This window comes from Pseudomonas sp. OV546 (genome assembly GCF_900116845.1).
Lineage (GTDB): Bacteria > Pseudomonadota > Gammaproteobacteria > Pseudomonadales > Pseudomonadaceae > Aquipseudomonas > Aquipseudomonas petroselini.
Window position 1 is genome coordinate 173,015 of record NZ_FPCE01000009.1, and the last position, 55,300, is coordinate 228,314.

Consider the following 55,300-nt stretch of genomic DNA (forward strand, 5'->3'; position numbering starts at 1 on the left):
CTGTTGTGTGTCATCCACATTGACCCGCAAACCAGCCTCAGCGATCACCTGACCCTGTATCGAAAGCCCGGAGCGCAACGGTTCGCCGAACAAGACTGCCAGCTGCTCAACCACCTGATGCTGCACTTGGTGGCAGCGGTCTCGGCCAACCAGATCCGCACGCTGGTGGCCACCCGCGAAACCCTGATCAGCCCGCGCAACCTGGCCTTGGCGGTATGCGGCCCGCACGGCGTGTTGCAGTGCGCCGAACGCGGCTTTATAGACTTGCTGCTCAACGAATGGCCGCAATGGAGTGGTCCGACCTTGCCGGTGCCACTGGATGAGCGTGGCCATGAGGGCAAGCAGATCCATATCCAGGTGTCCGCGGTGGGCGACCAGTTCCTGTTGGCCGCGCGCGTCAACCGTGCCCTGCCCCAGCTCAGCCCACGGGAGAACGCTGTAGCCCAGGGCTTCGGCGAGGGCAAGACCTACAAGGAAGTCGCCCGCGACCTTGGGCTCTCGCCCAATACCGTGCGCCACCACTTGCGCACGATCTACAGCAAGCTCGGGGTCAGAGACAAAGCACGCATTGCGCACTTGGTGCACGCCCCACCTGAATAATCCCGCGTTTTTTTAGTTTCTTTGCGCTGCCCGTTTTGGCGGCCACGGGCGGCTTTTGCCCAACTTTCAGTCCCTGCCCTCACCCATAAGAGACACCTTGCCATGACTCAACCCACCCTGCGCACCTTGCCTTTACTGCTCGGCGGCACCTTACTGTGCCTCGACAGCCAGGCTGCCGACCTCAATGCCCGGGATTTCTTCAGTGCACCGCCCGGCACCCAACTCGGTGTGCTGTACCTGCCGGCCACCCGCGCCGGGGACTTTCACGGCCCGGCCGACACCACCGGCAAGGCCGAACTCAAGGTCAATGCCGTCGCTTACCGGCAGGTGTTTTTCACCGATGCCTGCGGCACGCTCTGCACCCCGCAGTTCATTGTGCCGTTTGCCGATATCAATGCTCGCCTGCCGGGCGCGACCCGGCACACCGGAGAAAGCGGGTTCGGCGATCCACAGGTCGGCGGCACGCTGTTTTTCATCAATGACCCGGCGTCCCGCACCTACAGCGGCCTGCTGAGCCTGATCACCGTGCCGGTGGGCGAATACCACCGCAACAACCCCGACGTCTCGCCCGGCGGCAATCGCTGGGGCGCGACCTTTGTCTACAACTACACCCAGGGCATCGGCGAAAAATGGGTGCTGGAAGCCAACCTCGAAACCCAGCTGTACGCCACCAATGACGACTACTTTGGCAGCGAACTCAAGCAAGACCCGCTGTATCGCCTGCAAGCGTTTGCCTCCTACGACTTCAGCCCTGCCACCTACGGCGCATTTCGCCTGATCCAGGCCGAGGGTGGCGCGCTGCGCATCAACCGTCAGCGAATCGACGACACCCGCAAGCGCTACACCCAGCTGGGGTTCGAGGTCGGGCATTGGCTGGATCAGCAGAACCAAGTGATGTTCAGCCTTTCGCAAAACGTCGCGGCATCCAACGGCTATGCCGGCACCGAGGCCTTGCTGCGCCTGGTCCACGTGTTCTGAACCCCCTTTCCGGAGCCTGACCATGCACACTCATTCCCACGCAACACAGGATCGGCCTCGCCCAGCGTCCGTTTCCTGGAACCTGCTCGCCGCCATCGTGCTGTTTGCCGCGATCACCCCGACCATCCTGATGACCGCGCCCGCCGTGGCCGCGCAGTTGGGCGCCCAATGGCAACTGAGCCCCTCGCAGATCGGCGACTTGTTTTCAGTGGAACTGGGCGCGATGAGCCTGGCGACCCTGCCCGCCCTGTGGTGGCTAAGGCGCGTGAACTGGCGGTTGGCGGCCATGGCCGCTGCCGGGTTGTTTATCGCCGCCAACCTGCTGTCGATGCTTGCCGACAGCTACACCCACCTGCTGACCCTGCGCTTCGCCAGTGCCTTGGCGGGCGGTTCATTGATGATTATCTGCCTGGCCAGTGCGGCCACCACGGCCAACCCCAGTCGCGTCTACGGGTTGTGGGTGATGGGGCAACTGGTCGTGGGCGCCATCGGCCTGGCGGTATTGCCCGGTTTGTTCGAGCGCTATGGATTGGGTGCCTGCTACCTGATCCTCGCCGGCCTGATGACCCTGTTGTTACCCCTGGCGCGCAGTTTTCCCAACGCCGCCCCGGCGCCACAAGCAGCGGAAACCGCGCGGGTGTCCGGCTCGCGATGGCACGCCGCGCTGGGCGTCGGTGCGGTGCTGGCCTTTTACATCAGCCTTGGCGGGGTCTGGACGTTTATCGGCGCCCTGGGCGCCCGTGTCGGGATATCGCCGCAAGACAGCGGCGAGGTGCTGGCCGTTGCGACGGTCATCGGGATCGCCGGCGCCGCCTGTGCGTCGCTGATCGGCCCACGCCAGTCGCGCCTGCGATTGTTGCTGGTGGGCTATGCCCTGATGGCCGCCGCCGTGTTGCTCCTACTGGGCCAACCGACGCTGATGCGCTTCTCCCTGGCAGCGCTGCTGTTCAAGTTCACCTGGACCTTCATCCTGCCGCTGATCCTCGCGTGCCTCGCTGACCTGGATCACAGCGGCAAGCTGATGAATGCCTCGAACCTGGTGATCGGCGGCGGCCTGGCCATCGGCCCGGCAATCGCCGGCCGACTGATCGAGATCAGTGGCAGCTTTACGGCGCTGTTGATCGGCGGCGCCGTGATCACCTTGTTGTCGCTGGCAATGATCCTCGCCAGCCGTCCCAAACCCGTCGTTGAAATGGAGCCTGTATGAACCGAACCACCGCGTTTTTCTTTGATGAAATGAGCCTTTGGCACAGCGCCAGCGCCCATGCATTGACCTTGCCCGTGGGTGGCTGGGTGCAGCCACCGGCCGGCAGCGGGCATGCCGAGTCCCCCGAAACCAAACGGCGCATGAAAAGCCTGCTGGATGTGTCTGGGTTAAGCCATCACCTGGACATCCACAACGCTGCGGTCGCCAGCGAAACCGACTTGTTGCGCGTCCATGGCCGCGAATACCTGCAGCGCTTCAAGGCGCTGAGTGATGCCGGTGGTGGCGAGCTTGGGCCGCAGGCGCCGATAGGCCCGGGCAGCTACGAGATTGCCCGGCTCTCCGCCGGCCTGACCATGGCCGCCGTCGACACCGTGCTCAAGGGCCTCGCGGATAACGCCTACTCGCTGTCTCGCCCGCCTGGCCATCACTGCCTGGCGGACAGCGCCATGGGCTTCTGTTTCCTGGCCAACATCGCCATCGCCATCGAAGCCGCCAAGGCCCGCAGCGGGCTGGGCAAGGTCGCCGTGATCGATTGGGACGTACACCATGGCAACGGCACGCAAGCGATTTTTGAGGCGCGGGCGGATGTCTTGACGATCTCGTTGCATCAGGACGGTTGTTATCCGCCGGGCTACAGCGGTGAACAGGATCGTGGTCGCGGCGCCGGGCGGGGAGCGAACATCAATATTCCCTTGCCGCCGGGATGCGGCCACGACGCTTACTTGCATGCGATGACGCGCATCGTGGTACCGGCGCTGGAGCGTTTCCAGCCGGAGCTGATCATCGTCGCCTGCGGCTTTGACGCCAACGCCGTCGACCCACTCGCGCGGATGTTGCTGCACAGCGAGTCGTTTCGCCTGATGACCCGTTGCGTGCGCCAGGCTGCCGAACGCCTGTGCCAGGGGCGCCTGGTGCTGGTGCATGAAGGCGGCTACAGCGAAGCCTATGTGCCGTTTTGCGGCTTGGCGACACTGGAGGAATTGTCCGGTGTGCGCACAGCCGTGGAAGACCCGATGCTGGCACTGGTCGAGCTGCAGCAGCCCAAGGCGGCGCTGCTGGAGTTTCAGAAGCGGTGGGTTGATCAGTTGGCAGCGGGCTTGATTGATTAGCGGGTGCGCACCGCCAATCGCCACACCCGCGCAATATCCGACGCCCGCTCACGCAGCAGGCGCGGCGCCTCGCTGCAGGCTTGCTCAAGGCTCATCGGCCCCGAAGGCAAGGCGAAAGCGGCATCCACGCCATGGGCATACATCTGCTCATAGCCCTCGCCCAGCGTGCCGGCAATCACAATGACCGGCACGTTGTGCTGCCGGGCGATACGTGCCACGCCGAACGGGGTTTTGCCGCGCAGGGTCTGGGCGTCGAAACGGCCTTCGCCGGTGATCACCAGGTCGGCGCCACGCACAGCTTCATCCAGGCCGACCAATTCGGCGACCACGTCTACACCGGCACGAAACTGCGCGCCCAGGAACGCCTTGGCGGCAAAGCCCAAGCCGCCGGCGGCGCCGCTGCCGGGTTCGTCGCGCACGTCGTTGGGCAGCACGCGGGCGCAGTGATCGGCAAAGTGACCAAGGGCGGCGTCCAACTGTTGCACTTGCTCGGGATTGGCGCCCTTCTGCGGGCCGAAAATCGCCGACGCGCCGTGGGGCCCGCACAGCGGATTGTTGACGTCCGCAGCGATTTCGAAGCGGACCTGCGCCAGGCGCGGGTCCAGCTGTTCAAGGCTGATATGCGCCAGGCGCGACAGGGCCAGGCCGCCGGGTGGCAGCCGTTGCGCCTGTGCATCGAACAGTTGCACGCCCAGCGCCTGTATCGCGCCCGCGCCACCGTCGTTGGTGGCACTGCCGCCAATCGCCAGGATGATGCGTTGGGCGCCGGCATCCAGGGCTGCGCGGATCAGTTCGCCGGTGCCGTAAGTGGTAGTGACACAGGCATCGCGCTGTTCCGGCGGCAGCAGTTGCAGGCCGCTGGCCTCGGCCATTTCGATGATGGCGGTGTGGCTGTCAGCCAACCAGCCCCAACGTGCTTGAACCGCTGCGCCGAGCGGGCCTCTCACGGTGTGGCGCCGCAACTCGCCGTGACATGCCGCCAGCACCGAATCCACCGTGCCTTCACCGCCATCCGCCATTGGACACTGGACCAACTGTGCATCCGGCCAGACCTGCGCCAGCCCGTCAGCAATGGCCTGGGCGACGCCTTCAGCACTCAGGCTGTCCTTGAACGAGTCGGGGGCGATGATGATTTTCATGGGCTTTCTCCGGTTTTTATAACGCCCATGCTGCCAGTTGGCACGGCCGCTGACGCCAGTCCGGTGCACAAGTGCGGATGCGCTTTGTTGTTCATTCCGACAAAGCCTGGGGCAGCAACTGCACGCCGAGGTAGAGCGCAAGCATGCCGTCCAGGGTCAACGGGTCGACACCGCTGAGTTCGGCAATGCGCTCCATGCGGTAACGCAGGCTGTTGCGGTGAATGCCCAGCGCATCGGCGCAGGCCTGGCTTTGCCCGTCGTGTTCGCACCAACTGCGCAGCGTGGCCTGCAGTTGGCCATTGCTGTCTTTGGCCAGCACTTTGCGCAGGGGGTTGAGCAGTTCGTCGAGGGCATCGTCGTTGCGATGGCGCCAGAGCATCACGGGCAGGCGATAGCGGTTGAGGGTCAGCAGCCGTGACTGCGGCAGCACATCGCGGCCATAGGCGAGCAAATCACCGACACGTCGATAGCAACGGCGCAGCCCCGCCAGCCCATCCGCCTGCCCGCCAACGGCGACGCGCAGGATATGCCAGCCGAGGCCTTCAAGCTTTTCCAGCAGCCGTGGGTTGTCGACCTGTATCGCGGCCGGACGGCACCATAACAATGAATATTGCGCCGAGCTGACGCACCAGCTGTCCGGGTAACGCGAGGTCAGCCAGGTACTCAAGGCTTCCGCCGATTGCCCCGCGCCCAGTTCGAACAGGTACGGTGTACGCGCCATCTGCGGCTTGAGCCCCAGCTGTTGAGCTTCGTCCACCAGGCGCGGTGAGTCGCCGGTATCGGCCAGCAGCAAGGCCAGCAGATCGTCACAGCGTTGGCGCCGCCATTGTTGCTCGGCCTGCTGGTGGCGATGGCTCACCAGCATTTCGGCGGTCATGCGCACCAGCTCGGCGTAGGTGCGCAGGCCTTCCGGCTCACCGGTGATGCCGAGCACGCCGATCAGGCGGCCGTCATGCAGCAGCGGCAGGTTGATGCCCGGTTGCACGCCTTTGAGGTGCTTGGCGGTCTGGCCGTCGATTTCCACCACGCGGCCATTGGCGAGCACCAGTTGTGCGCCTTCATGGCGAGTGTTGATACGTTCGGGCTCGCCGCTGCCGAGAATCAGGCCCTGGCTGTCCATGACGTTGACGTTATGGGGCAGGATCGCCATGGTTCGATCGACAATATCCTGTGCCAGGTCATGATCCAGCTCGAACATGGGGCTAATTTCCTAGAAAACGATGGTTGTTCATAGGCACAGCGCAATAGCGGCTTCACTGTGCGCACGCACAAAGACAGCGGCCTGCCAGGTGGCCGAGACTCAGTGGGCGATCAACGTTAACCTCGCATCGCAAAAAATCATAATAAAGAGAGACTCCCATGTCACAGAGCGCCGCCGTCACACTGGCCACCGATGACGATAAAAACGCCATCTACAAGCGCGTTACCCTGCGCTTGATCCCCTTCATTTTCATCTGCTATCTGTTCAATTACCTCGACCGGGTAAACGTTGGCTTTGCCAAGTTGCAGATGCTCGATGCGTTGAAATTCAGCGAAACCGTGTACGGCCTCGGTGCCGGGATCTTCTTTATCGGCTACGTGTTGTGCGGTGTGCCGAGCAACCTGGCGCTGACCAAGTTCGGTCCACGGCGCTGGATTGCATTGATGATGATCGTCTGGGGCACGCTGTCGACCTGCCTGCTGTTCGTCACCACACCGACCCACTTCTACACCCTGCGCCTGTTTACCGGTGCCGCCGAAGCCGGCTTCTTCCCTGGCGTGGTGCTGTACCTCTCGCAGTGGTTCCCGACCTTCCGCCGTGGGCGGATCATGGCGCTGTTCATGTCGGCCATTCCGGTTTCCGGCCTGCTGGGCAGCCCGTTCTCCGGCTGGATCCTCAACCACTTCGCGGCGGGCCAAGGCGGCCTGGCCGGTTGGCAGTGGATGTTCCTGCTGCAAGGTATCCCGACTGTGATTTTGGGCGCCCTCGCCTATTTCCTGCTCAGCGACAGCTTTGCCCACGCCAAATGGCTCAAGCCGCACGAGCGCGCAGTGCTGGAAGCCGACCAGGCGACCGACCTGGCCAACAAGCCGAAAACCACGACCGATTCGCTGGCCGAAGTGTTCAAGAACCCAGCGATCTGGGCGTTCGGCCTGATCTACTTCTGCATCCAGAGCGGCGTGTACGCGATCAACTTCTGGCTGCCGTCGATCATCAAGAACCTGGGCTTCAGCGATAACCTGGTGATCGGCTGGCTCAGTGCGATCCCTTACCTGCTGGCGGCGGTGTTCATGTTGCTGGTGGGTCGCTCCGCGGACTTGCGCAAAGAGCGTCGCTGGCACTTGGTGGTGCCGATGTTGATGGGCGCCATTGGCTTGGTGATTGCGGTGAACTTCGCGACGACGCCGGCCATTGCGATCCTCGGCCTGACCATCGCCACCATGGGTGCGCTGACCGGCCTGCCGATGTTCTGGCCGGTGCCCACCGCGATGCTCAGTGCCGGCGCGGCGGCGGGTGGCCTGGCGCTGATCAACTCCATGGGCCAGATGGCCGGCTTCCTCAGCCCGTACATCGTGGGGTTTGTGAAAGATGCCACCGGATCAACGGATGTGGCGCTGTACCTGCTGGCGGCGGTGATCGTGGCGGGTAGTGTGCTGGCGTTGCGGATGACGCGTACCCTGAAGGTCTAACGCAGTCACATGTGGGGAGTGGTGTGGCCGCCCCCCGCAGTGTTTGTGCGGTGTTTACAACAGGCCGCCGCCGTCGATGTCGATCACGGCGCCGGTCATGAAGCCATTCTCCATGGCCAGCACATACCCCGCCGCGACCTCCTCCGCCTGCCCCACGCGTCCGACCGGCAAAGCGCCGCCGGCCTTGGCAAACATCGCCAGGCGCTGTTCTTCAGCCAACCCCGCATACGCCGGTGTGTCAATCACGCCTGGACTGATCACGTTGACCCGGCGCGGTGCCAGCTCCTTGGCCAATTGCTTGCCCAGTGCTTCGGTCGCGGCGTTAATGCCGGTCTTGATGAACTGGCCCGGCGCCAATTTACGTCCCAGTTGCCCCGAGGTCAGGCTGATGCTGCCGTGTTCGTCAAGAAAAGGCAGTGCCAGCTGAATCGCTCGCAGCGAGCCCCAGAGTTTTACGTTGAAATTTTCCTGGGCCTCGGCCAGGTCGGTCTCAAGCAAGGTCTTGGCGCGTACCGTCGGCCCCGAGGTGTAGACCAGGTGGTCAAAACGTCCCACGGTCTCGAACAGGCGTTGCAGGGAGGCTGCATCGGTGACGTCCACCGGTTCGCTGCGCAGGTCGTTTTCGTTACCGGAGACCAAGCGCCGCCCGGCCAATATCACTTGTGCACCCCGCGCAGCGGCGGCCTGGGCCACAGCGGCGCCGATGCCGCTGCTGCCGCCGATCACGATGACGGTTTTGCCGTTGAGGGAAGAAGTCATGGGGAAAATTCCTGCTCGAGAAAATGAGCGTTCATCTTCCCAGCTTGGCAATCAGCGAAAAATCCCGGTAAAACGACAAGATCTTTAAAGGATTTTTACAAATGAGCTCAACCCTCGACCTTGAAGTCTTCGTGCGCACCGCCGACACCGGCAGCTTGTCCGCCGCCGCGCGCGGGCTTGGCTTGACCCCGGCCGCCGCCAGCATCGCCCTCAAACGCCTGGAAACGCGCCTGGGCATCCGCCTGTTGGCGCGCTCCACGCGCAGCATGCGCCTCACCGAGGAAGGTCGGCGCTACCTCGAAAGCGTGCGGGTAGCGCTGGAGGCGCTCTCGGAAGGCGAACAGGCGATCAAGCAGCAGGGCCAGAGTCTCAGTGGTTTACTGCAACTGGCGGCGCCTTCGGATTTCGGGCGCAATGTGCTGCTGGGCTGGCTGGACGAGTTCAAGCTCGAACACCCCAACATCCGTCTGCAATTGCTGCTCAACGACAGCAATGCCGACCTGTTCCGCGACACCGTCGACATTGCCCTGCGCTTTGGTGTGCCCAGGGACTCCAGCCTGGTAGCACTGCCGGTGGTGCCTGGGCACCACCGCATCCCCTGCGCCAGCCCGGACTACCTGGCGCGCCATGGCACGCCCCGAACACCGGCCGATCTGGCGCAACACAACGCACTGCGCTACATGCGTCAGGGCCGGGCCAACAGCACGTGGTATTTTCGCCAGGACACGGCGCTGCAGGAGGTTGAGGTGACGGGCGATTACTTGAGCGATGACGGCGAAATCGTGCGGCGCTGGGCGCTGGCCGGCCACGGCATCGCCTACAAAGCCAACCTGGATATTGCCCGTGACATCCAGGCCGGTCGGCTGGTGCCCTTGCTGCCTGATTGGCAGGGCGAACCGACGCCGTTCAACCTGATGTGCCCCCACCGCCTGCAAGTATCGGAACGGGTGAAAGTGTTGCATCGCTTTTTACAGGGTCGTTGTCAGGCGCTACTGAGCGCGTGAAGAAACGCGTGCGGGGCTTGTCCCAGAGCCTTGGAGTCTGGTATTGCATGGCATACGTTTCGGCCAAGAGGAGCTATCCATGATCTACCGCACATTGGGCCAGTCCGGGTTGAAGGTCAGTGCCTTGACCCTGGGCACCATGATGTTTGGCAAACAGACCAGCACCGAGGACTCGCTGCGCATCATCGACAAGGCCTGGGACCAGGGCATCAATTTTATCGACACGGCGGACGTCTACACCGGCGGCCGCTCCGAGGAAATCGTCGGCGAAGCGATCGCCCGTCACCGCGAGGATTGGGTGGTGGCGTCCAAGGTTGCCATCGGCCCCACCGACGGGTTGCCCAACCGTAGCGGCCTGAGCCGCAAGCGTATCTTCAATGCGTTGGAAGCCAGCCTGAGCCGCCTCGACACAGACTACCTCGACATTTACTACCTGCACCGTGAAGACCACACGACCCCGCTGGAGGTGACGGTGTCGGCAATCGGCGACCTGATCCGCCAGGGCAAGATCCGCTACTGGGGCCTGTCCAACTATCGCGGCTGGCGCATTGCCGAAGTGATCCGCGTGGCCGAGCGCCTGGGCGTGGACAAACCGGTGATCAGCCAGCCGCTGTACAACATCGTCAACCGTCAGGCTGAGGTCGAGCAGATCACCGCCGCAGTCGCCTACGGCTTGGGTGTAGTGCCTTACAGCCCATTGGCGCGTGGTGTGCTCAGCGGCAAATACGCCCCGGATGTAGCGCCCGAAGCCGGCAGCCGTGCGGCGCGCCAGGACAAACGCATCCTGGAAACCGAATGGCGCGTGGAATCGCTGCGCATCGCCCAGCAGATCCAGCAGTACACCCAAGGCCGAGGCGTGGGGATTGTGGAGTTTGCCATTGCTTGGGTGTTGAACAGTTCGGCGGTCAGTTCGGCGATTGTCGGGCCGCGCACCGAGGAGCAGTGGGACGCCTACCTTGGCGCGTTGGACGTGAAGATCACGGCGCAGGATGAAGCGTTCATCGACTCGCTGGTGACGCCGGGGCATTCCTCCACGCCCGGGTTCAATGATGTGGAGCACTTCGTCTCGGGCCGCGTGGCGCGCGGTTAATCTGCAAGCCCCCTGTGGCCCACAGGCCACAGGGCGGATCCCAACGAATCCACGGCGAGAAATTTTCCTGAAAAACGCCCCAAAACAGCGCAACCCTCTCACGCTAAAAGCACCATAATCCCCTCCTGCAATCCCCCTCTTTTTTGTACCCATGGTTTTTCGCGAGGACAGTGTGTCTAAAGGTGTTGTGTTATCGGTCTCGGCCTCGGCGTTGTTCGCTGTGATGTATTACTTCACATCATTGCTCACCCCCTTGAGCGGCCTGGAAATTTTCGGCTGGCGCATGCTGCTCACCGTGCCGTGCATGACGGTCTTCATGATCGTCAGCGGCGAATGGCGGCGGGTGTGGGAGCTGGTACGGATGTTAGCCGGCAAGCCCCGTCTGATCGCGGGTGTGCTGCTGTCTTCAGCGTTGCTCGGCGTGCAGCTGTGGCTGTTTATGTGGGCGCCGCTGAATGGGCGCAGCCTGGATGTGTCGGTGGGGTACTTCCTGTTACCGCTGACCATGGTGCTGACTGGGCGCCTGGTATGGGGCGAGCAGCTGTCGTATTTACAGCGGGTCGCGGTGTTTTTTGCAGGCCTCGGCGTGCTCAACGAGCTGTACCAGGCCGGCGGTTTCTCCTGGGCAACACTGGTGGTGATCATCGGTTACCCGCTCTATTTCATCGTGCGCAAATACCTCAAGACCGACCACCTGGGCGGCCTCTGGCTGGATATGGCGCTCATGCTGCCGGTGGCCTGGTGGTTTGTGCAGAGCGGCGAGCAAGGCTTTGCGGTGATGGATACGCACCCGAAGCTGTATGCGTTGATTCCTATGCTGGGCCTGATCAGTGCGTCGGCGCTGGTGAGCTATATCATTGCCAGCCGTTTGCTGGCATTCAGCCTGTTCGGGCTGCTCAGCTATGTGGAGCCGGTGCTGTTGCTGGGCGTCGCACTGATCTTGGGTGAAGGGATCAAGGGCGGCGAGTGGTTGACCTACATCCCGATCTGGCTGGCGGTGATGGTGCTGGTGTTTGAAGGGTTCAAGCATTTGGTGCGTCAGCGTAGAGCCTGATGCACAGGCAATAAAAAGCCCGGCCGAGACATCTCTCGGCCGGGCTTTTTTACGCTTGCTTAGTCGGTGGCCAATACACCACGACGCACCTGGTCGCGCTCGATGGACTCGAACAGCGCCTTGAAGTTGCCTTCGCCAAAGCCATCGTCACCTTTGCGCTGGATGAACTCGAAGAACACCGGGCCCATCAGGGTTTCCGAGAAGATCTGCAGCAGCAGGCGCTTGTCGCCCGCAACGGACGAGCCATCCAGCAGGATGCCGCGCGCTTGCAGTTGATCCACCGGCTCGCCGTGGTTCGGTAAGCGGCCTTCAAGCATTTCGTAGTAGGTGTCCGGCGGTGCGGTCATGAAGCGCATGCCAATCTTCTTCAACGCGTCCCAGGTCTTGACCAGGTCGTCAGAGAGGAAGGCCACGTGCTGGATACCTTCACCGTTGAACTGCATCAGGAACTCTTCGATCTGCCCGGCGCCCTTGGACGACTCTTCGTTCAGCGGGATGCGGATCATGCCGTCCGGCGCACTCATGGCCTTGGAGGTCAGGCCGGTGTACTCGCCCTTGATATCGAAATAGCGCGCTTCACGGAAGTTGAACAGCTTCTCGTAGAAGTTGGCCCAGTAGGCCATGCGCCCGCGATAGACGTTGTGGGTCAGGTGGTCGATGACCTTCAGGCCTGCGCCTTGCGGGTTGCGCTCCACGCCTTCGAGGTAGACGAAGTCGATGTCGTAGATCGAGCTGCCTTCGCCGAAACGGTCGATCAGGTACAGCGGCGCACCGCCGATGCCCTTGATCGCCGGCAGGTTCAGTTCCATCGGGCCGGTTTCGATGTGGATCGGCTGGGCGCCGAGCTCGAGCGCGCGGTTGTAGGCTTTTTGCGAATCCTTGACGCGGAAGGCCATGCCGCACACCGACGGGCCGTGCTCGGCCGCAAAGTAGGAGGCGATGCTGTTGGGCTCGTTGTTAAGGATCAGGTTGATCTCGCCCTGGCGGTACAGGTGCACATTCTTGGAGCGGTGGGTCGCGACCTTGGAGAAGCCCATGATCTCGAAGATCGGCTCCAGGGTGCCCGGCGTCGGCGACGCGAATTCGATAAATTCAAAGCCCATCAGGCCCATTGGGTTTTCGTATAGATCTGCCATGATTTGGCGCCTCATCATTCTTGTAGTGACGGATTCAATTGCCAGCAAGGATGAGGTGCACAGGCGGCGCACAGGAGAGGCCTCGCACGCTGCGGGCGAGGAAGTCACCAAAGATGAGGGGGGAGCCGAGTAGCTTCATGGTGTCATCGGTCTCTGACGGCTTAGGCTTGCGTGAGCGCAAGTCCATATTCTTGTATGCGTAAATCGATTCTACACAGCGTAACAGTGTTTGTCCGTACTCTTATCAAATCCCCATTGCCTTGGCCTGCGCAAGGGGTTTGTTGCACAGGTAGATGCCCAGCAGGATCACCGCACCGCCGATCAGCATTGGCGCGGTCAACTGTTCGCTCAGCAGCAAGGCGCCAAAGATCACGGCCGTGAGTGGGTTAAGCGCGATGAATACCCCGGAGCGGGTCGCGCCGATACGTCGGATGCCATCGTAGTAGCCGATATAGGCCAGCGCCGACCCCAGCACACCCAGGTACAACAGGCTCATGACCTGCGAAAAATGCAGTTGGCCAATGGCCTCCACACTAAAACGGCCCGTGATCAGCGAGGTCACGGTGAGCATCAGGGTGCCCAACAGGATTGACCAGGTGACCGTCTGCAGCGGCCCGAGGCTCTGGTTCAGTTCGCGGGAAAACAACGAGTAGATGCCCCACCCCACCACGCAACCAAAGATCAGCAGATCGCCCCGCCAGTTGCCGGCCCCTTCGCCCAGCAACTGCGGGTTGCGGCTGATGATGACGACGGCGGCGCCCGCCAGGCATAAGGCAATGCCGATGACCTTGATGCTATTCAGGCGCTCCTTGAATAACCACCAGGACGCCAAGCCAATCACCGCTGGGTTCAGGGCCACGATCAATGACGCCCGTGACGCGTTGGTGTACTGCAACCCGTAGAAGAAACACAGGTTGTAGAAAAAGATGCCGAAAAAACCCAGCACCAGCAATTGTGCGGCCTGCCGCGGGTTTGGGCGCGCCAAGGGAATACGTGCGCCCCCCATGAACACCAACAATGCCAGGCTGGCCAGGCAAAAGCGCAGGCTGGCCGCCAGCAGAGGGTCAACCGCCTCACTCAGGTAGCGACCGGCGACGAAGGTACCGCCCCAGATCATGGTGACGGCGGCCAACTTGAAGTAAGTGATGCGATCCGAGGTTGAATACACGGGCGGTGGCTCTAATGGCTTGAGGGTTAGCCCATTGTTCTGGTAATACAGAGTCATCGTAAAATGAGCTTTCACTCATGACCCTGACTCAACTTGAAATATTCTCCCTGGTGGCCGAGCTGCAAGGTTTTACCAGCGCCGCCCACCGCCTGGGCATCAGCCAATCGGCGGTGTCCCATGCGATCAAGGGGCTGGAGGAGGAACTGGGCGTGGCATTGTTCAGGCGGCACCAGGCCCAGGTGGAACTCAGTGATATCGGCGCGCAATTGCTGGGACGCGCCCGCGCGATGCTGGGGTTGGCCAATACACTGCAACAAGAGGCCGCGGACGCTCGGGGCATGAAACGCGGGACGTTGCGCATCGGCTCCTTCGGACCGACATCCTCAACCTACCTGCTGCCGAAGATCCTCAACCGGTTTCGCCTGGAGTATCCCGGCATCGAAGTGCATGTGGACGAAGGGCCGGACAGGCAAGTCATGCAATGGCTCGACGAACGCCGGATTGATATCGGCTTTGTGGTGCTGGAACAGGAACGTTTCGACACCTTCGCGCTGTTCGAGGACCAGATGGTAGCGCTGCTGCCAGCCGACCATAAGCTGGCGGCCCGCGAGCAGGTCAGCCTCAAGGAATTGTGCAACGACCCCTTTGCGCTGACTGAGGCCGGCTCGTCTGAATTGGTGCTGCGTCTGTTCAACGAGGCGCGGCTGACCCCTAACGTGCGTTTTCGCTGCTCGCAGTTGCTAAGCACCCTGGAAACCGTGGGTCGCGGCGATGCCGTGAGCGTGGTGGCGCAGTCATCGTTGCCAATTTGGCGCGATCAACGCTATGTACAGCGCGCGCTGTCACCGCGTGTGCCGCGCCGGGTGGGCCTGGCCGTGCTGGATCGGCGGCACGCGTCCCCTGCGGCTCTCGCCTTCATTCGCATTGCCCAAGCTTTGGCGTGGTAGTGGCAGCTACTGGCTAAACGCTAGGTACCGCGAGCTTATTTTGGCCTGGACCTCTATCATCAATTGAATCTGATCCTGCAACAGGCCGTTCACTTCATGCCCCTCACCGTCAACGGCCCGCGAAAACGCGCCACTCGCAACGTGATCACCGCGCTCAGTGCGCTGCTGCCGATTGCACTCGGGGTGGTCATTCTGCATTGGCAAGCCGAACGCACCCTGCAACAAAGCACCGCCCAGACGGCGCAGGAAGCCGTGCGCCAATTCGACCTGATGCTCGACAACACCGCCCTCGCCGCCCAGGCCTTGCTGCCATTGGCGGGACGACCCTGTGATGACGCTGCGCAGTTGGCGCTGCGCGAACAGGTCACGCGCCGGCCGTTCGTGCGGGCGACCACTTTGTCCTGGCAAAAAAATATCTACTGCAGTTCGCTGTTCGGCGGCACCTATGCGTCGCCGGTCAACCCGGACGACTATGTGGATGGCCGCTTATGGCTGATGAATGGCAACCCGGTGACGCCGGACACGGCACTGCTGGTCTACCGGCTGGTCGACGGCGACAAGGCCGCCTTTGCTTCGATTGATGGTTACCACCTGACCAACGCGCTGCGCCTGATCAGCCGTTACGCCGACCTGGTGCTGCAGGTTGGCCCGAATTGGCTGGGGGCGGATGGAAAGGTGCACGACACGCAGGTGCCCGTATTCGCCGTGGCCCATCATCGCCTGGCGTCCGAGCGGTTTCACTACAGTGTCGACGCGGGCATGCCGGCCGGCGAAGTTTGGCGGTATATGCAGGCCCGATACCCGGCACTGTTCAGCCTGGTGGTGTTCTTTGGCGTGCTGGCGGGCGTGTTGGCCCATTGGCTGCAAAAGCGCTCTTCGGCGCCGACCCATGAACTGCAACGGGCGTTGGGTGCCCATGAATTCATTCCGTATTTCCAACCAGTCGTACGCGGTGATACCCGTGAGTGGGCCGGTTGCGAAGTATTGATGCGCTGGCAACACCCTAAAGAAGGCCTGGTACGCCCCGACCTGTTTATCCCGCTGGCCGAACATTCGGGCCTGATCGTCCCCATGACTCGCGCCCTATTGCGTCAGACCGCTGCACAACTGGCGCCCCACGCGGCGCGGTTCCGCCCTGGATTCCATATCGGCGTGAACATCACCGCGCGCCACTGCCAGGACTTGGCACTGGTGGATGACTGTCGTGAGTTCCTCGCCGCCTTTCCTGTAGGCGAGGTGACACTGGTGCTGGAGTTGACCGAACGCGAGCTGATCGAACCCACCGACATCACCCGTCGCCTGTTCGATGCGTTGCATCAACTGGGCGTGATGATTGCCATTGATGACTTCGGCACCGGGCATTCCAGCCTCGGTTACTTGCGTAATTTCAATGTGGACTATTTGAAGATCGACCAGAGTTTTGTCGCCATGATCGGCGCAGATGCACTATCAGGGCATATTCTTGACAGCATCATAGAACTGTCCGGGAAGCTCGACTTGGGTATCGTCGCCGAAGGTGTGGAAACCGCTGAACAGTGTGAATACCTGGCGGCCCAAGGCGTGGATTTCCTGCAGGGCTACCTGTTCGGGAAGCCATTACCCTGCAATGAATTTATTAAATCCCTGGTCGGCCATTGAATAGCCCTGCACTACCGGTGTTGAAATAATCTTATTTAGACAAAAGACATGATTTACTCGTAGCGGATTAACTACTACAATTTTTCCTGCCTGTGCAGAATTCGCGGGACGACTTCTTTCTTGGGTCGCCTTAAAGCGCTTGGCTTATAGCTTTGTCTGCAGTTGATATCAGCCAAATACACTATTGGAGTACAGATTTTGTCCAGACTCGCCGAATTTCGCGCAGCAGAAAAAGCCCTTCAAGAACAGCTTGCCCAGCTGGAATCCCTGAAGAACGACGCCGGCCTGAAGAAAGAAATCGAATTCGAAGAAAAGCTTCAAGCCCTGATGAAGACCTATGGCAAAGGCCTGCGCGACATCATTTCCATTCTTGATCCAAACCCGGGCAAGTCCAGTGCTGCTGCCGTTGCCGCACCAAAACAGCGCCGCGCTCGCGTGGTCAAGGTTTACCAGAACCCGCACACCGGTGAACTGATCGAAACCAAAGGTGGCAACCATCGCGGCCTCAAGGCCTGGAAAGAACAGTACGGCGCCGCCACTGTAGACTCCTGGCTTCGCGGCTGATTGCACTGCACTAACAAAGAGCCCCGCCTAGGCGGGGCTTTTTCATTTCTTTTTCATTTCAATGGTTCGAAACCGAACTTAAATAACGTTTCATCATGTTCAGAACCCACGGGTATTACATACTTAAAGTTTCAGGCTATCGCGCACCGAACTGACTTCGTCCTTGCTGGCGTCGTACGCTTGCGCCTGACCGGCGTATGAAAAAACATAGGCGTTATCGGTATCGACCGCACCCACCAATGTTTGTGAAAGCACGTGACGGCCGTTTTCGGTAATCACACAAGTAGTTTCCAGTGCTTCAAGGCGACTCAAGGTTGTAGGGTGCATCTTGCTGCACACACTTTGATACCCCCCCTGGGCAAAATCTTTCTGGATGGACTTGCGCATCTCCAGCAATACACCTGGGAGATTAACCTTATGGCCCGGCTCAATGGGCGTGCCGGTCAGTTCGATGACCATCAAGGTCGCGCCATTTTCATCATTCTTGATCGCGCGCTGCCGAGACACGGGCCGTGGTGTGGCTGGCGCTTCTCCATCCGCCACGACTTCTTCGACTTGCCAGCCGCTGGGCCAATGAATTTCAGGGTCGGCGGCCATGACGAAGGGGCTGGCCAACAGCAAACACACAGCACTCAACAGCGGTTTACGACGTTCGATCATGACAAAAAACACCCAAGGTTCAAGCGCCAAAGTTTGAGCCCCAGGCCCATGGGTCGCAAGGCCTGCGTGGGCTTTTTCATTTGGCGCCGGGGGCGCGCCTTGCGTATCATGGCCCGGCTGCACGGATGCCAGCCGCAAGCCAAGGAACCGCTCACGTCTTAGAGCCGCGTTTGCCCCATTTTTTCTGGAGGGCCCATGAGCCTGCACGAACTGAACACTTTCCCGGGCGTCACTGCCCAACCTGACACCGCCACCGCCAACTTCGTGTTCAACCACACCATGCTGCGGGTCAAGGACATCACTAAGTCGCTGGACTTCTACACGCGCGTCCTGGGCTTTTCCCTGGTTGAAAAGCGTGACTTCCCGGAAGCCGAATTCAGCCTGTATTTCCTGGCCCTGGTGGACAAATCCCAGATCCCGGCCGACGCCGCCGAGCGCACCCAGTGGATGAAGTCGATCCCGGGCATCCTGGAACTGACCCACAACCACGGCACCGAAAACGACGCCGACTTCGCCTACCACAACGGCAATACCGACCCACGTGGCTTTGGCCATATCTGCATCTCGGTGCCGGATATTGTCGCGGCCTGTGAACGTTTCGAAGCCCTGGGCTGCGATTTCCAGAAGCGCCTGAGCGATGGCCGCATGAAGAGCCTGGCGTTCATCAAGGACCCGGATGCCTACTGGGTCGAGATTATCCAGCCCGCACCGCTGTAACGAAAAAACCCCATGATCGCTCATGGGGTTTTTCATTTCCGGGCTCGGTATTACGCCGGAGCAGAGGTGCGGATCAAATGGTCGAACGCACTCAAGGAAGCCTTGGCGCCCTCGCCCACCGCAATCACGATCTGCTTGTACGGCACCGTTGTTACGTCACCGGCAGCGAACACACCGGGCAGTGACGTTTCGCCACGCGCATCGACAATGATCTCGCCACGAGGGGTCAGTTCCACGGTGCCTTTGAGCCAGTCGGTGTTGGGCAGCAAACCGATCTGCACAAAGATCCCTTCCAGGTCGATGGTCTTGAACTCGCCGCTGTCGCGATCCTTGTAGGCCAGGCCGGTAACTTTCTGGCCATCACCTTTGACTTCACTGGTCAGCGCGCTGGTGATCACGTCAACGTTCGGCAGGCTGTAGAGCTTGCGCTGCAACACGGCGTCGGCGCGCAATTTACTGTCGAACTCAAGCAAGGTGACGTGGCTGACGATACCGGCCAGGTCGATGGCCGCTTCAACGCCGGAGTTACCGCCGCCGATCACCGCCACACGCTTGCCCTTGAACAACGGACCGTCGCAGTGCGGGCAGAAGCACACGCCCTTGGCTTTGTATTCCTGCTCACCCGGCACCCCCATTTCGCGCCAGCGGGCACCGGTGGCGAGGATCACGGTTTTGGACTTGAGGGTCGCACCGCTTTCGAAACGAATTTCGTGCAGGTCACCGGCGTTTTTCGCCGGGATCAGGCTACTGGCGCGCTGCAGGTTCATGATGTCCACGTCGTACTGGCGTACGTGGGCTTCCAGGGCGCTGGCCAGTTTCGGGCCTTCGGTTTCCTGTACCGAGATGAAGTTCTCGATGGACATGGTGTCCAGCACTTGACCACCAAAGCGCTCGGCAGCGACGCCGGTACGAATACCTTTACGTGCGGCGTAGATCGCCGCCGCCGAACCGGCTGGGCCACCGCCGACGACGAGCACATCAAAGGCGTCTTTGGCGCTGATTTTTTCGGCGGCTTTTTCAATGCCGCTGGTGTCGAGCTTGGCGAGGATTTCTTCCAGGCCCATGCGGCCCTGGCCGAAGTTCACACCGTTCAGGTAAACGCTGGGCACTGCCATGATCTGGCGTTCGTCGACTTCTGCCTGGAACAGCGCGCCGTCGATGGCGACGTGGCGGATGTTCGGGTTGAGCACGGCCATCAGGTTCAGCGCCTGGACCACGTCCGGGCAGTTCTGGCAGGACAGCGAGAAGTACGTCTCGAAGCTGAACTCGCCTTTAAGGGCGCGGATCTGTTCAATCACTTCGACACTGGCCTTCGACGGGTGGCCACCGACTTGCAGCAGGGCCAACACCAGCGAAGTGAATTCATGGCCCATGGGGATGCCGGCAAAACGCAGGCTGATATCGGCACCCGGGCGGTTGATGGAGAACGAAGGCTTGCGCGCATCATCACCATCGGTTTTCAGGGTAATCAGAGTAGTGAGGCTGACAACATCCTGCAAAAGGGCAAGCATTTCCTGGGATTTCGCGCCGTCGTCGAGGGAGGCGACGATCTCGATCGGCTGGGTGACCCGTTCCAGGTATGACTTCAACTGAGCTTTAAGATTGGCGTCCAACATACGGGCGATTTCCTGTTCATTCGGTTTATTGCAGACAAAAAAACGCCCGAGCGAATCTCGCCCGGGCGTTTTGAGGGCGGATGCAGCTTACTTAAGTGCGGATTCCCGCCCTTGAGACTTCACAGACTTAGATCTTGCCGACCAGGTCCAGGGACGGAGCCAGGGTGGCTTCGCCTTCTTTCCACTTGGCTGGGCACACTTCGCCTGGGTGGGCAGCGACGTACTGGGCAGCCTTGATTTTGCGCAGCAGCTCGGAAGCGTCACGGCCAACACCGCCGTCGTTCAGCTCAACGATCTTGATCTGACCTTCTGGGTTGATCACGAAAGTACCGCGGTCTGCCAGGCCAGCTTCTTCGATCAGTACGTCGAAGTTGCGGGAGATGGTCAGGGTTGGGTCGCCGATCATGGTGTACTGGATTTTGCCGATGGCTGGCGAAGTGTTGTGCCAGGCAGCGTGGGCAAAGTGAGTGTCGGTGGACACGCTGTAGATTTCGACGCCCAGCTTCTGGAATTCGGCGTAGTTGTCAGCCAGGTCTTCCAGCTCGGTTGGGCAAACGAAGGTGAAGTCGGCTGGGTAGAAGAACACAACGGACCACTTGCCTTTCAGGTCGGCGTCGGACACATCTACGAAGTTGCCGTTTTTGTAGGCGGTCGCTTTGAACGGTTTTACTTGGCTGTTGATGATAGGCATCGTTGACTCTCCGTCAGGTTTGTAAAAGGGGTGAAGAAGTTGATGAAGTGAATCCTACCCACTCTCTCGGCGGATGGCTCATTGGCAAACCTGATGCTGACGATTGGTTTTCCCTATCAGGTGACTGTATTAATAGAAGAAATCTCAAAGCAGCGGCTGGGTCGCCAAGGTCATGCCAATAAAGGGCGTGGATTCAACATAGCGCATGGCGGATTTCATGTCGCTCCAGCCGACGTAACTCATCAACGACTTCAAATCCCAGCCACTGCGATGCGCCCAAGTCGCAAAGCCACGGCGCAACGAGTGGCTGGTGTATTGCTCGGCAGGGATGCCGGCGCGCTCCAGCGCCTGGCGCAGCAGCGGGATCACACTGTTGGGGTGCAAGCCCTCCTCCCCCAGGTTGCCCCAGCGATCGATGCCGCGAAACACCGGGCCGCGTACCAGGGCCGAGGCGCTGAGCCATTCGCTGTAGGCCTGCACCGGACACAACCGCAACAATGCCGGGGTGTGGTAGGTCTTGCCGAGGTTGTCGCGGTCGCTTTTGCTGCGCGGCAGATACAGGCTGATCCCGGCGCCGGGCGTCGCCTGCACATGTTCGATGTCGAGGCGGCACAGCTCATCGCTACGGAAGCCGCGCCAGAAACCCAGCAGGATCAGCGCCGTGTCGCGCTTGGCGCGCAGCAATCGGGGCTGATCCTGCGCCTGCGTTGCCGCTGTCGCCTCAACCTCAAGAGACGCCACCACCTGCTCCAGATGCTTGAGCTGCAAAGGCTCGGCTTGCTTCTCCTGCGCCGGGTGCACGGCGCGGATGCCCTTTAAGACCTTGCGCACCACCGGCGCTTTAGTCGGGTCGGGAAAGCCCTGGCTTGTATGCCACTGCGCCAGGGCCGAGAGCCGCAACTTTAAGGTATTCACTGCCAATACCCCCGCATGAGCGACTAGATAGCGCGCCACGCTATCGCTGGTCGCCGGCAGGAACCCGCCCCAACTCACTTCGAAGTGCTCGATGGCCGCGCGATAACTGCGGCGGGTGTTATCGCGGGTGGCGGCGTTGAGGTAACGATCCAGATCGCTCATGGGAGGCCTTTATGTACTGCTGGCAGGTGTATTTGCCGGTTAAATGCGCATGACACGGGATAATACGCCAATATCCCATCTGTTAATTTATGAATTTCAACGGCTTTTTATCCGTGATATAGTACGTATATACATACCATGTACCACACTACGAAATCGACGGAGACCCCATGGCTCGCGGCGGCATTAATAAAGCAGTAGTTCAAACGGCACGCCTGGCGATCCTCGCCCGCGGCGAGAACCCCAGCATCGACGCTGTACGCATCGAGATGGGCAACACGGGCTCGAAAACCACGATTCATCGCTATTTGAAGGAGTTGGATGAGAGCGAAACCCGAGTCACCATCACCGAAGCACCGATCGACGACGAGCTTGGCGAGCTGGTGGCGCGACTGGCTCAACGCCTGAAAGAGAAAGCCCAGGAGCCAATCGACTTGGCCTTGGCACAGTTCGAGCAACAAAAGACCGCCCTGCTCGCCCAAGTAGAGGCGCTGGAAGCCGCCCAAAGCCAACTCCAGCAACAACTCGATATCCAGGCCGCAGCCCTGGCAGAAGAAAGCGCCGCCCTGCAAACCGCCACTACCAGCCTGCAGACCGAACAAACCCGTAACGCCGGGCTTAACCAGGCGTGCAGTGATTACGAGTTACGGATCAACGACAAGGACGAACAGATTCGTTCGCTGGAAGAAAAGCACCTGCATGCGCGCGACGCCCTGGAGCATTACCGCAATGCGATCAAGGAACAGCGCGAACAGGAACAGCGCCGCCACGAAGGCCAATTGCAGCAGGTACAGGCCGAGCTGCGCCAGGCACAGCAGAGCGCCATGGTGCGTCAGGATGAAATCACCCAACTGCATCGCGACAATGAGCGACTGCTGATCGAGCATCGGGTGACGGCGAAGGAATTGACGGCGCTGCAGGAGCAATCCCGCAAGGATCAGGCCCAACAGCTCAAGCTAAGTGAACAGGTCAGCCTGATTGATAACGAACGCACCCTGCTTCAGGAACGCCTGCGGGTGGCAGTGCTGGAGAGCCAGTCACGCCAGGAAGCGCTGACCGAACACCAGCACACCAACAAGACCTTGGAGCTTGAGCTGATCAAGGCCCAGGCAAGTATCGAGGCGTTGCGCCTGGCAGCCACCGTTGCGGCGGCGCCAGAGGCAACCCCCAACGCCTGATCAGCCCGCCACAGGCGTGCGCAGGGTGACGAACTCTTCCGCCGCCGTAGGGTGCACGCCGATGGTTTCATCGAAATGCCGCTTGGTCGCGCCTGCCTTGAGCGCGATCGCCAGGCCTTGCACGATCTCACCCGCGTCCGGGCCGACCATGTGGCAACCCAGCACTTTGTCGGTGTCGGCGTCGACGACCAGCTTCATCAGGGTCTTTTCCTGGCACTCGGTCAGGGTCAGCTTCATTGGCCGGAAACGGCTTTCAAAGATCTGTACCTTATGGCCCTGCTCTTTCGCTTCTTCTTCGGTCAGGCCTACGGTGCCGATGTTCGGCAGGCTGAACACCGCCGTCGGAATCATCGCGTAATCCACCGGGCGATACTGCTCAGGCTTGAACAGACGACGCGCCACAGCCATGCCTTCGGCCAGGGCAACCGGTGTCAGTTGCACACGACCGATCACGTCGCCAATGGCCAGGATCGATGCCTCGGCGGTCTGGTATTGGTCATCCACCTCAACGAAGCCGCGCTTGTCGAGTTTGACGCCAGTGTTCTCCAGCCCCAGATTGTCCAGCATCGGGCGACGCCCGGTGGCGTAGAACACACAGTCGGCTTCCAGCACGCGGCCGTCTTTCAACGTCGCCTTGAGGCTGCCGTCGGCCTGCTTGTCGATGCGTTCGATATCGGCATTGAACTGCAGGTCCAGGCCGCGCTTGGTCAACTCTTCCTTCAGGTGCGTGCGCACCGCACCGTCGAAGCCGCGCAGGAACAGGTCGCCGCGATACAGCAGGGTTGTCTGGGCACCCAGGCCATGGAAGATCCCCGCGAACTCGACGGCAATGTAACCCCCACCGACGACCAGCACGCGCTTGGGCAACGCCTTGAGGAAGAACGCTTCATTGGAGCCAATGGCGTGTTCACGTCCCGGAATCTCCGGAATCTGCGGCCAGCCGCCGGTAGCGATCAGAATGTGCTTGGCGGTGAAACGTTCGCCGTTGATCTCGACTTGGTGCGGATCAACCAGGCGCGCATGCCCTTCATGCAGGGTTACGCCGCTGTTCACCAGCAGGTTGCGGTAGATCCCATTGAGACGGTTGATCTCACGATCCTTGTTGGCGATCAGGGTCGCCCAATCAAAGTTCGCTTCGCCCAGAGACCAGCCAAACCCGCTGGCCTGTTCGAAATCTTCGGCAAAATGTGCGCCGTACACCAGCAGCTTTTTCGGCACACAGCCGACGTTCACGCAGGTGCCACCCAGGTAGCGGCTTTCCGCCACTGCCACTTTGGCGCCAAAGCCTGCGGCAAAGCGCGCCGCGCGAACACCGCCGGAACCGGCGCCAATTACATACAGGTCAAAATCGTAGGCCATTTCACTCTCCTCGGCAGGACATCAGCATACCGACTTAGATGGGGCTGAAAAACGAAAAAGCCACCCGAAGGTGGCTTTTTCAGAGCAGGCGACGTTTACCGTGAATCAGTAAGCCTTGCCAGTCTTGTAGAAGTGCTCGTAGCAGAAGTTGGTCGCTTCGATGTAGCCTTCAGCGCCGCCGCAGTCGAAACGCTGGCCCTTGAACTTGTAGGCAATCACGCAGCCGTCTTTGGCTTGCTTGAGCAGGGCGTCGGTGATCTGGATCTCGCCGCCTTTGCCTGGCTCGGTTTCTTCGATCAGTTTGAAGATATCCGGGGTCAGGATGTAACGACCGATGATCGCCAGGTTCGAAGGCGCGTCTTCCGGTGCTGGTTTTTCAACCATGTCACGTACGCGGATCAGGCCATCGCCAATGTCGTCACCGGCGATAACGCCGTACTTGTTGGTTTCGGTCGGGTTCACTTCCATCACTGCAACGATGGTGCAACGGTATTTCTGGTAGAGCTTGACCATCTGGGTCAGCACACCGTCGCCTTCCAGGTTCACACACAGGTCGTCCGCCAGTACCACGGCGAACGGCTCGTCGCCGATCAGTGGACGACCGGTGAGGATGGCGTGGCCAAGGCCTTTCATCTGAGTCTGACGGGTGTAGGAGAACGAGCACTCGTCGAGCAGTTTGCGGATACCGACCAGGTATTTTTCCTTGTCGGTGCCCTTGATCTGGTTTTCCAGCTCGTAGCTGATGTCAAAGTGGTCTTCCAGTGCGCGCTTACCACGACCGGTCACGATGGAGATTTCGTTCAGGCCGGCATCCAGTGCCTCTTCGACGCCGTACTGAATCAGTGGCTTGTTCACCACCGGCAGCATCTCTTTGGGCATGGCCTTGGTCGCTGGCAAGAAGCGAGTGCCGTAACCGGCTGCTGGGAACAAGCATTTCTTGATCATATGAGTCCTTACAAAGGGCTGTGCGTACGGAATTCGGCGCAGTCTAATCAGGCCGCAGTCACCTTACAATGGGTCCTGCTGGCGTTGCGATGTCATCATAGAGAAAAAATGTCGGCGTAAGTTCCGCTCACGTTGTTGAGGGAATTTTCACCGGCACGGCAAAAAATGCCTGCACCTCCTGTTTTCAGAGGGCTGCAACCTTTTTAGCATGCTTTCAGGCTCAGAACACTGACCGAGAATAACTTGCGCGGCCCCGCGACATTTGGCGCTATCATTACGCCCTTGAACCAGACCACGAGATACTTGATAGATGTCAGAACCAAAAGGCGTGAACGGCTACCTGATCACCAAGCGAGCGGACGGCTGGCACCTGATCAACTTCCACGGCGACAGCGTCGCTGGCGCATTCGCGAGCGAAAGCCAGGCTATTGCCGTAGCCGAAGTGTTTGTGGATGAAGCGGGCCACGCATCGAGCAAACGGCCCAAGGGCAAGTAAGCGTCAACGCCCTGCGCAAAAAGCCCCGATGAACGGGGCTTTTTTGTGTTTGTCTGTACGTAGATGGCAGTTCGCTATAATCTCGCCGGAACGCCCCACGACAGTGTCAGCGCCCCTCCAACACCCTCGATGATGAACCTATATGAACAAGATTCTGGCACTGACCGCGGTACTGACCCTGGCCGGGTGCACCACCACTTCCGACGTCTTCCTGAAAAACGGCGAACAAGGCCTGACCATCGACTGCTCGGGCGAAGCCAATTCCTGGGCCAGTTGCTACGAAAAGGCTGACGCTTCGTGTGCGGGCACCGGCTACCGTATCGTCGGCACCGAAGGCACACCCTCGCTCAAGGAAAGTGAAAAGACCCTCGGCCAGGACGTGGGCAACTTCAAAAGCCGCAGCGTGGTGGTGGTCTGCAAGTAAGCGTTACGCCTACAGCTGAATATCGGCAAACTTGATTCCCAGGCCACGGATAGTCTCCACCAGCTCATCCAGACGCGGGAAAGACTCGACTTCATCCTGATCGTCTACCAGGAAAAAACTGCGGCCGCCGCTTTTCTTGAAGAAAACGATCCACTCCCCCAGGTCGGCTGGGTTCTGGATGATGTGAGTGGCCGATATCTGGCCTTCGTCCTGGCGCGCCCTGACGTGTTCACGCTTCATGAAAGACTTCCCTAAAAAGACAAATGCCGCACAAACCGAGAGTTTGCGCGGCATTTTTGCATTGATTGACCGAGAGTTTAACGGATGCCCTGCCCAATCAGCACGCCTTCTACGGTTTGGCCGTAAAGATTGATCCCGTCATTGGCATGGAATTTAACCCTGGTTTTCTCCACGGAACCCTCCACCAGTCGCGGATCCTGCGGCCGTTCGCGGCTGTTGATGTAGGCGGCCACGTCCCAGGCTTGCTGATCACTCAGGCTGCCACCCTTGCCCAGCGGCATGTTGTGCTTGATGAAAGAAGCCGCCGTATTGATACGGTGCATCCCCGCCCCCCAATTGTAGGAATCCTTACCCCAGAGCGGTGGCATTACGTAGCTGTCACCCACCTTCTGGCCCTGCCCCTCGGCACCGTGGCAGACGGCGCATTGCTCTTTGTACACCTGCCCACCTTGGGACAGGTCATAACCCTTGGCCGGCTGGACCACGTCCGGGTAACCACGGCCCGGTAACTCCACGCCCAAAGGTGCCTTGCTCGCCAGCCAGTAGGCATACACGGAGAGTGCGGTAATTTCGGGGCTATCAGCAGCCGGCGGGGTGCCACCGTTCATGCTGAACTGGAAACAGCCCTGCAACCGCTCGGCAAAGGTATTGACCTTGTCATTCTTCTTTCGATAGGCCGGGTACATCGGGTAGGCCGCCCACAGCGGCGCCGAATGGGCCAACCGGCCCTGATCCAGATGGCAATTGCTGCAATTGAGTCCGTTACCGACAAATGTCGGCGCCAAGCGCTTGGTATCCACGAACAGCGCGTAGCCTTGCTTGACCAGCTTGCCGTAGGCGTTGTCAGGCAGATCGCGCTCTTGAGGCGGTTGGAATTGAGCGACCGCCGCGTGGCTGGCGGATGGCGGCAACTGCGACTGATCTTCCATGGCAATCGTGGCGGCATACGCTGACGACAGACCGTACGCCGCCAGCACCAAGCCATGCATAAACGGGCTCATGGCTTGGCCTCCTGTTTAAGCGACGCGAAATACTCGGCCACGCCCTGTACTTCCCCCGGCGTGAGGGATTTGGCGATGTGGCCCATCAAGTCATTTTATAGTTATAAGCTTAGGCGTTTATGGCATAAGCCTACAAATGGTAGGGGAATGAGCCCGTCGCGACAACACTCAAAACGTGTCATAAAAAAAGCCCGGCCCCACGCGTGCGGGGCCAGGCTCTTTTATCGGATTCGAGTCGCGGGTGAAGCGCGCTTTATCAGCCGGAAATGCACTCTTCGCCAGCCTTTTTCACGTCACCCGGACGGATCGGCACATTGGACATACTCTCGTAGAGCTTGATGCTGCTACCGCTGGAACGTTCATCAATTTCAAAAATCGCCGATGGGTCGGCTGAAAACTTTTGCGGCACGATCACCTGCACGCCACCGTCCTTATGCGGTTCGATCTGCGGCGGCCGGCGGGTCGCCGACAGTTTCTGTACCACACACGCGGCGTATTCCTGAGGTTTCTTCCCGGAAATGACCGCCAAGGTCGGCGGGGTCTGCTTGATATCTGCAACCGAAGCACACCCACCAATCGCCAGGGCCAGAACCAACACACTCCACTTCATATAAAACCTCCGATAAAGACCCTACGACAGCGGGGATGGTATTTTTCTCCCGCCCACGTAGGATTTATCCCTGATAACTCGGTAAATAACTGTTTTAAATTGTCGACGTCGTTGAAGACGGGCCGATAATAAACGCGCTGGGGCTGATAAACTCCATCTTAACCTACGTATCGTTCTGATTTTTCAGAAAAAGCCCTTCTGGAGACACCCCCAATGAAATTCATCCACCAGCGCGAGCACCTCAACGAGGGAGACATTGTTGTCATCGAATGCTCGCAGACTTGTAATATTCGTCTGATGAGCGATGCGAATTTTCGCAGCTTCAAGAACGGCGGCCGCCACACTTACCACGGTGGCGCATTTGACAAATTCCCAGCCAAAATCACCGCGCCGAGCACCGGGTTCTGGAACATCACCCTGGACGTCGTCACGCGCCGCGCCATCAGCGTGACCCGCAAACCCGCGCTGTCCCACAAGATCCGCATTGTGCGTCGTACCAGCTCCAAGCTGAGCTGATCCGCCATCCAAAGGAAATAGCCGTGACTGCCACCACCAAATACGTGATCAAGTACAAGCTCAACGGCGAACGCCGCTTTGAGTTCGCTCAACTGCAGACCAACAGCGTCGAAGAAGCCAAGCAAGCCCTGGCGAAGATTCACGATGCCAGTGATGAAATCACCGACATCAATGTGAGCAAGGCGCTGTAAGCCGATGCCCGGCCCCACCGCTGACCTGTTCGCCGATGACGCCTTGCAGCAACCCGCTGGGCGCGAACAAATTGGCGAACAGTCCTACGTGCTCAGGGGCTACGCCCTGCCCTGGATTGAGCGCCTTCTGCCGGAGTTACGGCAGGTGCTGGCTCAATCACCCTTCCGGCAAATGGTCACACCCGGTGGCTTCACTATGTCGGCCGCATTAAGCAGCTGCGGCGACCTGGGCTGGACCACCGACACTTCCGGTTACCGCTACTCACCACTCGACCCGCGCACCCAGCAGCCCTGGCCGCACATGCCGGACACCTTGCGGCAATTGGCTGTGCTGGCGGCGGCAGACGCCGGCTTTGTCGACTTTGCCCCCGACGCCTGCCTGATCAACCGTTATGTACCGGGTGCAAAGATGTCCCTGCACCAGGACAAGAACGAGCGCCGCTACAGCGAACCGGTGGTGTCGGTGTCGCTGGGGTTACCGGCGATTTTTCTGTTTGGCGGGCATGAGCGCAGTGCCAAGGCTCAGAAAGTCTCGCTGTTCCATGGCGACGTGGTGGTCTGGGGCGGTGTGGACCGCCTGCGTTTTCACGGCGTGATGCCGATCAAGGATGGCGTGCACCCGGTCATGGGGCCGCAACGCATCAACCTGACCTTTCGCACCGCCGGCTGATTTGACCGCAAGCTTCAGAGTGCCATGGGTTCACGGCATGACTAATCTGGCCAGGAACCGTCAAGAGTGCCGACCATGAGTATCGAACAAGATCCGCGCTGGGCAGCCATTCTCGCCCGCGACCCCAAGGCCGATGCGTTGTTCGTCTACGGCGTGAAGACCACCGGCGTGTACTGCCGCCCCAGCAGCGCTTCGCGCTTGCCGCGCCCGGAAAATATCGAATTCTTCGACACCCCGGCACAGGCCGAAGCCGCGGGTTATCGCGCCAGCAAGCGCGCGGCCGGGGACCAGACCCAGCTTGCGGCGCACCATGCGCAACTGGTGGCCGACGCCTGCCGCCATATCGAACAGGCCGACACCCCGCCCAGCCTGAACACGCTGGCCACGCACGCCAAACTGAGCCCCTTCCATTTTCATCGCGTGTTCAAAGCCATCACCGGCCTGACCCCCAAGGGCTACGCCAGTGCCCATCGTTCACGCAAAGTGCGCGATGGCCTCAAGGGCTCGCACTCGGTGACGGATGCGCTGTATGACGCAGGCTTCAATTCCAACAGCCGTTTTTATGAATCGGCCAATCAATTGCTCGGCATGACTCCCAGTGACTACAAGGCCGGCGGCACTAACAACGCGATTCTGTTTGCCGTCGGGCAGTGCTCGCTGGGTGCGATCCTGGTGGCACAAAGCACCCGTGGCGTGTGCGCGATTCTGCTGGGGGATGACCCGGACCAACTGGTGCGCGACCTGCAGGATCAGTTCCCCAAAGCCGAGCTGGTCGGCGCCGACCCGCGCTTCGAACAGTTGGTCGCACAGGTCGTGGGGTTTATCGAAGCGCCCGCGCTCGGCCTGGACCTGCCGCTGGACCTGCGCGGCACGGCGTTTCAGGAGCGGGTGTGGCAAGCCTTGCGTGAGATTCCTCCGGGGAGCACAGCCAGCTACGCGCAGATCGCTGAGCGCATCGGCGCGCCAAAGTCCTTCCGCGCCGTGGCCCAGGCCTGTGGTGCAAACAGCATCGCAGTGGCAATCCCCTGTCACCGCGTAGTACGCAGTAATGGCGAGCTCTCCGGCTACCGCTGGGGCGTGGAGCGCAAGCAGCAATTGCTGGCGCGTGAAAGCGAGGCCTAACCCAGCTTGCGCTTGCGAAACTCGGCGACTTTATGACGGTTGCCACACAACGCCATGCTGCACCAACGACGCTTATGCGCCTTGGTACGGTCGTAGAACCACAACACGCAGTCGGGATGCTCGCAGGTACGGATCAAGTTGAAATCTGCGTCCACCAGCAAGGCGGCAGCCGCTTCGGCAATCGGTGAAAGAAACTGCTCCGGCGTTTGCCGTTTGCGTTGACGCACCAGGTGCACTTCACCCGGCGCAGGCCAGCTGAGCTGCGGATGGCTGACCGCCTTGCGCAAAAAACCATTGAGCGCGGCGGGGTCGGCCTGCTCGCCCGCCTTGCGTGCCTCAAGCAACACTCGAATCACTTCCCGCAGCGTCCTGGCCGTCGCCAGTAAAGCCCCCGCGTCAAACGCCGGCACCTCGCCCTCTTCCACCCAGCCCAAGCGCACCAGCCAGCGCTCGACATCGGCGTCGGCCTGCCAGAACTCAAAGGGCTCACCGTCGACATTGGCGCGGGTATTGAGCATGTCCAGTACCGGGTCATCGGCAAGGACATAGGGTTCCGGAAGTACGTGGGTGGTCATGGCGGATCCTCTTGAGCATCTGCGGATCGTAACCTGTATTTCTTCTCAAGGGTAGTTACATAAAATGATTTTATAACCTGAATAAAACGTTTGACAGGTTACCTATTCAGGCGCAGCTTTTAAAAACGGTAACCCGTAAATCAATTTAATCTAGTTACTAAGGTGCAGACCTCATGACCACTCCAGCCCCCGTCATCCATTACCGTCACGTTGATGTCGACGGCGTACGCATGTTCTACCGTGAGGCCGGTGCTCCGTCGGCCCCGGTCATGTTGTTGCTGCATGGCTTCCCCAGTTCGTCGCATATGTTCCGCGACCTGATCCCTTTACTCGCCACGCGATTCCGGGTGATCGCCCCGGATTTGCCGGGTTTCGGCTTTACCGAGGTGCCGGCCGAACGCGATTACCTCTACAGTTTCGATAACCTGGCGATCACGGTGGGGCATTTTGTCGAGGCGTTGGCGTTGAGCCGCTACGCCCTATACGTCTTCGATTACGGTGCGCCGGTCGGTCTGCGCCTGGCGGTGGCGCACCCGGAACGGGTCAGCGCGTTGGTGTCGCAAAATGGCAACGCCTACCTGGAAGGCTTGGGCGATGCCTGGGCGCCGATTCGTACCTACTGGGCCGAGCCGAGCCAAGCCAACCGTGAAGTGATCCGCAACGCCGTGAACAGCCTCGAAGGCACGCGCTACCAGTACCTGCATGGTGTGAATCAGCCCGAACGGGTGGCGCCCGAAGCCTACATGCTCGACGTACTGCTCATGCAGCGCCCCGGCAACGACGAGATCCAGCTGGACCTGTTCCTCGACTACCGTAATAACCTGACGCTCTACCCGGCATTCCAAACCTTCTTCAACGCCACGCAAGTGCCGACACTGGTGATCTGGGGCCAGAACGATCCGTTCTTCATCCCGCCAGGTGCGCACGCCTATAAAACCGACAACCCCAACGCGGTGGTGGAACTGCTGGACACCGGCCACTTCGCCTTGGAAACCCATGCGGCGCATATCGCCGAGCGGATTCACGCGGTACTGGGCAACGCCATCAACTGATGGCGCACCACGAACGCACACGTTCGTCCAGTGAATAAAACAGACTGGCCGGGTGCCAATGGCCCTGTTACAACAGCGAAAAGCCTCACTGACGCTGGAGACGCATTCCATGAGCACCTGGCCAGACACCCGAATTCTCGACCTGCTGGGCATCGACGTGCCGATCATCCAGGCCCCCATGGCCGTCGGCACCACCACGGCCATGGTCATTGCCGCCAACGCTGCGGGTGCGCTGGGTTCATTACCGGCGGCCGCGCTGAGCATCGAGCAACTGCGCGACGCGCTGAGCACTATCCGCCAGGCCGGCGCACGGCCGATCAACGTCAATTTCTTCTGCCACCAACCGCCCGCGCCCGATGCAGTGCGCGATCAACGCTGGAAGGCGTTGCTGGAGCCCTACTACCGCGAATTGGGTGCCGACTATGACGCGCCAACCCCGGTCTCCAACCGCGAACCGTTCAACGAGGCGGCTTGCCAGGTGGTTGAAGAGTTTCGCCCGGAGGTGGTCAGTTTCCACTTTGGCCTGCCGGAAAAATCCCTGTTGGACCGAGTAAAAGCCACGGGTGCGAAAGTGCTGTCCTCGGCCACCACCGTAGAAGAAGCCCTCTGGCTGGAACAGCACGGCTGCGATGCAATCATCGCCATGGGCAGTGAAGCGGGTGGGCATCGTGGCTTGTTTCTCAGCGATGACCTCAACACTCAGATCGGCTTGTTCGCCCTGGTGCCGCAAGTGGTCGACGCCGTCAGCGTGCCGGTGATTGCCGCCGGCGGTATCGGTGATGCACGTGGGATTGTCGCGGCATTCGCCCTGGGCGCCTCGGCGGTGCAGATTGGTACGGCGTACCTGTTTACCCCCGAAGCCAATGTCACCGCGTCCCACCATCACGCACTGCGGCACGCCCAGGCCAGCGAAACCGCGCTGACCAACCTGTTCACCGGTCGCCCCGCACGCGGCATCGTCAACCGGGTCATGCGTGAGCTCGGTGCGATCAACCCGGCCGCGCCGGCCTTCCCGACCTCCGGCGGTGCGCTGATACCGCTCAAGGCCAAGGATGAGGCCGGCTTCAGTAACCTGTGGTCCGGCCAGGCCCTGCGCCTGGGCAAAGACATCACCACATATGAGCTGACCCGCGAACTGGCGGAGCAGGCGTTGGCCAAGTTCAACTAGAACCTTCAGCTGTGGCAACTTTGCACTGTACCGGCAATGGCCAACCGCTATATATTCCCATACATAGCGGTAAGGCCTTCTCCCTATAACAAGCCGTACAGATTCAAAGGAGCTGCTTCATGAAGATTCACGCCTCACGCTTGGCCGTCCTGGTCGCTGCCCTCGCCTTCGGTTCGGCGCAGGCCGATGAAGTCCAGGTGGCCGTGGCCGCCAACTTCACCGCACCGATCCAGGCGATTGCCGCCGACTTCGAGAAAGACACCGGCCACAAGTTGGTCGCCGCCTACGGTGCCACCGGCCAGTTCTACACCCAGATCAAGAACGGCGCGCCCTTCGAAGTGTTCCTGAGCGCCGACGACACCACGCCGCAAAAACTCGAAACCGAAGGCGACACTGTCAAGGGCTCACGCTTCACCTACGCCGTCGGCACCCTCGCGCTGTGGTCGGCCAAAGAAGGCTACGTGGACGCCAAAGGTGACGTGCTGAAGAAAAATGAATTCCGGCACCTCTCCATCGCCAACCCCAAAGCCGCACCCTACGGCCTCGCCGCCACCCAGGTGTTGGCCAAGGAAGGTCTGACCGAGAAGGTCAAAGACAAGCTCGTCGAAGGCCAGAACATCACCCAGGCCTATCAGTTCGTGTCCACCGGCAACGCCGAGCTGGGTTTTGTCTCCTTGTCGCAGATCTACAAAGACGGCAAAGTCACCAGCGGTTCGGCCTGGATTGTTCCAGCCGCGATGCATGACCCGATCAAACAGGACGCAGTGATCCTCAACAAGGGCAAGGACAGCGCGGCTGCCAAGGCACTGGTTGAGTACCTCAAGGGGCCTAAAGCCGCTGCCGTCATCAAGTCCTACGGTTACGAGCTGGCCAAGTAAATGCCGTTATCGAGTGCCGATTTTTCCGCTATCTGGCTGACCATCAAGCTGGCGTCACTGACCACCGTGATCCTGCTGGTTATCGGCACTCCGATTGCCCTGTGGCTGTCGCGCACCCGCTCCTGGTGGCGCGGCCCCATCGGCGCCGTCGTCGCCTTGCCGTTGGTGTTGCCACCGACGGTGATCGGCTTCTACCTGCTGTTGACCATGGGCCCCAATGGCTATTTCGGCCAGTTCACCCAGTGGCTGGGCCTGGGCACGCTAACCTTCAGCTTCGCCGGGCTGGTCATCGGCTCGGTGATCTATTCCATGCCGTTTGTGGTGCAGCCGTTGCAAAACGCCTTCTCCGCCATCGGCACGCGCCCGCTGGAAGTGGCGGCGACCTTGCGCGCCAATCCCTGGGATACGTTTTTTAGCGTGATCCTGCCCCTGGCGCGTCCAGGCTTCATCACCGCTTCGATCCTCGGTTTTGCGCACACCGTCGGTGAATTCGGCGTGGTGCTGATGATCGGCGGCAATATCCCGGACAAGACCCGGGTGGTGTCCGTACAGATCTACGACCACGTGGAAGCCATGGAATATGCCCAGGCCCATTGGCTGGCCGGCGCCATGGTGGTGTTCGCGTTCCTAGTGTTGCTGGCGCTCTATTCCAGCCGTAAAACCAAGATGGGCTGGAGCTGATGTCGATGATTGATGTACGCCTGCACCTCCAGTATTCGGGCTTTGCCCTCGACGTCGACCTGCACCTGCCCGGCCGCGGGGTGACCGCGTTGTATGGGCATTCCGGCTCCGGCAAGACCACGTGCCTGCGCTGTATCGCCGGGCTGGAGCGCGCCGAAGACGGTTTTATCCAGATCAACGATGAAGTCTGGCAAGACAGCCGCAACGGGCGGTTTGTACCCCCGCATAAGCGCGCGCTGGGTTACGTGTTTCAGGAGGCCAGCCTGTTTGCGCATCTATCGGTGCGGGACAACTTGGCGTTCGGCCTCAAGCGCATTCCTCGGCAGCAGCGCCGTGTGGACATGGCCCAGGCCACCGAGTTGCTGGGCATCGGTCACCTGCTTGACCGCCATCCCCAGCACCTCTCCGGCGGTGAACGCCAACGCATCGGCATCGCCCGAGCGTTGCTCACCAGCCCAAGCCTGCTGTTGATGGACGAGCCGCTGGCCGCCCTCGACAGCCAGCGCAAAGGCGAGATCCTGCCGTACCTCGAACGCCTGCACGATGAGCTGGATATCCCGGTACTGTATGTCAGCCATGCTCAGGATGAGGTGGCGCGCCTGGCCGATCACATCGTGTTGCTCAGCGACGGCAAGGCCTTGGCCAGCGGCCCCATCGGCGAAACCCTGGCGCGGCTGGACCTGCCCCTGGCGTTGGGCGACGACGCAGGTGTGGTGATCAACGGCACGGTCAACGCCTACGACGATCACTACCAGTTGCTCACCCTGCAGCTGCCCGCCAGCGCCCTGCACATGCGTGTGGCCCATGCACCGCTGGCCGTGGGCAAAGCGCTGCGCATCAAGGTGCAGGCGCGTGATGTCAGCCTGAGCCTGCAGGCCGAGGAACACAGCAGCATCCTCAACCGCTTGCCGGTGACGGTCATTCAGGAGATCTCGGCGGACAACAGCGCGCACGTGCTGGTGCGCCTGGACGCGGGGGGCACGCCGTTGCTGGCGCGCATCACGCGCTTTTCCCGCGACCAACTGCAATTGCACCCCGGCCAGACGCTGTGGGCGCAGATCAAGGCGGTCGCCGTGCTGGCGTGAACAACCTTTTGGCACGACCGCATACGGCTGCGGTCAATCAGACATACCGGCCTGATTTGTTGCCAAGGAACCCGTCCCATGTCCGACTCTGCGCTGCCCCGCGACCTGCATTACGTTGACGACACCCAGCCTGGCATCCGTCGCAAGACGGTGCGCGGCAAGTTCCAGTATTTCGACCCCAAGGGCGTACGCATCACCGACGCCGATGAGATCAAGCGCCTCAACGCCCTGGCGGTCCCACCGGCCTACACCGATGTGTGGATCTGCGCCGACCCGCGCGGCCACCTGCAAGCCACCGGCCGCGATGCACGCGGGCGCAAGCAGTACCGCTATCACGCGCGTTGGCGTGAAGTGCGCGACAGCGACAAGTACGCCCGGTTGCAGGAATTCGGCAACGCCCTGCCGACATTACGCAAACAGTTGGAAGCGAAAATCGCCGAGCCTGGCTTCACTCGCGAAAAAGTCTTGGCCACCGTGGTGATGCTGTTGGACGCCACGCTGATCCGCGTCGGCAATACCCAATATGCGCGGGACAACAAATCCTACGGGCTGACCACCCTGCGCACCCGCCATGTGGATGTGAAAGGCAGCGAGATCCAGTTCCAGTTTCGCGGCAAGAGTGGCGTGGAGCATCAGATCAGCGTCAAGGACCGGCGCCTGGCCACGGTGGTCAAGCGCTGCCTGGAATTGCCGGGGCAGAACCTGTTCCAGTACCTGGACGAAGACGGCGAGCGGCACACTGTCAGCTCCCAGGACGTGAATGAATACCTGCACAGCCTCACCGGTGCGGACTTCACCGCTAAGGACTACCGCACTTGGGCCGGCACGGCCATGGCGCTGGCGGTGTTGCGGGAATTGGAGTGGCAGCCTGAGTCCGATGCCAAGCGACACGTCGTGGCGATGGTCAAGGACGTCGCCAAGCAGCTGGGCAACACCCCGGCGGTGTGCCGCAAGTGCTACATCCACCCCGCCGTACTGGAGCATTTCAGCCTGGGTGAACTCTCCAAGCTGCCTAAGCCGCGACTGCGCAAAGGGCTCAGGGCCGAAGAGGTCGCCTTGGCGATGTTCCTTGAACAACTGGCGGCGGACTTGCCGAAAAAAGCCAAGGCGGGTTAGGCTTTGCCTCCCTTCTGATTCGCAGGACGATCGCCGACGTGAACCACTAAGCCTTCCAAAATGTATCTGCAACAAGCCGCCTGGCGCGCTTGTTGGCCTGTCCGACATTTTTTTGGAGGTGCTGATGACTGACGTCAACCGGCTGCCCGCGCTTGTTTCCCTGCAACACCTGAGTGTCCAGTTCGCCAATGGCGAGACCTTGCTGGACGACCTGAGCCTGTCCATCGATCACACCCCCACCGGCATTGTGGGGCGTAACGGATGCGGTAAAAGTCTCCTGGCCCACGTGATCGCCGGGCTGCTGTCGCCCTCCTCCGGCACCCGCAATGGTACGGCCACTGTGGTCTATGTGGCGCAGAACCCCGTGGTTGCGCCAGGCGCGAGCATTGCCGACCTCACCGGCACCACCGCGATCTTGTCAGCCCTTGGGCGCATGGCCCAAGGCACGGCGCAGGTCGATGATCTTGAGTTGATCGACGACCGTTGGGACCTGGCCGAACGCTTGCGCAACGCCCTGGATGCAGCGGGCCTGGAAGCGCTTGGTGTCGACACCCCGGCCGATACACTCAGCGGCGGTCAGTTGGCACGGATTGCGGTTATCGGCGCGCTATTGGCTGCGCCACACCTGCTGGTGCTCGACGAGCCCACCAACCACCTCGACAGCGATGGCCGTGCATGGCTGCTGCGCCAGCTCAGTGAGTGGCGCGGCGGCCTGGTGGTGGTCAGTCATGATCGACAATTGCTCAACACCATGGCACGCATCGTTGAACTGTCGCCCCTCGGCGTCCACGTGTATGGCGGCAACTACGATGCCTATCGGCACCAGCGCAATGCCGAACAACAGGCCGCCGTCTGCGCACTGGAACACGCCCGCCTGGCGCGCAGCCGCGAACGTCGGCGCCTGCAAAAAGATCATGACAGCCTGCAGCGCAATGCCGCTCGCTCACGCAAACACGCCGAGACCGCCAACGTCGACCGATTCACCCAGGCACGCTGGAAAGGCGCCGCCACGGAAATCGTCCACACCCTGCGCAGCGCGCACGAGCAGCGCAAACATGACCTGGATGCCCAGGTGCGCGAGGCCTACGAACGGGTCATGGAGGAAACGCCGACGCTGTTGGCGTTGCCCGCTTCCGCAGTGCCCGGCGGTCGCCAGGTGGTGTCCCTGATAGACCTAGAATTGCCTTGGCTGCCGTCGAGCCGCCTCAACGTCCAACTCGCCGGCCCGGTGCGCGTCGCGGTGCGTGGGCCCAACGGCTGTGGCAAGTCCACACTGCTCAAGGTATTGGCGGGAGCATGGCGGGCGGTGAGCGGGGAGTGCCGGGTGACGGTGCCCACTGCCTACATTGATCAACACCTCGCACTGCTGGACGATCAACGCTCCATCGTTGAACAGCTCAACCTGCTCGACACGCCACTGGCCGAAGCCCCATTGCGCACGCGCCTGGCTTTGCTGCAACTGGATGCCTTGCGGGTGACCCAGCCGGTCGGGCAGCTCAGTGGTGGCGAACGATTAAAGGCAGCCATGGCCATTGCCCTGTGGCGCGAGGAGCCCGCGCAGCTGCTGTTGCTGGACGAGCCGACCAACCACCTGGACCTGGAATCGGTGACGGCGGTTGAGCAGGCGCTGCAGGGGTTTACCGGGGCAATCATTGTGGTGTCCCATGACCCGGCGTTTGTGCAAACGATCAGGCCGACGCATTACCTCGACTGGCATCGCACGGGTTGGTCCCTGCAGTGTGTTTGAGGTCATTGCATACGCGCTGAAAGCGTCCTACGGTAGTGGCCGTATAATCTCACCGAGGAACCCGGTCCTATGCTGCCTTCGCCCCGCAAGCCCTACGCCAACGCTGCACTTGCCCATCGACAGCGCTGGCGTGGTCGGGTCGGGCTGATGCTGGTGGCCAGCCTGTCGGTACTGGCGGGCATGACCGATGCCATCGGTTTCATGGCAAGCGGCGACTTTGTTTCGTTCATGAGCGGCAATACCACGCGCCTGGCGGTGGCAATCAGCGCGGGAGAGCTTGGCCTGACCGGGCGCCTGTTGTTGCTGGTTGCGACATTTATCGTCGGCAACGCCTTGGGGGTAGTGGTCAGCCGGCTGAGCCGCCGCCATGCGTTGCCCTTGCTGTTGTGTATTGCCGCCCTGTTATGCGGTGCGGCATTCCTGCCGTTCGCCGATACGTTGCCTGCGCTGCTGGCGGCGATCGTCGCGATGGGCATGCTCAATGCCGCTGTGGAAGAGGTCAACGGGCTGCCGGTAGGGCTGACTTACGTCACCGGCGCGCTTTCCCGCTTTGGTCGCGGGCTGGGACGCTGGCTGCTGGGGGAGCGCCGCAGTGGCTGGCGTGTGCAGTTGATCCCGTGGGGCGGGATGTTCGTGGGGGCAGTCATTGGCGCGCTGTTGGAGCAGCAGCTGGGCCTGAAGGCGCTGCTGGTCAGCGGCGTATTGGCGGGGTTGCTGGGGCTGATCTCGCTGAAAATCCCACGCCGTTGGCACCTGGGTTACATGCCGCGCTGAAAAAAGAAGATGCTCGCCCGACGCTTAGGCCTCGACGTCCGTGTACTGGTAAAGAGCCATCATGTCGGGCGAGCCGGTGAATCATAAGCTAATGCCTCGCGGCTGTCGTGCCAGGCATTTCCTAAAACGACTAAGGCATTCGCCTACAGGCAGGTCGCGAGTGCGGCCAAACGACGCTTGGCCGGCATGTTGTCTTGTGCGGCGTAGTAGTTGATGGTCGAACCGGTACCCGCGCTTTGCACGTCGGCGAAGTAATCACCCGCGGTGGTGTAGACGGTAAAACCGCCCGCGCCGATCGGCTCCTTGAAGCCACCGGCGTCAACGCCGAAGACGCTTTCGTCCTGCCAGCCGAACTGGACGCATTCGGCAACTACCAGGGTGGCCTTGTCCGAAGCCAGGGTCTTGTAGGGCGTGCCTGCACGCGCCTCTTTCATCTTCGAACCCGCGCAACCGGCCAGGGCCGCCAGTACCAGTGCGCCAATTACCACCTTGTGCATGCCATTGCTCCGTTGGAAAAAACGCGACTGTACCATTGCCGCGCGCCGGACTGCCGGATGCATGAACTTTGTTTCACTGTAAAGACGGAAAACGCGGCCTATAGTGGCCACGCTCATTTTTAGAAGTATCCCTTCTGCCCGCTCTCCCGCGGGCTTTTTTTTGCTGGGTGCTTGTCAGAGCAACCAGCGGAACAGGTAGAACAACGTCATGCTCAGCAGCACGGTCATCAGCACGTTACGCGTCCAGAACATCAACGCCACCGCGCTGATACCCGCCAGCAAATAAGGGTTGGCCGGGCTCAGGTTAAGCTGGTGGTCGGCGAGAAAGATGATCGGTCCGCAAATCGCCGTGAGCATGCCCGGCACCGCAAACCCGAGAAACTCCCGCGCACCGCGGTTGAGACGCACCGGCAGGCGCGGCTCGATAAACAGGTAACGGTTGAGGAAGACCACCAGGCCCATCGCCACAATCATGATGTAGATCATCGCTGCCCCACTCCCAGTCGCTTGCAGGCATACCCTGCGCTCATGCCCAGCACGCCGGACACCACCACCGCCGACTCCCACTGCAGGAAACTCAGCCACACCGAAAACAGCAGCGACACCGCCACGCAGACCACCGTGGGGATGTCACGCACCACCGGCGTAATCAACGCGATAAACGTCGCAGCGATGGAAAACTCCAGGCCCAGTTGATCGAGGCCGGGAATGCTTTTACCGAGCACGATGCCGGCCAGGGTGAACAGGTTCCAGGCGATATAAAACGTCAGGCCCACGCCCAGGGCGTACCAGCGATTGAACGTCTCGCGGTCGTAGTGGCTGACCAGGGCGAAGAATTCATCGGTGAGCAGAAAGCCCAGGCTCATGCGCCAGCGGGTGTTGAGGGGCGACAGGATCGGGCGCAAGTGCATGCCGTAGAGCAAATGCTGGGAGGTGAGCAGCAAGGTGGTCAGCACAATGGAAATCAGGCTGGCGCCGCTCTTGACCATGCCGATAGCGACCAGTTGCGCAGCGCCGGCAAACACGATGGCGGACAAGCCCTGGGCTTCCAATGGGCTGAACTGCGCATCAATGGCCATGGAACCGGCGAGCAGCCCCCACGGCGCACAGGCCAGGGACAGCGGAATCACGGCGATTGCGCCGCGAGCGAAGGCGTAATGAGGTAAGGCGGTAGGCATGGAAACGGCTCATCGACAGACAGTCGACAAGCATGCCAGCGCAACAAGGGACTTGTCTTGAACGATCTTGCTCAGGCGAGCCTGACAGACACTTGCTCCACCGAGTCGCGTGCTTCGCGCAATTCGTGGGCGTCCTGGTTGAGCCGGTGAATGGTATTGAGCAGGCGCTGGCGCAGCACTTCATCGCCGAGTTTTTCGACCGCGCGCATCAAGTCGAACGCCGCGGTTTCGTTATTATCCGCGACGGAATCCAGGGTCTTGCGCAGGTTGCGAGTGGCACGGGTCACGCGGGGTCTTCCTTCATCAGCAATGGGGAGGCACTTTAGGACATTCATGTTTCATTTTAATTTCAAACACTTGTGGCGTATTTCAAGGGATTTGATCCATATCAATTGATACAGCATTTGACCGATACTTCAGCCATGCCGCTATCGAACCCTCTGGCATGCGAACTTTGCGTCCGCGAACTGATCCATGCTCTGCACCACCTACCACAGCGCGCCAGCAGCACCTGCTGAGCCATCGGAGCGTTAACCCATGCTTGTCGCAATTGGCATTTTCATCTTCACCATCGTACTGGTCATCTGGCAGCCCAAGGGCTTGGGCGTCGGCTGGAGTGCAACAATGGGCGCCATCCTGGCCCTGGGCTCTGGCGTGATCAGCCTGGCCGACATCCCGGTGGTGTGGCACATCATCTGGAATGCCACCGGGACCTTTGTCGCGTTGATCATCATCAGCCTGCTGCTGGACGAGGCCGGCTTCTTTGCCTGGACCGCCTTGCACGTAGCGCGCTGGGGCCGTGGCCGCGGCCGTCGCCTGTTTGCTTATATGGTATTGCTCGGCGCGCTGGTGTCGGCCCTGTTCGCCAACGACGGCGCGGCGCTGATCCTTACGCCGATCGTGATGTCGATGCTGTTGGCCCTGCGCTTCTCCCCGGCAGCGACCCTGGCATTCGTCATGGGCGCAGGCTTTATCGCCGACACCGCAAGCCTGCCGCTGGTGGTGTCGAACCTGGTCAATATCGTCTCGGCGGACTATTTCAAGATCGGCTTCAACGAATATGCGGCGGTGATGGTGCCGGTCAACTTTGTCAGCGTCGCAGCTACGCTGGCGGTGTTGCTGTGGTTCTTCCGTCGCGATATCCCCCAGACCTACGACCCAGCCGACCTCGAAGACCCCGCCAGCGCCGTCCACGACCGCGCCACCTTCCGCGCCGGCTGGTGGGTGCTGGGCATCCTGCTGGTCGGTTGCTTCGCCCTGGAACCGCTGGGCATTCCCATCAGCGCGATTTCCGCCGTCTGCGCCGTGCTCCTGCTGGTGATCGCCGCCAAGGGCCACAAGATCTCCACACGCAAAGTGCTGAAGGAAGCACCGTGGCAGATCGTAATCTTTTCGCTCGGGATGTACTTGGTGGTGTACGGCTTGCGTAACGCCGGCCTCACCACCTACCTGGCGACCTGGCTCGACACCTTTGCCACTTACGGCGTGTGGGGCGCAGCCATGGGCACAGGGGTGCTGACGGCGCTGCTGTCCTCGGCGATGAACAACTTGCCGACGGTGTTGATCGGCGCGCTGTCCATCGAGTCCAGCCATGCCGTGGGCGTGGTCAAGGACGCGATGATCTACGCCAACGTCATCGGCAGCGACCTGGGCCCGAAAATCACCCCGATCGGCAGCCTGGCCACGTTGCTGTGGCTGCATATTCTTGCGCGCAAGGGCATCACCATCACCTGGGGCTACTACTTCAAGGTCGGCATCGTACTGACGTTGCCGGTGTTGTTGATCACCCTTGCCGCCCTCGCCGTGCGCCTGAGTGTCTGACGGAGATACCGCAATGAAAGTCCTGTTCATGTGCACCGCCAACAGTTGCCGCAGCATCTTGTCCGAAGCAGTATTCAACCACCTGGCGCCGCCGGGTTTTGAGGCGATCAGCTCCGGCAGCTTTCCCAAGGGCCAGGTCCTGCCGCGCAGCCTGAGTACGCTACAGGCGGCGGGCATCAGCACCGAGGGCCTCTACAGCAAGGGTAACGAGGCCTTTGCAGACAGCCCGCCGGATGTGGTGATCACCGTGTGCGACAAGGCGGCCGGCGAAGCCTGCCCGGTGTACTTCGGGCCCGCCATGAAGGCGCATTGGGGCTTGGCAGACCCTTCGGATGTGCTCGGTGATGAGGCGAGTGTGCAAGCTGCATTCGACGCCACCCTGGCGATCATTGCCACGCGCTGCCGGGCGTTTTTTGCCGTGCCATTTGACCGCCTCAGCCCTGCGGAACGCAACGCTGAACTGGCGCGCATTGCACTGCTGTAACCGGAGGAACCATGACCACCCTGCCCTTGCCCGAGTCGAATCGATGAGCGCCGTGCAACACGCCTGGCTGGGCCCCTACGAAATCAGCAGCACCGTCTGCACCGGCCTGACCTTTGCCCGCCACAGTCATGATGAATGCGTGATCGGCGTGAACCTGGTCGGCGAGGAAAAGGTCTGGCTGGACCGCCGGGAATTCGACGCCGGGCCGGGGTCGATTACCTTGTACAACCCTGGGCAGATCCAGGGCGGGGGTGCAGCGAATGGCGCGCCGTGGCAGTTTGTGAGCCTGTACGTCAACGCCGACCAATTGGCCGCCGACCTCGGGCTGGTACACGTGGAGTTCGATCGCTCGCTGTGTGTTCAGCCGGACCTCGCCCGGCGACTGGCGCAGACCGTACGAAGCGCATTGAGCGATGAGGCGCGGGCCCGCGAACTGAACGAAGACGCCTTGGTCCTGTTGCTCGGTGAGGTGGTCAGCCTCAGTGGCGTGCGCCTCGCGGGCAGCGCCGCCCCAGGCAAACACCTGATCAGCCGCGCCCAGGCATTGCTCGCCGAACACCTGCATCAAACATTGCCCTTGGAGCAGCTTAGCAATGAACTGGGGTTGACCAAGTTCCACCTGCTGCGCACGTTCCAGAAAGAAACCGGGCTGAGCCCGCGTCAGTGGGCCATGCAGTTACGCACCCGTCGGGCCAAGGGCCTGTTGCGGGCAGGCGTGGCGGTATCCGACATCGCCCACGACCTCGGGTTTGCCGACCAAAGCCATCTCAATCGGCACTTCCGCGCCGCCTACGGCATCACACCCGGTCGCTATCAAAGCGTGTTGAAGCGCTGACAGCGCAATCTGGTCCAAGACAGCGTCCCTGCTTATCGCCAAACTGCCCCCCTCTCTTGAAGGAATGCGGGCATGCTGACGATCTTTTTCTACGCGCTGATATTCGGTTTTGTGTTTTGCCTGTCGCCCGGCGCGGTGCTGGCGGAGACTTTGCGCCGTGGCTTACTCCACGGGTTCACCCCGGCGCTGCTGGTGCAGTTCGGCTCCCTGGTCGGCGACGCAGTGTGGGCGGTGATCGGCCTGACCGGAATCGCCCTGTTGATCCAGCATGACGCGGTGCGCGTGCCGTTGACCGTTGTCTGCGCGCTGTACCTGGCCTGGCTGGGCGTCCGTAGCCTGATCGATGCGTGGAAACTGCCAGAACCAGACGATGCCCCCACCACCACCCGGCAAAATGCGCTGGCCGTGGGCGCGGCGATTTCCCTGGCCAACCCGAAGAATATTGTCTACTGGGGCGCGCTGGGCAGTGCGCTGTCGGGCATCGTCGGTGCCACGCCGAGCCACGGGCAGACGCTGATGTTTTTCGCCGGGTTCATGCTGGCGTCGGTGCTGTCGTGTTTTCTGATCGCAGCGCTGGTCAACCTGCTGCGCAAGAACGCATCACCGTTGTGGCAACGCATCAGTTATGGCACTTGCGGGATAGTACTGATCTATCTGTCAGTTCTCGCGGCACTGGGTATATAAAGTTATATACACACTCACTTTCGAACGCCTCTTGTCTGAATGAACTCTGAACAGCGGATCATTTAATTAATCATGCGTTGACATTTTGTAACCGTCTGAGTAGATTGCCCGTGCCCGCAACTTGGGCCTTTTTTAAACCTCACAAAAGAAGCCAATGGACACAGTATCTAGTCGCTGTCCGAGCTCCGCATCAGCGGGCATCGGGCGCCAAACCCAGAATATGACAGGACTCGCTTCCCGGTCCGGTAAGCTGCGCTAGAGCTCGATGCTCCACCGTAACTGCCTCGCCGGTCGCCCGTCCGGTCCCGAGGTGTGTTATGACCTTCAAAACCCATGCTTTGCCCGATCCATCTACACTGGCCGCAGCCCTGCGCGCCAAGCGTTGTGTTACCTGCGTGGTGTTTCTCCCGCAGCGCACGACCGGTGTCGCACCCTCCCCCCAAGACCCACAGAGACCGAAGGTTTTCAGCCTGGGTTTTTGCTGAGCGCTCGCGCCATTCAACCCCACTGAAACAGCCGTTTCCTGATTAAACCCTGGAGTTCTTTATGAACCATTCCAGTTGTAGTCCGCTGCGCGCTCGTTAACTAACGCGCCAGTAGAAGTTATGTAAGCACCTCATTTAAACCGATCGCGAAGTTAGCGACTCGGCATGCTTTCGCTCGCCTGTATTCAGGTAAGTACCGGGTATGTTTTGTCGAAAAGTTGGCGACAGGAGCACACACCATGAGCGCCGTAAAAAACGTCCCATTGAACAAAAAAACCAGCACCGCCGCTGACATCAAACTGTCGATGCGTGCCGCCCGCGAAGCCCACAACGGGCTGTCGGCCACCCTGGCGAACGTGCGTGCCACCCAGGACGGCTTGACCGAGTTGGATGCAAGCGCCCGCCTGCAACGGGAAGGCTACAACGAAGTCGCCCACGACAAGCCGCCTCACGCCATCGTCCAGTTCCTGCAGGCACTGAACAACCCGTTCATCTACGTACTGCTGACCCTGGGCGGCATCAGCTTCTTCACCGATTGCTGGCTGCCGATGCAGGACGGCGAAGACGCGGACCCCACCAAAGTCATCATTATCATGACCATGGTGCTGCTCAGCAGCCTGCTGCGGTTCTGGCAGGAACACCGCTCGGCCAAATCCGCCGAAGCCCTGAAAGCCATGGTGCGCACCACAGCCACCGTGCTGCGCCGTGAGCAAGTGGGCGCCCAACCGACCCTGCGCGAAGTACCGATGCGCGAGCTGGTGGCTGGCGATATCGTGCAACTGTCGGCCGGCGACATGATCCCGGCCGATATCCGCTTGATCGAATCCCGCGACCTGTTCATCAGCCAGGCCGTGTTGACCGGCGAAGCCTTGCCAGTGGAGAAGTACGACACCCTTGGCGATGTCACGCAGAAATCCGCCGGGCCGGTGACCGCCGACCAAGGCAACCTGCTGGACCTGCCCAACATCTGCTTCATGGGCACCAACGTGGTCAGCGGCCGCGCCAAAGCCGTGGTGGTCGCGACCGGGCCGCGCACCTACTTTGGCTCCCTGGCCAAGGCGATTGTCGGCTCGCGGGTGCAAACCGCCTTCGACCGTGGGGTGAACAGTGTCAGTTGGTTGCTGATCCGCTTCATGTTGGTAATGGTGCCGATCGTGTTCTTCCTCAACGGTTTCTCCAAGGGCGACTGGGGCGATGCCTTTCTGTTTGCCTTGGCGGTTGCGGTCGGCCTTACCCCGGAAATGCTGCCGATGATCGTCAGCGCCAACCTGGCCAAGGGCGCCACCGCCATGGCCAAGCGCAAAGTGGTGGTCAAGCGCCTCAACGCGATCCAGAACTTCGGTTCGATGGACGTGCTGTGCACCGACAAGACTGGCACCCTGACCCAGGACAAGATCATCCTCGAACATCACGTCAACGCTTTCGGCCAGCGAGATGAGGCGGTGCTGTCCCTGGCCTGGCTCAACAGCTATCACCAGAGCGGCATGAAGAACCTGATGGACCAGGCGGTGGTGCAGTTTGCCGAGCAGAACCCGAAGTTCCAGGTGCCGTTCGCGTACCGCAAGGTCGATGAATTGCCCTTCGACTTCGTCCGCCGTCGCCTGTCGATCGTGGTCAAGGATGCTGCCGACGACCAGCTGTTGGTGTGCAAAGGCGCCGTGGAAGAGATGCTGAGCATTTCCACGCATGTGATGGAAGCCGGTAAAGCCGTGCCGCTGGATGAGCGTCGCCGTGAAGTGTTATTGGCGCTTGCCAACGACTACAACGAAGACGGTTTCCGTGTGCTGGTGGTGGCCAGCCGTCACATCCCTAAATCAATGGCACGCCAGCAATACACCACCGCCGATGAGCGCAACCTGGTGATCCAGGGCTTCCTGACCTTCCTCGATCCACCGAAGGAAACCGCTGGCCCGGCGATTGCGGCACTGCAACAGATCGGTGTGGCGGTCAAGGTACTGACCGGCGACAACGCCGTGGTCACCAGCAAGATCTGCCGCCAGGTCGGCCTGGAACCCGGCCAACCGCTGCTGGGGGCTGAAATCGAAGCGATGGACGACGCCACCCTGCTGCGCCGCGTGGAAGAACGCACGGTGTTCGCCAAGCTCACGCCGCTGCAGAAGTCGCGGGTGCTCAAGGCGCTGCAAGCCAACGGCCACACCGTGGGCTTCCTCGGTGACGGCATCAACGATGCGCCAGCGCTGCGCGATGCCGACGTGGGTATCTCGGTCGACAGCGGGACGGACATTGCCAAGGAATCGGCCGACATCATCCTGCTGGAAAAGAGCCTGATGGTGCTGGAAGAAGGCGTGCTCAAGGGCCGCGAAACCTTCGGCAATATCATGAAGTACCTGAACATGACCGCCAGCTCCAACTTCGGCAACGTGTTCTCGGTGCTGGTGGCCAGTGCGTTCATTCCGTTCCTGCCGATGCTGTCGATCCACCTGCTGCTGCAGAACCTGATGTACGACATCTCCCAGCTGGCCCTGCCGTGGGACAAGATGGACAAGGAATACCTGGCCAAGCCGCGCAAGTGGGATGCGAAAAACATAGGTCGCTTCATGATCTGGATCGGGCCGACCTCGTCGATCTTCGACATCACCACCTTTGCGCTGATGTGGTACGTGTTCGCGGCCAATAGCGTGGAAATGCAGACCCTGTTCCAGTCCGGCTGGTTTATCGAGGGCCTGCTCTCGCAAACCCTGGTGGTGCACATGCTGCGCACCCGCAAGATCCCGTTCTTCCAGAGCACCGCCGCGTGGCCGGTGTTGATGATGACCTGCGTGGTGATCGTACTGGGGATCTACGTGCCGTTCTCGCCGCTGGGCACCCTGGTGGGCCTGCAACCACTGCCGCTGGCGTACTTCCCATGGCTGGCAGGCACCCTGGTCAGCTACTGCTGCGTGGCCCAACTGATGAAGACGATCTACATCCGCCGCTTCAAGCAGTGGTACTGATCGCCCCCGCCGTTTAAACGGTGGCGGTCGCCCGGCCGCCACCGCGCACTACAAGGAAATACCTTATGCGCGTCTTGATCTGTGCAGGTCGTCATTACGCCGACACCAAAATGTCCCGCCAAGTGCTGGACGCTTACCACCGCCTGCGCCCGGTGCAGGTACTGATCCACGGCGGCAACCAATTCCTCGGCAGCGACGTCGAGGAGTGGGCGCGGGAACTGGGCATCGACGTGGTGCGCTACCCGCCCAACTGGCAACGCCACGGCAAGCAGGCGGAACGTCAGCGCAACCATTTCATGCTGACCGACAGCCGCCCTGACGTGGTCATCGCCCTGCCAGGCGGGGACGACACCTGCGAGCTGGTTTGCCAGGCCAAAGCCAACGGCATTTCGGTGCTGACCGTAGAAAGCTGAATTCAAGCGAGGTGCATCATGCACAAAAAACACCTTCCACTGCGCAAGGACGGGTTTGCCAAATACCGTGCGCGTCAGGCCCGAGGCGCACGCCACACCTTACTGCTACTGCCGCCGGCCAAGCGTCGCGCATTGCAGCGCAACCTGATCTTTATCGGGCTGACCCTGGGCACGTTGTTGACGCTTGCCGTTCTGTCAAAAGCCAACGCGGCCGGTGGTGCTTATGGGGTCGACGACGGCGCAATCAATGCGCCAGGCGAATGCAACATCGACGCCTGGTCCACCGCGAACCGGCACGACGGCAGTACCCATAATGAAACGCTGTCACCGGCCTGCACCTTCGCCGCGATGCCGTCGGTGCAGTGGGGCGCGGCGCTGTCACGCGCCAGCAGCACAGACACGCGCGAAACCCAGGTGAGCCCGCAGCTCAAGGCACAGGTGTGGTCACGGGATGACCTGGGGCTGCAAATGGCCGTGGCAGCCGGCGCGCACTTTGCACTGGATCGCCGGCACGGGTTTGATGGCGCCGACGTCAACATCCCGTTGACGTGGCAGCCGCTGGAGGCACTGCGACTTAACCTGAATGCCGGTTGGTCCCATGCCTACAACGACGGTGATCAGCAACACCGCCTGACCTGGGGCACGGGTTTTGAATATCAGGCAGCGCCCTTGCTGACGCTGATCGCCGAGCGTTACGGCCAGGAAGGCGGTGATCAGGCCTGGCAGGCCGGGCCGAGGTTTCATTTGGGCGAATATGTCGACATCGACTTGGTGGTCGGGCGCAGCCTGATCGGCGAGCGTGCACAATGGCTGACCACCGGCGCCACGCTGCGTTTCTAGCGGCCACCTGTACTTCGGTGGCGCCTACAGACACCGTTTTTCATCGAAGACGAAGATCAAGTGTGGGAGCTGTCGAGCCCCGGCGAGGCTGCGAAGGCGGCGGCACTGCGGGCATCTTCAGCGGCTGACACTCCGCCATCGCAGCCTCGCTAAAGCTCGACAACTCCCACAAGGGATCGGCTGTGTAAGTGGGATTTCGGTCGTAACGGCGAGCACAATTTGAACCACGATGAAGATCAACTGTGGGAGCTGTCGAGCCCCGGCGAGGCTGCGAAGGCGGCGGCACTGCGGGCATCTTCAGCGGCTGACACACCGCTATCGCAGCCTCGCTAAAGCTCGACAACTCCCACAAGGGATCGGCTGTGTAAGTGGGATTTCGGTCGTAGTGGCGAGCACAATTTGAACCACGATGAAGATCAAGTGTGGGAGCTGTCGAGCCCCAGCGAGGCTGCGATGGCGGCGGTACTGCCGGCATTTTTTTGCGCCTGACACTCCGCCATCGCAGCCTCGCTAAAGCTCGACAACTCCCACAAGGGATCGGCTGTGTAAGTGGGATTTCGGTCGTAACGGCGAGCGCAATTTGAGCCACGACGAAAATCAAATGTGGGAGCTGTCGAGCCCCAGCGAGGCTGCGAAGGCGGCGGTACTGCCGGCATTTTCTGCGCCTGACACACCGCTATCGCAGCCTCGCTAAAGCTCGACAGCTCCCACAGGGGATTTGCTTTAGCCTGGAATTCCGTTTTCCCTCAGGCCTTGGCCTGTTGTTCCAAGTGCAGCTGTAATTGCGGGTCGATCTGCAGTTGCCCCGCCAGGTCGTCCAGGTAGTTGCGTTCGCCGTCCTGCTGATCATCCACCATCATCACACTGGCCAGGTAAACCTCTGCCGCAACAGCCGGATCGCTGGCGAATTCGGCGAAGTCCGCCGCGTCCAGAGGCTTGGCAACCTCAGCGTCAAGCCACTGCTGCAATTGCGGGTCGTCGGTATGCCGGCCCAGTTCACTGGAAATCAGTTGCTGCTCTTTTTCATCAATGCGGCCGTCGGCTTTGGCGGCAGCAATCAAGGCACGCAACACCGCATGGCTATGGGCCTCGGCTTCGGCGCCGTCAAGCTGGTCCACAGTCTGCAAGGCTTGCTGCGGGGCATTGGCTTGCTGGCGCTGCCAGGCTTGGTAGGCCTGGAATGCCGCCATGCCCAGGGAAGCCAGCGCTGCATAGTTCATCCCGCCAGAGCGTCCTTGAGCCGGACGCGCGCCGGTGGCACCTCCCAACAGACCGCCCAGGCCGCCCAACAGACCACCCAAACCACCACCGGCCGAAGCATTGCCAGTGCTGGTACCTTTCAATAAACCGCCGAGCAGCCCACCCAGGCCGCCCGAGGAAGCACTCCCCCCTTGCCCGGCGCGCAAGAGTTGCTCCAGTAAGTCGCTGGTGTTCATGGTGTCACCCTCCCAGGGCGCAGTGTTGGCGTCTACCAACCATAGCCCGCCGCTGTCGGAACACCATGACCGCCGGGCGGGCACGGCCTATCATGGCGTCACCGTGCCTGTGAGAGAAAACCCAAGTGAACCGGATTGAGCACCTCGCATTGATGGCGAGCTATAACCAGTGGATGAACCGCAAGCTCTATGACGCGGCCGGCACGCTGTCGGACGCGGCGTTAGTCATGGACCGCAAGGCGTTTTTCAGCTCGATCCTCGGCACGCTGAACCATCTGGCCTTGGGCGACACGGTCTGGCTCAAGCGTTTTGCCGAGCATCCCGCAGGCTACGCGGCATTGGCTCCGTTGAGTGCGATCACAGCCCCTGCCGATCTCACGCAACTGGCCTTTGCCGATATCCGCGAGCTGTCAGCCCATCGCGCCTGGCTGGATCAGCTGATCGTCGACTGGGCTCACACGGTGCAGGACCCCGATCTGGACCATCGCCTGCATTACCACAACATGCGAGGTGTCGCCGCCGATAAAGACTTCTTCAGCCTGCTGGTGCATTTTTTCAATCACCAGACCCACCACCGGGGCCAGGCAACCACCCTGTTGAGCCAAGCAGGGTTGGATGTGGGCACTACGGACTTACTGGCGCTGATCGACTGAATTCAGCATCAAACGCGGGAACGCACACGTTCACCGCGGCAGCGGCCCTGGGGCTGAACAGCCCCGCAAACAAAACCGAACGCTGCCTCGCCGATGGGGTCGAAACCCCAGGTGCCGGGATTTTTACCGCCCCGCCCTCCCCGCGTGCATTGTGGGTCTACCGATGCGCGTACCCCCAAGAAGGAGACGCTTACATGGTCATTCACTTCAAGGTCGCAGGTCACTTAGCCTGTGGCCACCACGGCACCAACCTCCCTTCCAGCACCGAGCTGAACCGAGTCAAATGCCGTACCTGCCGCAATACCGAAGCTTACAAGGACGCGCGCCGCACCCAGCGCAACGCCGCCCGCCGCGCCAACCGCAAGGCCAAGACCCCTACCGCCGTTGATTGGCGCAGTGCGTGGACACAACGCCTCACCGACCTGCCCGGTTTGCAGCGTTTACCCCGCGGTTTCAGTGGTCAGCCTTTCGTGTAAGCCACCGATGCAAAAAAGCCCTGGATGTTCCGGGGCTTTTTTGCACCCTACAAGCGAGGGATCAACTCCAGCACACCAATGTGGTGATGACCGAGAACTCCATCCGCAAACGAATAGGCAAAAAGGTCACACCAACTAAGTGAGTTACGGAGCAATATTTGAAATTGCAGACCGGAAACAAACAAGGGCTTGCATCAGATTTCGTCCGCAAACCCTTGATTTGACTCGCCATTCTGGCTTACGCCGAAGAGCTTCTGCCCGATTGCATCGAGATAAGTATCCTCGGCATTCCCACTGCTTTTTATGAAGCGTTGTTTGCTGACCATGTGATCAAGTACACGCACCAATTGGCTAGGTGAGCCGCTCTATGGCGAGCAAGATGGGCCGTCTTTAGCAGGGAGGTGTGATCCTTGAGTTATCGGAGACCGCAAAAGCTACTGACTGGAGCAATTGGCAGAGCCTCAAGAGCAGGGTCAGGAACTCAGCATTGATTGCCTCAGACCAGGCTCGGCCGTATCTGAGAGTCAGGTGTATGGAGGTCACCGGGTCTCCATTCTGAGCAGACTCGAGCGAGTAGCGTTCACCATCCGAAAATGTACCTCGGGCACATCCAGGGAACACCAACTCCAGAAATGTGATTACGGCCTCAGGGCATCCAATGTTTAGCACGTCCTCGACGTTGGACAGATCGCTTTCACTGAGGTCTGTAGGCTTCAAAATAATAATGTCAAAGCTCATTGCTGCGGGCTCCCATCTTGTAATTCGTTTGGCATCGGCATTCCCTTTTATATGCCCAGCCATCACGCCTCGCGTCATTAAACCGGCGATCACTTATGCGGCAGCAATTGATCGATTTCACTCGCCCAACTGATTTTTATTCGCCGCGCCGTCATGCACTAGCACTTTCATGCGGTTGGCCCGCTGGTTGGCAAAAAGGTAGGTGTGTTCGCCATCCGCTTACCCTAGCTCCTCCTCCCCGTGCGGGAACTCACTCTGCTAAGGTATCGCCCCAATCGACAGCAAATGGAATCAACGAAGAATGGACTCATGGAAGATTCTGGCGTTAGCCCTACTGGCATCGGTCAACACTCAGGCCGTGTCAGGTGACAACGTCAACCCTGTCGCGGCAGGAATATTTATCACAATTTCCTTCCCAACCATCTTAATTGGAGCAACCACATCGCTCACAACCGAGCCCCCAAAGATTTTCAAGTCCGCCAAGACCGATGCTCTGGCATTCATCGGTTCGGACAGCGAGATTCGTGGTGCAGAGTTTGAGCAGGCGGTGCGCTTTTATCGCACGACTTACACGCCACCGTTGATGACTGACCAGCAGCTGGCCCAGGCCATCGCGGCTTCATTCTGAGGTCGGCCGTCAAGCTGTCGTAGGCAATGGTCGTCATCGATGTGCTACCCCGCCTTGAATGGGTGAATGGCTCCCGGTATTGATAGTTGTCAAATCACAAGGACGTCCACATGAGTGAAACGCAACACGCTGGCCCTCTCCGCCCCAAACTAACAATTGCGTTTTGGTCATTCGCTTTGGGGGTCGCTACAACGATAGCTGGAGCAGCCGCTCACTACGGTCGTCAGGACAGCGACCTGACAAACGTAAGGGAGCGAGTCGAAGACTTCAGAAAGGCAAACGACAGCCTAAATACCTCACTCAACCAATGGATAGGGGCGTACAACAAACAGGCCGCGACGCTCGCAGCTTCAGAGGAGAGAGTGCGTCAGTTGGAAAACGATCGGTGCACGCCCATCAAATCGGATGTCGACGATATAAGGTCCGATATCAGCTCGGCAATGAAGTACTACCCCGAGAGGGTTGGCTCCCTTAAAGAAATGATGGACCAATATCAACAGACTTTGCGCGCTTGCTATGCCGCGTCATCTAGTCCCACTCATACACCGTAAAAATCCAGCGCTACGATTTTGCACATTCTAAACCGTGGCGTGGATCACTTGACCCGGCGCTCGACGCCACCAAGTGCCTTGTCACAGTGCAGGCAGTACTCGCAGTTCAGCGTCCGGCACAGCCAGACCTTTACCCCGTCCCTCACCTTCCCGCTCAGTACGCACAAGGTCGCCCAAAACGCGATAAGGCCGCAGGCGATGGCGTTGATCAGCTCAAGATTCAGAGTGGGTTACCGCATCTGAATTCTTTCAACATCTGCACATTCCTTTTGCTGAATCGACCTTTCCATGGGCAATAAAAAACCCGACTCAAAGGCCGGGTTTGCAGGCTGATTTTACTCAGTTGTCAGGATGCTCGCTTGCTACTGAATCAGCGGCGTCTACATCCGACATGTCCTCTTCGAGCGGCGCGTCATCGTCTGGCGGCAACGGGATACCGTCCTCATCGCGCTTCGGGTCGTGCCCTGTCTCGTTGTCAGTGCCGCGAGTTACATCCTGCTGGGAAATATTCCCTGGTGCATTTTCATTGATTTCCATGCTGGCTCTCCGTTCTAACGCTCGGGATATCCGCGCTTAAACATGGGAGTCGGCAGGTCACAGCGAGTGCCGAGCACTGGACGAACGGCAGAAAACGCCCCGCACAAGGCGAGGCTTTCATAATTCCTTTCGCCCTACTTTGGGACCCGTAGTGCGGATCAAGACTGGCTTACGCTGCTTTCATTTGTCGAGATCTAGCAGCTCGCCCATTCGCCCTCCTAACATTCCACGCAACCACGCACCATGAAACTCAATATTTTCGAGAGAAGTACCGTCTCCTAGACGATGCTCAAAAACCTTGCCCTTCGCTCCGCGATACACGACGCGAAAATGTCCATCATGAGCAGACGATGTCATCACATACGGGCGGATGGAGATGATTTCGCTAAACGGTACGTGTACTTCAACGGGGCTTCGACAACGACGAGTTAGGGTGAG

60 protein-coding genes and 1 pseudogene (2 of these 61 cut by a window edge) are annotated in these 55,300 nt (G+C 60.5%); 37 read left to right on the plus strand and 24 right to left on the minus strand.

Annotated elements, in window-relative coordinates; translation table 11 throughout:
* The 4 genes from BM403_RS20835 to BM403_RS20850 all read left to right on the plus strand — a co-directional run.
* Positions 1 to 600, plus strand: partial view of a helix-turn-helix transcriptional regulator gene (locus BM403_RS20835; protein WP_093544532.1) — the 3' portion only. Its footprint begins 372 nt before the window's first position; the window shows 600 of its 972 coding nt (coding positions 373-972); the start codon falls outside the window, past its left edge; the stop codon is at positions 598 to 600.
* 102 nt (positions 601 to 702) lie between these two features.
* A complete protein-coding gene (locus BM403_RS20840; protein ID WP_012724187.1) occupies positions 703 to 1,578 on the plus strand; it encodes a transporter in 876 nt (291 codons plus the stop codon).
* Positions 1,579 to 1,600: 22 nt separating this feature from the next.
* Entirely contained in the window at positions 1,601 to 2,785 is a 1,185-nt protein-coding gene (locus BM403_RS20845; RefSeq protein WP_256577193.1) for an MFS transporter, read from the plus strand.
* Positions 2,782 to 3,894 (plus strand): class II histone deacetylase, encoded by a 1,113-nt coding sequence (locus BM403_RS20850; RefSeq protein WP_093544535.1) that lies wholly within the window; start codon positions 2,782 to 2,784, stop codon positions 3,892 to 3,894. Before BM403_RS20845 ends, BM403_RS20850 begins: the two co-directional genes overlap by 4 nt.
* Here BM403_RS20850 and BM403_RS20855 read toward each other — a convergent pair.
* Both BM403_RS20855 and BM403_RS20860 read right to left on the minus strand, forming a co-directional pair.
* Entirely contained in the window at positions 3,891 to 5,033 is a 1,143-nt protein-coding gene (locus BM403_RS20855; RefSeq protein WP_093544538.1) for a glycerate kinase, read from the minus strand. The two genes, BM403_RS20850 and BM403_RS20855, sit on opposite strands and share 4 nt — an antisense overlap.
* Before the next feature lie 91 nt (positions 5,034 to 5,124).
* Positions 5,125 to 6,231: a sugar diacid recognition domain-containing protein gene (locus tag BM403_RS20860; RefSeq protein WP_093544541.1), complete on the minus strand. Its 1,107-nt coding sequence runs from the start codon at positions 6,229 to 6,231 to the stop codon at positions 5,125 to 5,127.
* A 161-nt stretch (positions 6,232 to 6,392) separates the two neighbouring features.
* Here BM403_RS20860 and BM403_RS20865 point away from each other — a divergent pair, with 161 nt between their 5' ends.
* Positions 6,393 to 7,703, plus strand: coding sequence for an MFS transporter (locus BM403_RS20865; protein ID WP_012724182.1), 1,311 nt, complete (start codon positions 6,393 to 6,395; stop codon positions 7,701 to 7,703).
* Positions 7,704 to 7,757: 54 nt separating this feature from the next.
* Here BM403_RS20865 and BM403_RS20870 read toward each other — a convergent pair whose 3' ends face one another.
* On the minus strand, positions 7,758 to 8,462 hold the full coding sequence (locus BM403_RS20870; RefSeq protein ID WP_093544544.1) for an SDR family oxidoreductase: 705 nt from the start codon (positions 8,460 to 8,462) through the stop codon (positions 7,758 to 7,760).
* A 101-nt stretch (positions 8,463 to 8,563) separates the two neighbouring features.
* On the opposite strand from BM403_RS20870, the gene BM403_RS20875 reads away from it, so the two are divergent.
* From BM403_RS20875 to rarD, 3 genes are all read left to right on the plus strand, one after another.
* Positions 8,564 to 9,466, plus strand: coding sequence for a LysR family transcriptional regulator (locus BM403_RS20875; protein ID WP_012724180.1), 903 nt, complete (start codon positions 8,564 to 8,566; stop codon positions 9,464 to 9,466).
* A 79-nt stretch (positions 9,467 to 9,545) separates the two neighbouring features.
* A complete protein-coding gene (locus BM403_RS20880; RefSeq protein ID WP_012724179.1) occupies positions 9,546 to 10,556 on the plus strand; it encodes an aldo/keto reductase in 1,011 nt (336 codons plus the stop codon).
* Positions 10,557 to 10,728: 172 nt separating this feature from the next.
* Entirely contained in the window at positions 10,729 to 11,610 is an 882-nt protein-coding gene (gene rarD / locus BM403_RS20885) for an EamA family transporter RarD (protein WP_093544667.1), read from the plus strand.
* A gap of 59 nt (positions 11,611 to 11,669) precedes the next feature.
* Here the strand turns inward: rarD and hppD are convergent, their stop codons facing one another.
* Both hppD and BM403_RS20895 read right to left on the minus strand, forming a co-directional pair.
* Positions 11,670 to 12,746: a 4-hydroxyphenylpyruvate dioxygenase gene (hppD, locus tag BM403_RS20890; RefSeq protein ID WP_012724177.1), complete on the minus strand. Its 1,077-nt coding sequence runs from the start codon at positions 12,744 to 12,746 to the stop codon at positions 11,670 to 11,672.
* 244 nt (positions 12,747 to 12,990) lie between these two features.
* Positions 12,991 to 13,914, minus strand: a complete 924-nt coding sequence (locus tag BM403_RS20895; RefSeq protein WP_093544547.1) for a DMT family transporter — start codon at positions 13,912 to 13,914, stop codon at positions 12,991 to 12,993.
* Positions 13,915 to 13,991: 77 nt separating this feature from the next.
* Between BM403_RS20895 and BM403_RS20900 the strand changes: the two genes are divergently transcribed.
* The 3 genes from BM403_RS20900 (at position 13,992) to BM403_RS20910 (ending at position 17,063) form a co-directional block, all read left to right on the plus strand.
* Positions 13,992 to 14,861 (plus strand): LysR family transcriptional regulator, encoded by an 870-nt coding sequence (locus BM403_RS20900; RefSeq protein WP_012724175.1) that lies wholly within the window; start codon positions 13,992 to 13,994, stop codon positions 14,859 to 14,861.
* A gap of 96 nt (positions 14,862 to 14,957) precedes the next feature.
* Positions 14,958 to 16,499, plus strand: coding sequence for an EAL domain-containing protein (locus BM403_RS20905; RefSeq protein ID WP_093544670.1), 1,542 nt, complete (start codon positions 14,958 to 14,960; stop codon positions 16,497 to 16,499).
* Positions 16,500 to 16,697: 198 nt separating this feature from the next.
* Entirely contained in the window at positions 16,698 to 17,063 is a 366-nt protein-coding gene (locus BM403_RS20910; protein WP_012724173.1) for a histone-like nucleoid-structuring protein, MvaT/MvaU family, read from the plus strand.
* Between the two features lie 123 nt (positions 17,064 to 17,186).
* Here the strand turns inward: BM403_RS20910 and BM403_RS20915 are convergent, their stop codons facing one another.
* Positions 17,187 to 17,723 carry a DUF4946 domain-containing protein gene (locus tag BM403_RS20915; protein WP_012724172.1) on the minus strand — a complete coding sequence of 179 codons (537 nt, stop codon included), beginning with the start codon at positions 17,721 to 17,723 and terminating at the stop codon, positions 17,187 to 17,189.
* A 195-nt stretch (positions 17,724 to 17,918) separates the two neighbouring features.
* Here BM403_RS20915 and gloA point away from each other — a divergent pair, with 195 nt between their 5' ends.
* Positions 17,919 to 18,440, plus strand: a complete 522-nt coding sequence (gene gloA, locus BM403_RS20920; protein ID WP_012724171.1) for a lactoylglutathione lyase — start codon at positions 17,919 to 17,921, stop codon at positions 18,438 to 18,440.
* 50 nt (positions 18,441 to 18,490) lie between these two features.
* Here gloA and ahpF read toward each other — a convergent pair whose 3' ends face one another.
* The 3 genes from ahpF to BM403_RS20935 form a co-directional block, all read right to left on the minus strand.
* Positions 18,491 to 20,056, minus strand: a complete 1,566-nt coding sequence (ahpF, locus tag BM403_RS20925) for an alkyl hydroperoxide reductase subunit F (RefSeq protein ID WP_012724170.1) — start codon at positions 20,054 to 20,056, stop codon at positions 18,491 to 18,493.
* A 127-nt stretch (positions 20,057 to 20,183) separates the two neighbouring features.
* Positions 20,184 to 20,747 (minus strand): alkyl hydroperoxide reductase subunit C, encoded by a 564-nt coding sequence (gene ahpC / locus BM403_RS20930; protein WP_010210361.1) that lies wholly within the window; start codon positions 20,745 to 20,747, stop codon positions 20,184 to 20,186.
* A 144-nt stretch (positions 20,748 to 20,891) separates the two neighbouring features.
* A complete protein-coding gene (locus BM403_RS20935; protein ID WP_012724169.1) occupies positions 20,892 to 21,824 on the minus strand; it encodes a site-specific integrase in 933 nt (310 codons plus the stop codon).
* A 170-nt stretch (positions 21,825 to 21,994) separates the two neighbouring features.
* On the opposite strand from BM403_RS20935, the gene BM403_RS20940 reads away from it, so the two are divergent.
* Complete coding sequence (locus tag BM403_RS20940; protein WP_093544550.1) at positions 21,995 to 23,002, plus strand: DNA-binding protein; 1,008 nt, start codon at positions 21,995 to 21,997, stop codon at positions 23,000 to 23,002.
* Here the strand turns inward: BM403_RS20940 and gorA are convergent, their stop codons facing one another.
* Together gorA and galU are read right to left on the minus strand one after the other, a co-directional pair.
* Entirely contained in the window at positions 23,003 to 24,361 is a 1,359-nt protein-coding gene (gorA, locus tag BM403_RS20945; RefSeq protein ID WP_012724167.1) for a glutathione-disulfide reductase, read from the minus strand.
* Positions 24,362 to 24,466: 105 nt separating this feature from the next.
* Positions 24,467 to 25,306, minus strand: a complete 840-nt coding sequence (gene galU / locus BM403_RS20950) for a UTP--glucose-1-phosphate uridylyltransferase GalU (protein ID WP_003173830.1) — start codon at positions 25,304 to 25,306, stop codon at positions 24,467 to 24,469.
* Between the two features lie 310 nt (positions 25,307 to 25,616).
* Between galU and BM403_RS20955 the strand changes: the two genes are divergently transcribed.
* Together BM403_RS20955 and BM403_RS20960 are read left to right on the plus strand one after the other, a co-directional pair.
* Complete coding sequence (locus BM403_RS20955; RefSeq protein WP_012724166.1) at positions 25,617 to 25,802, plus strand: hypothetical protein; 186 nt, start codon at positions 25,617 to 25,619, stop codon at positions 25,800 to 25,802.
* Positions 25,803 to 25,944: 142 nt separating this feature from the next.
* Positions 25,945 to 26,226, plus strand: a complete 282-nt coding sequence (locus tag BM403_RS20960) for a YgdI/YgdR family lipoprotein (protein ID WP_012724165.1) — start codon at positions 25,945 to 25,947, stop codon at positions 26,224 to 26,226.
* 9 nt (positions 26,227 to 26,235) lie between these two features.
* On the opposite strand, the gene BM403_RS20965 is transcribed toward BM403_RS20960, so the two are convergent.
* From BM403_RS20965 to BM403_RS20975, 4 genes and pseudogenes are all read right to left on the minus strand, one after another.
* Complete coding sequence (locus tag BM403_RS20965; RefSeq protein ID WP_093544553.1) at positions 26,236 to 26,466, minus strand: hypothetical protein; 231 nt, start codon at positions 26,464 to 26,466, stop codon at positions 26,236 to 26,238.
* A gap of 77 nt (positions 26,467 to 26,543) precedes the next feature.
* A complete protein-coding gene (locus BM403_RS20970) occupies positions 26,544 to 27,467 on the minus strand; it encodes a c-type cytochrome (protein WP_175538091.1) in 924 nt (307 codons plus the stop codon).
* A pseudogene (locus BM403_RS32255) lies at positions 27,464 to 27,562 on the minus strand (cytochrome c4); the annotation flags it as partial. The pseudogene BM403_RS32255 and the gene BM403_RS20970, both read right to left, overlap by 4 nt.
* 161 nt (positions 27,563 to 27,723) lie before the next feature.
* Positions 27,724 to 28,077 (minus strand): hypothetical protein, encoded by a 354-nt coding sequence (locus BM403_RS20975; RefSeq protein ID WP_012724161.1) that lies wholly within the window; start codon positions 28,075 to 28,077, stop codon positions 27,724 to 27,726.
* Positions 28,078 to 28,290: 213 nt separating this feature from the next.
* Between BM403_RS20975 and BM403_RS20980 the strand changes: the two genes are divergently transcribed.
* The 4 genes from BM403_RS20980 to ada all read left to right on the plus strand — a co-directional run bounded on the left by BM403_RS20980 (position 28,291) and on the right by ada (position 30,576).
* A complete protein-coding gene (locus tag BM403_RS20980; protein ID WP_003191319.1) occupies positions 28,291 to 28,593 on the plus strand; it encodes a DUF1883 domain-containing protein in 303 nt (100 codons plus the stop codon).
* Positions 28,594 to 28,616: 23 nt separating this feature from the next.
* Entirely contained in the window at positions 28,617 to 28,784 is a 168-nt protein-coding gene (locus BM403_RS31925; RefSeq protein ID WP_012724160.1) for a hypothetical protein, read from the plus strand.
* 4 nt (positions 28,785 to 28,788) lie between these two features.
* Positions 28,789 to 29,454, plus strand: a complete 666-nt coding sequence (gene alkB, locus BM403_RS20990) for a DNA oxidative demethylase AlkB (protein WP_012724159.1) — start codon at positions 28,789 to 28,791, stop codon at positions 29,452 to 29,454.
* Positions 29,455 to 29,529: 75 nt separating this feature from the next.
* Positions 29,530 to 30,576, plus strand: coding sequence for a bifunctional DNA-binding transcriptional regulator/O6-methylguanine-DNA methyltransferase Ada (ada, locus tag BM403_RS20995; protein WP_046034193.1), 1,047 nt, complete (start codon positions 29,530 to 29,532; stop codon positions 30,574 to 30,576).
* On the opposite strand, the gene BM403_RS21000 is transcribed toward ada, so the two are convergent.
* Positions 30,573 to 31,151 (minus strand): CGNR zinc finger domain-containing protein, encoded by a 579-nt coding sequence (locus BM403_RS21000; RefSeq protein ID WP_046034194.1) that lies wholly within the window; start codon positions 31,149 to 31,151, stop codon positions 30,573 to 30,575. The genes ada and BM403_RS21000 overlap by 4 nt on opposite strands.
* Positions 31,152 to 31,324: 173 nt before the next feature.
* Here BM403_RS21000 and BM403_RS21005 point away from each other — a divergent pair, with 173 nt between their 5' ends.
* The 8 genes from BM403_RS21005 to BM403_RS21040 all read left to right on the plus strand — a co-directional run bounded on the left by BM403_RS21005 (position 31,325) and on the right by BM403_RS21040 (position 39,652).
* On the plus strand, positions 31,325 to 32,203 hold the full coding sequence (locus BM403_RS21005) for an alpha/beta fold hydrolase (protein ID WP_093544556.1): 879 nt from the start codon (positions 31,325 to 31,327) through the stop codon (positions 32,201 to 32,203).
* A gap of 109 nt (positions 32,204 to 32,312) precedes the next feature.
* Complete coding sequence (locus BM403_RS21010) at positions 32,313 to 33,371, plus strand: NAD(P)H-dependent flavin oxidoreductase (RefSeq protein ID WP_093544559.1); 1,059 nt, start codon at positions 32,313 to 32,315, stop codon at positions 33,369 to 33,371.
* Between the two features lie 119 nt (positions 33,372 to 33,490).
* Positions 33,491 to 34,249, plus strand: coding sequence for a molybdate ABC transporter substrate-binding protein (modA, locus tag BM403_RS21015; protein ID WP_093544561.1), 759 nt, complete (start codon positions 33,491 to 33,493; stop codon positions 34,247 to 34,249).
* Complete coding sequence (gene modB / locus BM403_RS21020; protein WP_046034197.1) at positions 34,250 to 34,930, plus strand: molybdate ABC transporter permease subunit; 681 nt, start codon at positions 34,250 to 34,252, stop codon at positions 34,928 to 34,930.
* A gap of 5 nt (positions 34,931 to 34,935) precedes the next feature.
* Positions 34,936 to 36,015, plus strand: a complete 1,080-nt coding sequence (modC, locus tag BM403_RS21025; protein WP_093544677.1) for a molybdenum ABC transporter ATP-binding protein — start codon at positions 34,936 to 34,938, stop codon at positions 36,013 to 36,015.
* A 78-nt stretch (positions 36,016 to 36,093) separates the two neighbouring features.
* Positions 36,094 to 37,131: a DNA topoisomerase IB gene (locus BM403_RS21030; RefSeq protein WP_093544564.1), complete on the plus strand. Its 1,038-nt coding sequence runs from the start codon at positions 36,094 to 36,096 to the stop codon at positions 37,129 to 37,131.
* Between the two features lie 124 nt (positions 37,132 to 37,255).
* Positions 37,256 to 38,878, plus strand: a complete 1,623-nt coding sequence (locus BM403_RS21035) for an ABC-F family ATP-binding cassette domain-containing protein (protein ID WP_093544567.1) — start codon at positions 37,256 to 37,258, stop codon at positions 38,876 to 38,878.
* Between the two features lie 69 nt (positions 38,879 to 38,947).
* Entirely contained in the window at positions 38,948 to 39,652 is a 705-nt protein-coding gene (locus BM403_RS21040) for a YoaK family protein (RefSeq protein ID WP_012724149.1), read from the plus strand.
* Positions 39,653 to 39,795: 143 nt separating this feature from the next.
* On the opposite strand, the gene BM403_RS21045 is transcribed toward BM403_RS21040, so the two are convergent.
* From BM403_RS21045 to BM403_RS21060, 4 genes are all read right to left on the minus strand, one after another.
* Entirely contained in the window at positions 39,796 to 40,149 is a 354-nt protein-coding gene (locus tag BM403_RS21045; RefSeq protein WP_043205334.1) for a hypothetical protein, read from the minus strand.
* Between the two features lie 174 nt (positions 40,150 to 40,323).
* Positions 40,324 to 40,635 (minus strand): AzlD domain-containing protein, encoded by a 312-nt coding sequence (locus BM403_RS21050; protein ID WP_012724147.1) that lies wholly within the window; start codon positions 40,633 to 40,635, stop codon positions 40,324 to 40,326.
* The gene (locus tag BM403_RS21055; protein WP_012724146.1) at positions 40,632 to 41,327 is read right to left on the minus strand and encodes an AzlC family ABC transporter permease; all 696 of its coding nucleotides are present in this window, start codon (positions 41,325 to 41,327) and stop codon (positions 40,632 to 40,634) included. Before BM403_RS21055 ends, BM403_RS21050 begins: the two co-directional genes overlap by 4 nt.
* A gap of 71 nt (positions 41,328 to 41,398) precedes the next feature.
* A complete protein-coding gene (locus BM403_RS21060; protein ID WP_043205333.1) occupies positions 41,399 to 41,614 on the minus strand; it encodes a hypothetical protein in 216 nt (71 codons plus the stop codon).
* Positions 41,615 to 41,864: 250 nt separating this feature from the next.
* On the opposite strand from BM403_RS21060, the gene BM403_RS21065 reads away from it, so the two are divergent.
* The 7 genes from BM403_RS21065 to BM403_RS21095 all read left to right on the plus strand — a co-directional run bounded on the left by BM403_RS21065 (position 41,865) and on the right by BM403_RS21095 (position 49,843).
* Entirely contained in the window at positions 41,865 to 43,148 is a 1,284-nt protein-coding gene (locus BM403_RS21065; RefSeq protein WP_093544570.1) for an arsenic transporter, read from the plus strand.
* A 13-nt stretch (positions 43,149 to 43,161) separates the two neighbouring features.
* Complete coding sequence (locus BM403_RS21070) at positions 43,162 to 43,632, plus strand: arsenate reductase ArsC (protein WP_046034200.1); 471 nt, start codon at positions 43,162 to 43,164, stop codon at positions 43,630 to 43,632.
* Positions 43,633 to 43,675: 43 nt separating this feature from the next.
* Positions 43,676 to 44,467 (plus strand): AraC family transcriptional regulator, encoded by a 792-nt coding sequence (locus tag BM403_RS21075; RefSeq protein ID WP_012724142.1) that lies wholly within the window; start codon positions 43,676 to 43,678, stop codon positions 44,465 to 44,467.
* A 72-nt stretch (positions 44,468 to 44,539) separates the two neighbouring features.
* A complete protein-coding gene (locus tag BM403_RS21080) occupies positions 44,540 to 45,151 on the plus strand; it encodes a LysE family transporter (RefSeq protein WP_012724141.1) in 612 nt (203 codons plus the stop codon).
* 724 nt (positions 45,152 to 45,875) lie between these two features.
* Positions 45,876 to 48,590 (plus strand): magnesium-translocating P-type ATPase, encoded by a 2,715-nt coding sequence (gene mgtA, locus BM403_RS21085; RefSeq protein WP_093544573.1) that lies wholly within the window; start codon positions 45,876 to 45,878, stop codon positions 48,588 to 48,590.
* Positions 48,591 to 48,655: 65 nt separating this feature from the next.
* Positions 48,656 to 49,003: a DUF2493 domain-containing protein gene (locus BM403_RS21090; protein WP_043205330.1), complete on the plus strand. Its 348-nt coding sequence runs from the start codon at positions 48,656 to 48,658 to the stop codon at positions 49,001 to 49,003.
* 18 nt (positions 49,004 to 49,021) lie between these two features.
* Positions 49,022 to 49,843 (plus strand): hypothetical protein, encoded by an 822-nt coding sequence (locus BM403_RS21095; protein WP_093544576.1) that lies wholly within the window; start codon positions 49,022 to 49,024, stop codon positions 49,841 to 49,843.
* A 746-nt stretch (positions 49,844 to 50,589) separates the two neighbouring features.
* On the opposite strand, the gene BM403_RS21100 is transcribed toward BM403_RS21095, so the two are convergent.
* On the minus strand, positions 50,590 to 51,279 hold the full coding sequence (locus tag BM403_RS21100) for a tellurite resistance TerB family protein (protein WP_093544579.1): 690 nt from the start codon (positions 51,277 to 51,279) through the stop codon (positions 50,590 to 50,592).
* Positions 51,280 to 51,404: 125 nt separating this feature from the next.
* On the opposite strand from BM403_RS21100, the gene BM403_RS21105 reads away from it, so the two are divergent.
* The 3 genes from BM403_RS21105 to BM403_RS21130 all read left to right on the plus strand — a co-directional run bounded on the left by BM403_RS21105 (position 51,405) and on the right by BM403_RS21130 (position 53,774).
* Positions 51,405 to 51,932, plus strand: a complete 528-nt coding sequence (locus BM403_RS21105; protein ID WP_093544582.1) for a DinB family protein — start codon at positions 51,405 to 51,407, stop codon at positions 51,930 to 51,932.
* Positions 51,933 to 52,126: 194 nt separating this feature from the next.
* Entirely contained in the window at positions 52,127 to 52,408 is a 282-nt protein-coding gene (locus tag BM403_RS21110; RefSeq protein ID WP_043205329.1) for a hypothetical protein, read from the plus strand.
* 1,039 nt (positions 52,409 to 53,447) lie between these two features.
* Positions 53,448 to 53,774 carry a DUF2388 domain-containing protein gene (locus BM403_RS21130; RefSeq protein ID WP_012724133.1) on the plus strand — a complete coding sequence of 109 codons (327 nt, stop codon included), beginning with the start codon at positions 53,448 to 53,450 and terminating at the stop codon, positions 53,772 to 53,774.
* 595 nt (positions 53,775 to 54,369) lie between these two features.
* Here the strand turns inward: BM403_RS21130 and BM403_RS32260 are convergent.
* The 3 genes from BM403_RS32260 to BM403_RS21150 form a co-directional block, all read right to left on the minus strand.
* The gene (locus tag BM403_RS32260; protein ID WP_093544588.1) at positions 54,370 to 54,549 is read right to left on the minus strand and encodes a hypothetical protein; all 180 of its coding nucleotides are present in this window, start codon (positions 54,547 to 54,549) and stop codon (positions 54,370 to 54,372) included.
* A gap of 115 nt (positions 54,550 to 54,664) precedes the next feature.
* Positions 54,665 to 54,862 carry a hypothetical protein gene (locus BM403_RS21145; protein ID WP_043205324.1) on the minus strand — a complete coding sequence of 66 codons (198 nt, stop codon included), beginning with the start codon at positions 54,860 to 54,862 and terminating at the stop codon, positions 54,665 to 54,667.
* 180 nt (positions 54,863 to 55,042) lie between these two features.
* On the minus strand, positions 55,043 to 55,300 hold the final stretch of the coding sequence (locus BM403_RS21150; RefSeq protein ID WP_012724131.1) for a hypothetical protein. Its footprint extends 363 nt past the window's final position; the window shows 258 of its 621 coding nt (coding positions 364-621); its start codon lies beyond the right edge, outside the window; its stop codon occupies positions 55,043 to 55,045.

Excerpts from the sequence above, each read along its gene's own strand:
- BM403_RS20860 (WP_093544541.1), bottom strand. The coding sequence starts at position 6,231 with ATGTTCGAGCTGGATCATGACCTGGCACAGGATATTGTCGATCGAACC.
- gloA (WP_012724171.1), top strand. The coding sequence starts at position 17,919 with ATGAGCCTGCACGAACTGAACACTTTCCCGGGCGTCACTGCCCAACCT.
- BM403_RS20900 (WP_012724175.1), top strand. The coding sequence starts at position 13,992 with ATGACCCTGACTCAACTTGAAATATTCTCCCTGGTGGCCGAGCTGCAA.
- BM403_RS21075 (WP_012724142.1), top strand. The coding sequence starts at position 43,676 with ATGAGCGCCGTGCAACACGCCTGGCTGGGCCCCTACGAAATCAGCAGC.
- mgtA (WP_093544573.1), top strand. The coding sequence starts at position 45,876 with ATGAGCGCCGTAAAAAACGTCCCATTGAACAAAAAAACCAGCACCGCC.
- BM403_RS20875 (WP_012724180.1), top strand. The coding sequence starts at position 8,564 with ATGAGCTCAACCCTCGACCTTGAAGTCTTCGTGCGCACCGCCGACACC.
- BM403_RS20975 (WP_012724161.1), bottom strand. The coding sequence starts at position 28,077 with ATGAAGTGGAGTGTGTTGGTTCTGGCCCTGGCGATTGGTGGGTGTGCT.
- BM403_RS20880 (WP_012724179.1), top strand. The coding sequence starts at position 9,546 with ATGATCTACCGCACATTGGGCCAGTCCGGGTTGAAGGTCAGTGCCTTG.
- modC (WP_093544677.1), top strand. The coding sequence starts at position 34,936 with ATGATTGATGTACGCCTGCACCTCCAGTATTCGGGCTTTGCCCTCGAC.
- ahpC (WP_010210361.1), bottom strand. The coding sequence starts at position 20,747 with ATGCCTATCATCAACAGCCAAGTAAAACCGTTCAAAGCGACCGCCTAC.
- alkB (WP_012724159.1), top strand. The coding sequence starts at position 28,789 with ATGCCCGGCCCCACCGCTGACCTGTTCGCCGATGACGCCTTGCAGCAA.
- BM403_RS21080 (WP_012724141.1), top strand. The coding sequence starts at position 44,540 with ATGCTGACGATCTTTTTCTACGCGCTGATATTCGGTTTTGTGTTTTGC.
- BM403_RS20905 (WP_093544670.1), top strand. The coding sequence starts at position 14,958 with ATGCCCCTCACCGTCAACGGCCCGCGAAAACGCGCCACTCGCAACGTG.
- modB (WP_046034197.1), top strand. The coding sequence starts at position 34,250 with ATGCCGTTATCGAGTGCCGATTTTTCCGCTATCTGGCTGACCATCAAG.
- BM403_RS21050 (WP_012724147.1), bottom strand. The coding sequence starts at position 40,635 with ATGATCTACATCATGATTGTGGCGATGGGCCTGGTGGTCTTCCTCAAC.
- BM403_RS20845 (WP_256577193.1), top strand. The coding sequence starts at position 1,601 with ATGCACACTCATTCCCACGCAACACAGGATCGGCCTCGCCCAGCGTCC.
- BM403_RS20840 (WP_012724187.1), top strand. The coding sequence starts at position 703 with ATGACTCAACCCACCCTGCGCACCTTGCCTTTACTGCTCGGCGGCACC.
- BM403_RS21095 (WP_093544576.1), top strand. The coding sequence starts at position 49,022 with ATGCACAAAAAACACCTTCCACTGCGCAAGGACGGGTTTGCCAAATAC.
- BM403_RS21130 (WP_012724133.1), top strand. The coding sequence starts at position 53,448 with ATGGACTCATGGAAGATTCTGGCGTTAGCCCTACTGGCATCGGTCAAC.
- BM403_RS20870 (WP_093544544.1), bottom strand. The coding sequence starts at position 8,462 with ATGACTTCTTCCCTCAACGGCAAAACCGTCATCGTGATCGGCGGCAGC.
- BM403_RS21005 (WP_093544556.1), top strand. The coding sequence starts at position 31,325 with ATGACCACTCCAGCCCCCGTCATCCATTACCGTCACGTTGATGTCGAC.
- BM403_RS20865 (WP_012724182.1), top strand. The coding sequence starts at position 6,393 with ATGTCACAGAGCGCCGCCGTCACACTGGCCACCGATGACGATAAAAAC.
- BM403_RS20955 (WP_012724166.1), top strand. The coding sequence starts at position 25,617 with ATGTCAGAACCAAAAGGCGTGAACGGCTACCTGATCACCAAGCGAGCG.
- BM403_RS21145 (WP_043205324.1), bottom strand. The coding sequence starts at position 54,862 with ATGGAAATCAATGAAAATGCACCAGGGAATATTTCCCAGCAGGATGTA.
- BM403_RS21070 (WP_046034200.1), top strand. The coding sequence starts at position 43,162 with ATGAAAGTCCTGTTCATGTGCACCGCCAACAGTTGCCGCAGCATCTTG.
- BM403_RS20980 (WP_003191319.1), top strand. The coding sequence starts at position 28,291 with ATGAAATTCATCCACCAGCGCGAGCACCTCAACGAGGGAGACATTGTT.
- galU (WP_003173830.1), bottom strand. The coding sequence starts at position 25,306 with ATGATCAAGAAATGCTTGTTCCCAGCAGCCGGTTACGGCACTCGCTTC.
- BM403_RS21055 (WP_012724146.1), bottom strand. The coding sequence starts at position 41,327 with ATGCCTACCGCCTTACCTCATTACGCCTTCGCTCGCGGCGCAATCGCC.
- BM403_RS21090 (WP_043205330.1), top strand. The coding sequence starts at position 48,656 with ATGCGCGTCTTGATCTGTGCAGGTCGTCATTACGCCGACACCAAAATG.
- hppD (WP_012724177.1), bottom strand. The coding sequence starts at position 12,746 with ATGGCAGATCTATACGAAAACCCAATGGGCCTGATGGGCTTTGAATTT.
- BM403_RS21065 (WP_093544570.1), top strand. The coding sequence starts at position 41,865 with ATGCTTGTCGCAATTGGCATTTTCATCTTCACCATCGTACTGGTCATC.
- BM403_RS20970 (WP_175538091.1), bottom strand. The coding sequence starts at position 27,467 with ATGAGCCCGTTTATGCATGGCTTGGTGCTGGCGGCGTACGGTCTGTCG.
- BM403_RS21100 (WP_093544579.1), bottom strand. The coding sequence starts at position 51,279 with ATGAACACCAGCGACTTACTGGAGCAACTCTTGCGCGCCGGGCAAGGG.
- modA (WP_093544561.1), top strand. The coding sequence starts at position 33,491 with ATGAAGATTCACGCCTCACGCTTGGCCGTCCTGGTCGCTGCCCTCGCC.
- BM403_RS20935 (WP_012724169.1), bottom strand. The coding sequence starts at position 21,824 with ATGAGCGATCTGGATCGTTACCTCAACGCCGCCACCCGCGATAACACC.
- BM403_RS21040 (WP_012724149.1), top strand. The coding sequence starts at position 38,948 with ATGCTGCCTTCGCCCCGCAAGCCCTACGCCAACGCTGCACTTGCCCAT.
- BM403_RS21010 (WP_093544559.1), top strand. The coding sequence starts at position 32,313 with ATGAGCACCTGGCCAGACACCCGAATTCTCGACCTGCTGGGCATCGAC.
- gorA (WP_012724167.1), bottom strand. The coding sequence starts at position 24,361 with ATGGCCTACGATTTTGACCTGTATGTAATTGGCGCCGGTTCCGGCGGT.
- BM403_RS20850 (WP_093544535.1), top strand. The coding sequence starts at position 2,782 with ATGAACCGAACCACCGCGTTTTTCTTTGATGAAATGAGCCTTTGGCAC.
- BM403_RS20965 (WP_093544553.1), bottom strand. The coding sequence starts at position 26,466 with ATGAAGCGTGAACACGTCAGGGCGCGCCAGGACGAAGGCCAGATATCG.
- BM403_RS20960 (WP_012724165.1), top strand. The coding sequence starts at position 25,945 with ATGAACAAGATTCTGGCACTGACCGCGGTACTGACCCTGGCCGGGTGC.
- ahpF (WP_012724170.1), bottom strand. The coding sequence starts at position 20,056 with ATGTTGGACGCCAATCTTAAAGCTCAGTTGAAGTCATACCTGGAACGG.
- BM403_RS20855 (WP_093544538.1), bottom strand. The coding sequence starts at position 5,033 with ATGAAAATCATCATCGCCCCCGACTCGTTCAAGGACAGCCTGAGTGCT.
- BM403_RS21045 (WP_043205334.1), bottom strand. The coding sequence starts at position 40,149 with ATGCACAAGGTGGTAATTGGCGCACTGGTACTGGCGGCCCTGGCCGGT.
- BM403_RS21000 (WP_046034194.1), bottom strand. The coding sequence starts at position 31,151 with ATGACCACCCACGTACTTCCGGAACCCTATGTCCTTGCCGATGACCCG.
- BM403_RS21035 (WP_093544567.1), top strand. The coding sequence starts at position 37,256 with ATGACTGACGTCAACCGGCTGCCCGCGCTTGTTTCCCTGCAACACCTG.
- BM403_RS21110 (WP_043205329.1), top strand. The coding sequence starts at position 52,127 with ATGGTCATTCACTTCAAGGTCGCAGGTCACTTAGCCTGTGGCCACCAC.
- BM403_RS20940 (WP_093544550.1), top strand. The coding sequence starts at position 21,995 with ATGGCTCGCGGCGGCATTAATAAAGCAGTAGTTCAAACGGCACGCCTG.
- BM403_RS21030 (WP_093544564.1), top strand. The coding sequence starts at position 36,094 with ATGTCCGACTCTGCGCTGCCCCGCGACCTGCATTACGTTGACGACACC.
- BM403_RS20915 (WP_012724172.1), bottom strand. The coding sequence starts at position 17,723 with ATGATCGAACGTCGTAAACCGCTGTTGAGTGCTGTGTGTTTGCTGTTG.
- ada (WP_046034193.1), top strand. The coding sequence starts at position 29,530 with ATGAGTATCGAACAAGATCCGCGCTGGGCAGCCATTCTCGCCCGCGAC.